This is a genomic window from Vogesella indigofera (assembly GCF_003633895.1).
GTDB lineage: Bacteria > Pseudomonadota > Gammaproteobacteria > Burkholderiales > Chromobacteriaceae > Vogesella > Vogesella indigofera.
The window spans coordinates 53,714-109,448 of the sequence record NZ_RBID01000001.1 but is presented as its reverse complement, the minus strand read 5'-3'; the positions used below and the strand labels follow the sequence as shown (position 1 = coordinate 109,448).

Annotated in this window: 52 protein-coding genes, 2 tRNA genes and 1 riboswitch (2 of these 55 cut by a window edge); of the genes, 41 read left to right on the top strand and 13 right to left on the bottom strand. The window is 62.9% G+C overall.

Annotated elements, in window-relative coordinates:
* Positions 1-1,431, top strand: the 3' portion of a protein-coding gene (gene nuoN, locus C8E02_RS00570) for an NADH-quinone oxidoreductase subunit NuoN (protein ID WP_120809247.1). The gene continues 24 nt to the left of window position 1, outside the view; 1,431 of the gene's 1,455 nt are visible here — the last part of the coding sequence; its start codon lies off the left edge, out of view; it ends in the stop codon at positions 1,429-1,431.
* 9 nt (positions 1,432-1,440) lie between these two features.
* Complete coding sequence (locus C8E02_RS00565) at positions 1,441-1,737, top strand: DUF2818 family protein (RefSeq protein WP_120809246.1); 297 nt, start codon at positions 1,441-1,443, stop codon at positions 1,735-1,737.
* 343 nt (positions 1,738-2,080) lie between these two features.
* On the opposite strand, the gene C8E02_RS00560 is transcribed toward C8E02_RS00565, so the two are convergent.
* Positions 2,081-2,959 carry a lipid A biosynthesis lauroyl acyltransferase gene (locus C8E02_RS00560; protein ID WP_211329127.1) on the bottom strand — a complete coding sequence of 293 codons (879 nt, stop codon included), beginning with the start codon at positions 2,957-2,959 and terminating at the stop codon, positions 2,081-2,083.
* Positions 2,960-2,961: 2 nt separating this feature from the next.
* A complete protein-coding gene (locus C8E02_RS00555) occupies positions 2,962-3,843 on the bottom strand; it encodes a lysophospholipid acyltransferase family protein (RefSeq protein ID WP_120809277.1) in 882 nt (293 codons plus the stop codon).
* Between the two features lie 70 nt (positions 3,844-3,913).
* Between C8E02_RS00555 and metK the strand changes: the two genes are divergently transcribed.
* The 3 genes from metK to metF all read left to right on the top strand — a co-directional run bounded on the left by metK (position 3,914) and on the right by metF (position 7,774).
* Positions 3,914-5,083 carry a methionine adenosyltransferase gene (gene metK, locus C8E02_RS00550; RefSeq protein WP_120809244.1) on the top strand — a complete coding sequence of 390 codons (1,170 nt, stop codon included), beginning with the start codon at positions 3,914-3,916 and terminating at the stop codon, positions 5,081-5,083.
* A 136-nt stretch (positions 5,084-5,219) separates the two neighbouring features.
* A riboswitch (S-adenosyl-L-homocysteine riboswitch) is annotated at positions 5,220-5,283 on the top strand.
* A 104-nt stretch (positions 5,284-5,387) separates the two neighbouring features.
* Entirely contained in the window at positions 5,388-6,788 is a 1,401-nt protein-coding gene (ahcY, locus tag C8E02_RS00545) for an adenosylhomocysteinase (protein WP_047966939.1), read from the top strand.
* A 149-nt stretch (positions 6,789-6,937) separates the two neighbouring features.
* Positions 6,938-7,774: a methylenetetrahydrofolate reductase [NAD(P)H] gene (metF, locus tag C8E02_RS00540; RefSeq protein WP_120809243.1), complete on the top strand. Its 837-nt coding sequence runs from the start codon at positions 6,938-6,940 to the stop codon at positions 7,772-7,774.
* Between the two features lie 62 nt (positions 7,775-7,836).
* On the opposite strand, the gene C8E02_RS00535 is transcribed toward metF, so the two are convergent.
* Both C8E02_RS00535 and C8E02_RS00530 read right to left on the bottom strand, forming a co-directional pair.
* On the bottom strand, positions 7,837-9,648 hold the full coding sequence (locus C8E02_RS00535; protein WP_120809242.1) for a GGDEF domain-containing protein: 1,812 nt from the start codon (positions 9,646-9,648) through the stop codon (positions 7,837-7,839).
* A gap of 93 nt (positions 9,649-9,741) precedes the next feature.
* Positions 9,742-10,224 carry an Lrp/AsnC family transcriptional regulator gene (locus C8E02_RS00530; RefSeq protein ID WP_047966942.1) on the bottom strand — a complete coding sequence of 161 codons (483 nt, stop codon included), beginning with the start codon at positions 10,222-10,224 and terminating at the stop codon, positions 9,742-9,744.
* A 270-nt stretch (positions 10,225-10,494) separates the two neighbouring features.
* On the opposite strand from C8E02_RS00530, the gene hppD reads away from it, so the two are divergent.
* The 5 genes from hppD (at position 10,495) to C8E02_RS00505 (ending at position 13,609) form a co-directional block, all read left to right on the top strand.
* Positions 10,495-11,571, top strand: a complete 1,077-nt coding sequence (gene hppD, locus C8E02_RS00525; RefSeq protein WP_120809241.1) for a 4-hydroxyphenylpyruvate dioxygenase — start codon at positions 10,495-10,497, stop codon at positions 11,569-11,571.
* A gap of 116 nt (positions 11,572-11,687) precedes the next feature.
* Positions 11,688-12,671, top strand: a complete 984-nt coding sequence (locus tag C8E02_RS00520) for a fumarylacetoacetate hydrolase family protein (protein WP_120809240.1) — start codon at positions 11,688-11,690, stop codon at positions 12,669-12,671.
* The gene (gene maiA, locus C8E02_RS00515; protein ID WP_120809239.1) at positions 12,664-13,323 is read left to right on the top strand and encodes a maleylacetoacetate isomerase; all 660 of its coding nucleotides are present in this window, start codon (positions 12,664-12,666) and stop codon (positions 13,321-13,323) included. The genes C8E02_RS00520 and maiA overlap by 8 nt, the downstream gene beginning before the upstream one ends.
* 111 nt (positions 13,324-13,434) lie before the next feature.
* Positions 13,435-13,510, top strand: a tRNA-Phe gene (locus C8E02_RS00510).
* A 23-nt stretch (positions 13,511-13,533) separates the two neighbouring features.
* Positions 13,534-13,609: transfer RNA gene (locus C8E02_RS00505), tRNA-Phe, on the top strand.
* Positions 13,610-13,775: 166 nt separating this feature from the next.
* Here C8E02_RS00505 and C8E02_RS00500 read toward each other — a convergent pair.
* Positions 13,776-14,375: a MarC family protein gene (locus tag C8E02_RS00500; protein ID WP_047966946.1), complete on the bottom strand. Its 600-nt coding sequence runs from the start codon at positions 14,373-14,375 to the stop codon at positions 13,776-13,778.
* Between the two features lie 104 nt (positions 14,376-14,479).
* Positions 14,480-17,281, bottom strand: coding sequence for a THUMP domain-containing protein (locus C8E02_RS17480; RefSeq protein WP_120809238.1), 2,802 nt, complete (start codon positions 17,279-17,281; stop codon positions 14,480-14,482).
* Positions 17,282-17,396: 115 nt separating this feature from the next.
* On the opposite strand from C8E02_RS17480, the gene mutY reads away from it, so the two are divergent.
* The 9 genes from mutY (at position 17,397) to C8E02_RS00450 (ending at position 25,875) form a co-directional block, all read left to right on the top strand.
* Positions 17,397-18,467 (top strand): A/G-specific adenine glycosylase, encoded by a 1,071-nt coding sequence (mutY, locus tag C8E02_RS00490; RefSeq protein ID WP_120809237.1) that lies wholly within the window; start codon positions 17,397-17,399, stop codon positions 18,465-18,467.
* Between the two features lie 39 nt (positions 18,468-18,506).
* Entirely contained in the window at positions 18,507-20,714 is a 2,208-nt protein-coding gene (locus tag C8E02_RS00485) for a RelA/SpoT family protein (RefSeq protein WP_120809236.1), read from the top strand.
* A gap of 288 nt (positions 20,715-21,002) precedes the next feature.
* Positions 21,003-21,719, top strand: coding sequence for a purine-nucleoside phosphorylase (deoD, locus tag C8E02_RS00480; RefSeq protein WP_047966948.1), 717 nt, complete (start codon positions 21,003-21,005; stop codon positions 21,717-21,719).
* Between the two features lie 351 nt (positions 21,720-22,070).
* Positions 22,071-22,499, top strand: a complete 429-nt coding sequence (gene rplM, locus C8E02_RS00475) for a 50S ribosomal protein L13 (protein WP_047966949.1) — start codon at positions 22,071-22,073, stop codon at positions 22,497-22,499.
* Between the two features lie 17 nt (positions 22,500-22,516).
* Positions 22,517-22,909 (top strand): 30S ribosomal protein S9, encoded by a 393-nt coding sequence (rpsI, locus tag C8E02_RS00470; protein ID WP_047966950.1) that lies wholly within the window; start codon positions 22,517-22,519, stop codon positions 22,907-22,909.
* Between the two features lie 121 nt (positions 22,910-23,030).
* Entirely contained in the window at positions 23,031-24,074 is a 1,044-nt protein-coding gene (gene argC, locus C8E02_RS00465; protein WP_120809235.1) for an N-acetyl-gamma-glutamyl-phosphate reductase, read from the top strand.
* Positions 24,075-24,164: 90 nt separating this feature from the next.
* Positions 24,165-24,515, top strand: a complete 351-nt coding sequence (gene erpA, locus C8E02_RS00460) for an iron-sulfur cluster insertion protein ErpA (protein WP_120809234.1) — start codon at positions 24,165-24,167, stop codon at positions 24,513-24,515.
* Positions 24,516-24,594: 79 nt separating this feature from the next.
* Positions 24,595-25,440, top strand: a complete 846-nt coding sequence (locus C8E02_RS00455; RefSeq protein WP_245961025.1) for a CheR family methyltransferase — start codon at positions 24,595-24,597, stop codon at positions 25,438-25,440.
* 48 nt (positions 25,441-25,488) lie between these two features.
* The gene (locus tag C8E02_RS00450; protein WP_120809232.1) at positions 25,489-25,875 is read left to right on the top strand and encodes a group II truncated hemoglobin; all 387 of its coding nucleotides are present in this window, start codon (positions 25,489-25,491) and stop codon (positions 25,873-25,875) included.
* Positions 25,876-25,955: 80 nt separating this feature from the next.
* Here the strand turns inward: C8E02_RS00450 and C8E02_RS00445 are convergent, their stop codons facing one another.
* A complete protein-coding gene (locus C8E02_RS00445) occupies positions 25,956-26,315 on the bottom strand; it encodes a dihydroneopterin aldolase (protein WP_047966955.1) in 360 nt (119 codons plus the stop codon).
* Between the two features lie 68 nt (positions 26,316-26,383).
* On the opposite strand from C8E02_RS00445, the gene plsY reads away from it, so the two are divergent.
* Positions 26,384-27,010, top strand: a complete 627-nt coding sequence (gene plsY / locus C8E02_RS00440) for a glycerol-3-phosphate 1-O-acyltransferase PlsY (protein ID WP_120809231.1) — start codon at positions 26,384-26,386, stop codon at positions 27,008-27,010.
* Between the two features lie 68 nt (positions 27,011-27,078).
* On the opposite strand, the gene C8E02_RS00435 is transcribed toward plsY, so the two are convergent.
* Positions 27,079-28,461 carry a cryptochrome/photolyase family protein gene (locus tag C8E02_RS00435; protein WP_245961024.1) on the bottom strand — a complete coding sequence of 461 codons (1,383 nt, stop codon included), beginning with the start codon at positions 28,459-28,461 and terminating at the stop codon, positions 27,079-27,081.
* A gap of 323 nt (positions 28,462-28,784) precedes the next feature.
* Between C8E02_RS00435 and C8E02_RS00430 the strand changes: the two genes are divergently transcribed.
* The 7 genes from C8E02_RS00430 (at position 28,785) to yacG (ending at position 35,283) form a co-directional block, all read left to right on the top strand.
* Entirely contained in the window at positions 28,785-29,735 is a 951-nt protein-coding gene (locus tag C8E02_RS00430) for a porin (protein WP_170152066.1), read from the top strand.
* 172 nt (positions 29,736-29,907) lie between these two features.
* Positions 29,908-31,611, top strand: a complete 1,704-nt coding sequence (gene pilB, locus C8E02_RS00425) for a type IV-A pilus assembly ATPase PilB (protein ID WP_120809228.1) — start codon at positions 29,908-29,910, stop codon at positions 31,609-31,611.
* A gap of 16 nt (positions 31,612-31,627) precedes the next feature.
* Positions 31,628-32,845 carry a type II secretion system F family protein gene (locus tag C8E02_RS00420; protein ID WP_047966960.1) on the top strand — a complete coding sequence of 406 codons (1,218 nt, stop codon included), beginning with the start codon at positions 31,628-31,630 and terminating at the stop codon, positions 32,843-32,845.
* Positions 32,845-33,699, top strand: a complete 855-nt coding sequence (locus C8E02_RS00415; RefSeq protein ID WP_120809227.1) for a prepilin peptidase — start codon at positions 32,845-32,847, stop codon at positions 33,697-33,699. Before C8E02_RS00420 ends, C8E02_RS00415 begins: the two co-directional genes overlap by 1 nt.
* Complete coding sequence (gene coaE, locus C8E02_RS00410) at positions 33,692-34,339, top strand: dephospho-CoA kinase (RefSeq protein ID WP_245961023.1); 648 nt, start codon at positions 33,692-33,694, stop codon at positions 34,337-34,339. The genes C8E02_RS00415 and coaE overlap by 8 nt, the downstream gene beginning before the upstream one ends.
* Positions 34,336-35,094: a cell division protein ZapD gene (gene zapD, locus C8E02_RS00405; protein ID WP_082133704.1), complete on the top strand. Its 759-nt coding sequence runs from the start codon at positions 34,336-34,338 to the stop codon at positions 35,092-35,094. Before coaE ends, zapD begins: the two co-directional genes overlap by 4 nt.
* Positions 35,095-35,100: 6 nt before the next feature.
* Entirely contained in the window at positions 35,101-35,283 is a 183-nt protein-coding gene (yacG, locus tag C8E02_RS00400; protein ID WP_120809225.1) for a DNA gyrase inhibitor YacG, read from the top strand.
* Between the two features lie 69 nt (positions 35,284-35,352).
* Here the strand turns inward: yacG and C8E02_RS00395 are convergent, their stop codons facing one another.
* Both C8E02_RS00395 and tsaE read right to left on the bottom strand, forming a co-directional pair.
* The gene (locus tag C8E02_RS00395; RefSeq protein WP_120809224.1) at positions 35,353-36,591 is read right to left on the bottom strand and encodes an N-acetylmuramoyl-L-alanine amidase; all 1,239 of its coding nucleotides are present in this window, start codon (positions 36,589-36,591) and stop codon (positions 35,353-35,355) included.
* Complete coding sequence (tsaE, locus tag C8E02_RS00390) at positions 36,552-37,043, bottom strand: tRNA (adenosine(37)-N6)-threonylcarbamoyltransferase complex ATPase subunit type 1 TsaE (RefSeq protein ID WP_120809223.1); 492 nt, start codon at positions 37,041-37,043, stop codon at positions 36,552-36,554. The genes C8E02_RS00395 and tsaE overlap by 40 nt, the downstream gene beginning before the upstream one ends.
* Between tsaE and queG the strand changes: the two genes are divergently transcribed.
* Positions 37,042-38,121: a tRNA epoxyqueuosine(34) reductase QueG gene (gene queG / locus C8E02_RS00385; protein WP_120809222.1), complete on the top strand. Its 1,080-nt coding sequence runs from the start codon at positions 37,042-37,044 to the stop codon at positions 38,119-38,121. The genes tsaE and queG overlap by 2 nt on opposite strands.
* A 61-nt stretch (positions 38,122-38,182) precedes the next feature.
* Here queG and C8E02_RS00380 read toward each other — a convergent pair whose 3' ends face one another.
* Complete coding sequence (locus C8E02_RS00380; RefSeq protein WP_120809221.1) at positions 38,183-38,644, bottom strand: GNAT family N-acetyltransferase; 462 nt, start codon at positions 38,642-38,644, stop codon at positions 38,183-38,185.
* Positions 38,644-39,063, bottom strand: coding sequence for a MaoC family dehydratase (locus C8E02_RS00375; protein ID WP_047966967.1), 420 nt, complete (start codon positions 39,061-39,063; stop codon positions 38,644-38,646). Before C8E02_RS00375 ends, C8E02_RS00380 begins: the two co-directional genes overlap by 1 nt.
* Before the next feature lie 306 nt (positions 39,064-39,369).
* Here C8E02_RS00375 and C8E02_RS00370 point away from each other — a divergent pair, with 306 nt between their 5' ends.
* The 8 genes from C8E02_RS00370 (at position 39,370) to C8E02_RS00335 (ending at position 49,620) form a co-directional block, all read left to right on the top strand.
* Positions 39,370-40,119 carry an electron transfer flavoprotein subunit beta/FixA family protein gene (locus tag C8E02_RS00370; RefSeq protein WP_120809220.1) on the top strand — a complete coding sequence of 250 codons (750 nt, stop codon included), beginning with the start codon at positions 39,370-39,372 and terminating at the stop codon, positions 40,117-40,119.
* Between the two features lie 3 nt (positions 40,120-40,122).
* A complete protein-coding gene (locus tag C8E02_RS00365; protein ID WP_120809219.1) occupies positions 40,123-41,055 on the top strand; it encodes an electron transfer flavoprotein subunit alpha/FixB family protein in 933 nt (310 codons plus the stop codon).
* Positions 41,056-41,254: 199 nt separating this feature from the next.
* Positions 41,255-43,039, top strand: coding sequence for an acyl-CoA dehydrogenase (locus tag C8E02_RS00360; RefSeq protein ID WP_120809218.1), 1,785 nt, complete (start codon positions 41,255-41,257; stop codon positions 43,037-43,039).
* Positions 43,040-43,397: 358 nt separating this feature from the next.
* Positions 43,398-44,531, top strand: a complete 1,134-nt coding sequence (gene carA, locus C8E02_RS00355) for a glutamine-hydrolyzing carbamoyl-phosphate synthase small subunit (RefSeq protein WP_120809217.1) — start codon at positions 43,398-43,400, stop codon at positions 44,529-44,531.
* A gap of 16 nt (positions 44,532-44,547) precedes the next feature.
* Positions 44,548-45,195 (top strand): leucine efflux protein LeuE, encoded by a 648-nt coding sequence (gene leuE, locus C8E02_RS00350; RefSeq protein WP_120809216.1) that lies wholly within the window; start codon positions 44,548-44,550, stop codon positions 45,193-45,195.
* 77 nt (positions 45,196-45,272) lie between these two features.
* Positions 45,273-48,482, top strand: a complete 3,210-nt coding sequence (gene carB / locus C8E02_RS00345; protein ID WP_047966973.1) for a carbamoyl-phosphate synthase large subunit — start codon at positions 45,273-45,275, stop codon at positions 48,480-48,482.
* A 157-nt stretch (positions 48,483-48,639) separates the two neighbouring features.
* Positions 48,640-49,116, top strand: coding sequence for a transcription elongation factor GreA (gene greA / locus C8E02_RS00340; RefSeq protein ID WP_047966974.1), 477 nt, complete (start codon positions 48,640-48,642; stop codon positions 49,114-49,116).
* Positions 49,117-49,188: 72 nt separating this feature from the next.
* Positions 49,189-49,620 carry a DUF4149 domain-containing protein gene (locus C8E02_RS00335; protein ID WP_047966975.1) on the top strand — a complete coding sequence of 144 codons (432 nt, stop codon included), beginning with the start codon at positions 49,189-49,191 and terminating at the stop codon, positions 49,618-49,620.
* Positions 49,621-49,732: 112 nt separating this feature from the next.
* Here C8E02_RS00335 and yhbY read toward each other — a convergent pair whose 3' ends face one another.
* Positions 49,733-50,059 (bottom strand): ribosome assembly RNA-binding protein YhbY, encoded by a 327-nt coding sequence (gene yhbY, locus C8E02_RS00330; protein WP_047966976.1) that lies wholly within the window; start codon positions 50,057-50,059, stop codon positions 49,733-49,735.
* 88 nt (positions 50,060-50,147) lie between these two features.
* Between yhbY and rlmE the strand changes: the two genes are divergently transcribed.
* From rlmE to C8E02_RS00305, 5 genes are all read left to right on the top strand, one after another.
* The gene (gene rlmE, locus C8E02_RS00325) at positions 50,148-50,765 is read left to right on the top strand and encodes a 23S rRNA (uridine(2552)-2'-O)-methyltransferase RlmE (RefSeq protein WP_047966977.1); all 618 of its coding nucleotides are present in this window, start codon (positions 50,148-50,150) and stop codon (positions 50,763-50,765) included.
* 70 nt (positions 50,766-50,835) lie between these two features.
* Positions 50,836-52,743 (top strand): ATP-dependent zinc metalloprotease FtsH, encoded by a 1,908-nt coding sequence (gene ftsH, locus C8E02_RS00320; RefSeq protein ID WP_047966978.1) that lies wholly within the window; start codon positions 50,836-50,838, stop codon positions 52,741-52,743.
* Between the two features lie 65 nt (positions 52,744-52,808).
* Positions 52,809-53,639 (top strand): dihydropteroate synthase, encoded by an 831-nt coding sequence (gene folP / locus C8E02_RS00315; RefSeq protein WP_120809215.1) that lies wholly within the window; start codon positions 52,809-52,811, stop codon positions 53,637-53,639.
* 78 nt (positions 53,640-53,717) lie between these two features.
* Positions 53,718-55,049 (top strand): phosphoglucosamine mutase, encoded by a 1,332-nt coding sequence (gene glmM / locus C8E02_RS00310; protein WP_047966980.1) that lies wholly within the window; start codon positions 53,718-53,720, stop codon positions 55,047-55,049.
* A gap of 178 nt (positions 55,050-55,227) precedes the next feature.
* On the top strand, positions 55,228-55,735 hold the 5' portion of the coding sequence (locus C8E02_RS00305) for a DedA family protein (RefSeq protein ID WP_120809214.1). It continues 137 nt past the right edge of the window; only the first 508 of its 645 coding nucleotides appear in the window; it begins with the start codon at positions 55,228-55,230; the stop codon falls past the right edge of the window.

The window sequence follows — 55,735 nt, the reverse complement described above, 5'->3', positions numbered from 1 at the left end:
ATGCCGGCTTTGCCAGAGATGTTCCTGCTTGGGGCTCTGTCGGTAATCCTCATTCTTGACCTGTTTATCTCGGACGCCAAGCGCGGCATCACCTATGCACTGTCGCTGCTGACACTGCTGGTTTGTGCCGTGACCCAGGTTTCCACTTTCGAGCCGTTCGCCACCGTTACCCTCAGTGGCATGTTTGTCGATGATCCGCTGTCGGACATCGTCAAGGTGGCGATGTACGGCGTGACCGCACTGGTGCTGGTTTACACCCGCCAGTACGTCAAGGACCGCGGCCTGTTCAAGGGCGAATACTTCACCCTGACCCTGTTCGCGCTGCTGGGCATGAACCTGATGGTGTCGGCCAGCAACTTCGTCAGCCTGTACATGGGCCTGGAACTGCTGTCGCTGTCGCTGTACTCGCTGATCGCGCTGCAGCGTGAGTCCGGTCGTGCCATCGAAGCCGCGATGAAGTACTTCGTGCTCGGCGCGCTGGCTTCCGGCCTGCTGCTGTACGGTGTGTCGATGGTGTACGGTGCCACCGGTTCGCTGGAACTGGCCAAGGTGGCTCAGGCGATCGCCTCGGGCAGCGCCAACCAGACACTGCTGGTCTTCGGCCTGGTGTTCATCGTGGCTGGTCTCGCGTTCAAGCTGGGCGCGGTACCGTTCCACATGTGGGTGCCTGACGTTTACCAAGGTTCGTCCACCGCGATGACGCTGATGATCGGTGCCGCACCGAAACTGGCTGCCTTCGTGTTCGTGATCCGCATCCTGGTGCAGGGTCTGGGCGAAATGGTGGCCGACTGGCAGGGCATGCTGGTGATCCTGGCTGTGCTGTCGATGGCTATCGGTAACCTGACCGCCATTGCACAGACCAACCTCAAGCGCATGCTGGCCTATTCGACCATCTCGCACATGGGTTTCCTGCTGCTGGGTTTGATCGCCGGTAATGCTGAAGGCTACTCCGCTGCCCTGTTCTACGTGATCGTTTACGTGCTGACCTCGCTGGCCGGTTTCGGCATCCTGCTGGGCCTGTCGCGTGCCGGTTTCGAATGCGAAACCCTGGACGACCTGAAGGGCCTCAACGGCCGCAACAGCTGGTACGCGCTGCTGATGCTGCTGGCGCTGTTCTCGATGGCCGGTATTCCGCCGCTGGCTGGCTTCTACGCCAAGTTTGCGGTGATCCAGGCGATCGTGAACGTCAACCTGCTGTGGCTGGCGATTGTGGCGGTACTGATGTCGCTGATTGGTGCCTTCTACTACCTGCGTGCAGTCAAGGTGATGTACTTCGACGACGTGCAGGATCACAGCCCGATCACCATGTCCGGTGACATGAAGCTGGTGCTGTCGCTCAATGCCGTGGCCTTGCTGGTACTGGGTGCGATGCCGGAACGTCTGATCGCGATGTGTGTCGAAGCGATGAAACAATCCCTCGTCGTCCTGTAAGGAATCAGCATGGAAGTCAGCGTCATCGTCCTGTTACTGCTCGCGTTTGTTGCGGCCAACCTGCCATTCATGACTCGGCGCATTGCCGGCATCTGGCGGGTTGCCAACAAGCACTTTGGCTGGCAGTTACTGGAGCTGGTGGCGCTGTACCTGCTGCTGGGTGTGCTGGCGCAGCTGCTGGAAGGCCGCTATTCGCCGGTACACGTGCAGAAGTGGCAGTTTTATGTCACCACCCTGGCACTGTTCCTGGTGTTTGCGTTTCCCGGTTTCATCGGGCGCTACTTCTGGAAGAAGCGCGGTAGCTGAGCCGCTGCGCAGCACAACAAAAACGCCACGATCCGATCGTGGCGTTTTTGTTTGGATGGCGGCACCGTGGGCCTCGCTTCCGGGTCACTGATGCCGGGATGTCTGGAGATTGAAGGTTGCTGCTCTTGATCGCAGCGGGGCAGGGCAGGGTTGCACCGCGGTCATCTCGCCATGGTTGCGGCCAACCGCCAAGCACAGACCGCTACCGCGTGGCGTCACTTCTGTACAGTGACAACCGCGCGTTTCCCTGTGCGGCCAGGCCGCTCTCCGGCTAGCTTGTCCCGAAAACAAAACGGGCAAGGTTGGCCGCAGCCACCCTTGCCCGTGGCGGTTGGTTACAGGCTCAGTAAAAGCGAGCCTGTCCCTGCGGTCGGGTCTTGAAACGCTTGTGCAGCCAGAAGTACTGTTCCGGCGCCTCCAGGATACGCTGCTCCAGGAAGGCGTTCATGCGGCGGGTATCGGCTTCCAGATTGTCGCTGGGGAAGTTGTCCAGTGGCGGATGGATATCGAGCACGAAGCGCGCGCCTTCGCGGCGGGCAATGGCCGGTACCACCCTGGCCTTGGCGATGCTGGCAATGCGCGACAGGCCGGTGATGGTGGCCGCGTCGGTGGCGAAGAACTTCACGAAGATGGCGTCGCGCGGGCCGAAGTCCTGGTCAGGCAGGTACAGGAACGGGGTGTGCTCCTTGCGCATCGCCTTGATGATGCTGCGCAGGCTCTCCTGCCGCGACACGATGTAGGCATTGTCGAAACGGTTGCGGCCCTGGTAGAACTGCGCGTCGAGTATCTTGTTCTTCTGGTGCGAATAGACGCTGACCAGCGGCACTTCCAGGTTCAGGCGCAGCGCGCAGATCTCGAAGGCGACGAAGTGCGGGTAGAACAGCACCACGTCTTCGCCCGCTTCGCGCAGCCGGGTGATGTGTTCCAGCCCGCGTACCTCCACCAGCTGGCGCAGCCGCTGTGGCGACGACCACCACACGATGCCGTACTCCAGCACCAGTTTCATCATCTCGACAAAGTGACGGCGGATCAGCCGGCGGCGCTGCGTCAGCCCCATGTCGGGGAAGCACAGGCGCAGATTGATCAGGCCGACGCGGCGGCGCTCGCGGGCGAGCAGGTAGGCCAGCTGCCCCAGGCCCCAGGCCAGGGCGTGGATGACGGGCAGCGGCAACAGGCGGATGAGCCACAGCAGGGCCAGGGCGAATTTCATGCGGTATTCCAGAATTAAGCTTGATCGGGGGACGGGGCGCCGGACGGCGTCTTGTAGCGGTTGTAGCTCCACAGGTACTGTTGCGGCCAACGCTGGATCAGGCGTTCGACATTGGCGTTGACCACCGCGGCGTCGGCCTCGCGTTCGCCGCTGAATTCGCCCTGCTGCGGGCTGATGTGGATGTGGAAGCCGGCACCGCCAGCCAGGCGTTCGCCGGTAAACCACAGCACCGCGACACCATTCATCTGCGCCAGCCGCGCCAGCAGTGTCATGGTGAACGCCGGCTTGCCGAAGAATGGCGCCCACGCGCCTTCGCCGCTGCCGGGCACCTGGTCCGGCAGGATGATGGTAGCCTCGCCGGATTTCAGCGCCTTCATCAGCTGGCGCACGCCGGCGCCGGTGGCCGGTGCGGTGCGGCCTTTGCCGCGGGCGCGGCCCTCGTTCATGATCGGCTCCAGCCACGCCAGCTTCGGCGGGCGGTACATCGCGGTCAGGGGGAACGGCAAGCGGGCCGAGATGTAGCGTCCGGCAATGTCGTAGCTGCCAAGGTGCGGGGTGACGAAAATCAGCCCCTTGCCCTCCGCCAGTGCCGCTTCGACATGCTCCCAGCCGTCGCAGCCGCGGACCAGCGAGGTGATGTAGTCCGGCTCGCGGCACCAGGCGATGGCCAGTTCCAGCGCGCCCTTGCCGGTTTCTGCCGCACAGAGTTTGACGAGCGATTCGTAAAGCTGATAACTTCCAGCGATTTGACTGGTTTTGAGGTTTTCGCGTATGCGTTCGCGAAAACGCGGCGATAGGTAATAGAGGATTTTCCCCAGCAGGGCACCTAGCCGGTGCAGTGCCGGTAACGGCAACGCGGCCAGGGTCTGCAGGATGAGTCGTGCGATTCGGGTCATCATGGTCTGCTGGAAAGTAAACGCGCTATTTTATCATTAACTCAAAGGCCATTATTCGGGAACGGACACAATGAGCGAATATCTTTTTACATCTGAATCGGTATCTGAAGGCCATCCGGACAAGGTCGCGGACCAGATTTCCGACGCCATTCTGGACGCCATCCTGCGTGAAGACAAATACGCCCGCGTTGCGGCCGAGACCCTGGTCAACACCGGTCTGGTAGTCCTGGCCGGCGAGATCACCACCACCGCCAACATCGACTACATCAAGATCGCGCGCGAAACCATCAAGCGCATCGGTTACGACAATACCGAGCTGGGTTTTGACCATCGCGGTTGTGCCGTGATGGTGTGCTACGACAAGCAGTCGCCGGACATCGCCCAGGGCGTCAACGAAGGCGAAGGCCTGGATCTGGACCAGGGCGCCGGCGACCAGGGCCTGATGTTCGGCTACGCCTGCGACGAAACCCCGACGCTGATGCCGTTCCCGATCTACTACGCGCACCGTCTGGTGCAGCGTCAGGCGGAACTGCGCAAGGACGGCCGTCTGCCGTGGCTGCGTCCGGATGCCAAGAGCCAGATCACCTGCGTCTACGACAGCGAGACCGGCCTGCCCAAGCGTATCGATACCGTGGTGCTGTCCACCCAGCACGCGCCGGAAATCGACCACAAGACACTGACCGATGCGGTGATCGAGGACATCATCAAGCCGGTGCTGCCGGCGGAAATGATTACCGCCGAAACCAAGTTCCTGATCAACCCGACCGGCCGTTTCGTCATCGGCGGTCCGATGGGCGACTGTGGCCTGACCGGCCGCAAGATCATCGTCGACACCTACGGCGGTGCCGCACCGCACGGCGGTGGCGCCTTCTCCGGCAAGGATCCGACCAAGGTCGACCGTTCCGCCGCCTACGCCGGCCGTTATGTCGCCAAGAACGTGGTCGCCGCCGGTCTGGCGCGCCAGTGCCAGATCCAGGTTTCCTACGCCATCGGCGTGGCCGAGCCGACCTCGATCTCGGTGGACACCTTCGGCACCAATGCCATTCCGAACGAGCGCATCGTCGAGCTGGTGAAACAGCACTTCGACCTGCGTCCGAAGGGCATCGTGCAGATGTTGGACCTGTTGCGTCCGATCTACACCAAGACCGCCGCCTACGGCCACTTCGGACGCGAAGAGCCGGAGTTCACCTGGGAGCGCACCGACAAGGCCGCCGCGCTGCGCGCCGCTGCCGGCCTGTAAACCAGTCGAACTGTTGTGCAAAAAGGCCTCGCAAGAGGCCTTTTTCTTTGCCGCCCGGTACCGGCCGCGGCGGTCCTGTTGTCCGTGCGGAGTCGTTGCGGCCAACCTTGCGCCGCAAGTTCTGCCATAATGGCGGGATTCCGGGGAGCGCTGCGAGGCCATGCCCCAGGCCCGGAAACGCAAAACGGCGCTCACCTGCTTTTCATTGAACGGCTCCGATCGGGCCGCTTCAGGATAACCCGTGCCGGGCACGGGATGCGCGGGTGAGCCATCCCTCCCGGCCTTCGTGACAAAGGAATACACGATGGCTGCATTCAACGACTATCTCGTTGCCGATATCAATCTGGCAGATTGGGGCCGCAAGGAACTCAATATTGCCGAGACCGAAATGCCGGGCCTGATGGCCACGCGCAAGGAATACCAGCACAGCCAGCCGCTGCGCGGCGCGCGCATCGCCGGTTCGCTGCACATGACGGTACAGACCGCGGTGCTGATCGAGACGCTGACCGCGCTGGGCGCCGAAGTGCGCTGGGCCTCGTGCAACATCTTCTCCACCCAGGACCACGCTGCCGCCGCCATTGCTGCGGCCAACATTCCGGTATTCGCGTTCAAGGGCGAGAGCCTGGACGAGTACTGGGAATTCAGCCACAAGATCTTCGAATGGCCGGAAGACCAGCCTGCGAACATGATCCTCGACGACGGCGGCGACGCCACCCTGCTGCTGATGCTGGGCAGCAAGGCGGAGAAGGACCTGGGCGTGATCGGCCACCCGACCAACGAAGAAGAAACCGCACTGTTCGCTTCCATCAAGCGTCATCTGGAAATCGACCCGCAGTGGTACTCCAAGCGTCTGCAGCACATCAAGGGCGTGACCGAGGAAACCACCACCGGCGTGCATCGCCTGTACCAGCTGGAAAAGGACGGCCTGCTGCCGTTCCCGGCCTTCAACGTCAACGACTCGGTGACCAAGTCCAAGTTCGACAACCTGTACGGTTGCCGCGAATCGCTGGTCGACGGCATCAAGCGCGCCACCGACGTGATGATCGCCGGCAAGGTTGCCGTGGTGCTGGGCTACGGTGATGTGGGCAAGGGCTGCGCACAATCGCTGCGCGGTCTGGGGGCCACCGTGTGGGTGACCGAAATCGACCCGATCTGCGCGCTGCAGGCGGCGATGGAAGGCTACCGCGTGGTACGCATGGATGAAGTCTGCGATCAGGCCGACATCTTCGTCACCACCACCGGCAACGTCGGCGTGATCAACCACGAACACATGAAGAAGATGCGTAACAACGCCATCGTGTGCAATATCGGTCACTTCGACAGCGAAATCGAAGTCGCCTCGCTGCGCCAGTACCAGTGGGAAAACATCAAGCCGCAGGTGGATCACATCATCTTCCCGGACGGCAAGCGCATCATCCTGCTGGCCGAAGGCCGCCTGGTGAACCTCGGCTGCGCCACCGGCCACCCGAGCTTCGTGATGTCCAACTCCTTCACCAACCAGGTGCTGGCGCAGATCGAGATCTTCGCCAACGAGCACAAGTACGACAACAAGGTGTACGTGCTGCCCAAGCATCTGGACGAGAAGGTGGCGCGCCTGCACCTGGAGCGCATCGGCGCCCGCCTGACCGAGCTGTCCGATGAACAGGCCAGCTACATCAGCGTGCCGAAAGACGGTCCATATAAGCCGGCACACTATCGTTATTGATATTTGATGTCCGGTTAAAACGGACAGGGCCGTAAAATGCCCTGTCCGTTTTTTTGTGCGGCCAACGTTGGCCGCATACCCCGTTAGCGGCGCCAGACCGACACGGGATGCCAGGGAAACCATCACCAACCTTGCCGCAAGAGCTTGCCATGACCGAACGTAACCGTACCTTCAGCTTCGAATTCTTCCCGCCGCGCACCCCGGAAGGCGTGGCCAAACTGCGTACCACCCGCCAGCAGCTGGCGCAGTTCAAGCCGGAGTTCTTCTCCGTGACCTTCGGTGCCGGCGGTACCACCCGCGACGGCACGCTGTCCACGGTGCTGGAAATCCGCAACGAAGGCTATGCCGCGGCGCCGCACCTGTCCTGCATCGGCTCCACCCGCGACAATATCCGCTCGATCCTGAACGAATACCGCAACCACGGCATCCGCCACATCGTGGCGCTGCGCGGCGACATGCCGTCCGGCATGGTCGAGGCCGGCGAGTTCCGCTACGCCAACGAGCTGGTGGCCTTCATCCGCGAAGAGCACGGCGACCACTTCCACATCGAAGTGGCGGCCTATCCGGAATTCCACCCGCAGGCCAAGTCCGCCGAAGACGACATCAATAATTTCGTGCGCAAGGTGAAGGCCGGCGCCAACTCGGCGATGACGCAGTATTTCTTCAACGCCGACAGCTATTTCCGCTTCGTCGACGAGGTGCAGGCGCGCGGCGTGGACATCCCGATCGTGCCCGGCATCATGCCGATCGCCAACTTCGGCCAGCTGTGCCGCTTCTCCGACATGTGCGGCGCGGAAGTGCCGCGCTGGCTGCGCCTGCGCATGCAGGCCTATATGGACGACAGCGCGTCGATCCGCGCGCTGGGGCTGGATGTGGTGACCGAGCTGTGCGACCGCCTGCTGGCCAATGGCGCACCGGGGCTGCACTTCTACACCCTGAACCAGGCCGGCACGGTGTCGACCATCTGGCAGCGCCTGGGCTTGTGAGCGCGGCCGCCGGCTGCGGCGTGATGGCACCATGAAAAACCGCAGCGCAGGCTGCGGTTTTTTCATGTGGCCGCGGCGCTGACGCAGCGATTGCGGCCCTGCGCCTTGGCCTGGCGCAAGGCGTGGGCCGCCTCGCCGATCAGGTCGTCGATGTCATCGTGGCGGCGCAGGTCCAGCGTGGCGCAGCCGACACTGACGCTGACAAAGCTGGATACCCGCGACGCCGGGTGTGGCAGCTGCAGCGCGGCGACCGCCTGGCGCAGCTGCTCGGCCACGGCGGTGGCTTGCGCCGGATCATGCTGCGGCAGCAGCAGTAGCATGGTGGCGCCCTTGATGCGCACCGCGAGGCCGGGGTGCGCGGCCAGCAGCGCCTGCAGCAGCTGTGCAATGCGCAGCAGGCAGTCGTCACCGGCCAGGTGGCCGGCGTGGCTGTTGTAGGCGGCGAACTGGTCGATGTCCAGCATCAGCGCCGACAGCGCCTGCTGGCGCAGGAAGGCCTGCTCGAACAGCTGCTGCTTGTCCTGTTGCAGGCGGCTGACGCTGGCCAGCCCGGTCAGGCCGTCGCAATGGCTCTGCGCCTGCAGCTTGGCGTTGGCCGCCGCCAGCTGCTGCGTCAGCGCCTCGTGCTGTTGCAGCTGCTGGTGACGCAGCAGCAGCCCGGACAGCTGTTCGGCAAACAGCCGCAGCAGCGTCAGTTCCTTGTCCAGCCAGTCGTGCTGGCGGTTGACCACCTCGCAGCCGAAGATGCCGTGCAGCGGCACCGTGTGATCGAGTGCGATCAGCACCAGGCCGCGGATGCCGTGTTCGGCCAGCAGCAGCCGTTCGCCGTGGCCGTCCGGCGGAATTTCTTCCAGCCGGCTGATGGTGAGCTGTGCCTGCTGTTGCAGCTGCGGCAGCAACCAGGGCGAGTGTTGTAGCGGCGCTTGCAGGTAAAAGCCGCCGTCCGGCGGCAGCTGCGCGTTTTGCCAGCTGATGTGCTGCTGCAGCGCCTGCCGCTCATCCAGCAGCAGCAGGTAGCAGCGGTCGACGCCGAGCAGGTGGCCAATGCGTGCCAGGGCGTCGGCGATGGCGTCGCGCTGTTCTGCCGGCGGCAGGCGCAGGAAGCTGTGCGACAGCTTGGCCAGCAGTTGCTGCGAGCGGGTCAGCTGGTCGAGTTCGGTGGTGCGCTGGCTGGCCAGCTCGCTGAGCTGTTCGCGCTGCTTTTGCAGCTCGTTGCCGCGCTGCTGTTGCTGCTGCAGCTGTTGCTGCCAGCCCTGGCGATAGCGTTGCAGCTGTTTGCCCAGCAGGCCCAGTTCGCGCTCGCCGTCGGCCAGCGGCAGCGGTTGTTCCTTGTGCAACTGGCCGACCAGCTGTTCCAGCGGGCGCAGCAGGTGGCGTTGCATGAAGTGGCGGCACAGCAGCAGCATCAGCAGCATGGTGGCCATCAGGCTGCCGGCGAACAGCAGGCTGCGCAGGCGCAGTTGCTGCAGCAGCTCCTGCTGGCCGAGGTGCAGGCGCAGGCTGGCCAGCGGCTGGTTGCCGGAGCGTTCGGACTGTACCGGGAAATCGCGGATCCACTCGCTGTGCGCCGTCGGGTGCAGCTGGCTGCTCTGGCGCTGGCCGAGGTTGGTGATCAACTCGACGCGGTTGACGCCGTCGAGCTGGTTGATGCTTTCCAGCAGTTGCTGGGTATTGTGCTGGTCGAGGTCCCAGACGCTTTGCGCCAGCACGCCGACGAAGCGTTGCTCCACCAGCGTGTGCAGCTGTGCCAGCCGCTGTTCGATGTCGCGCAGGCCGAGCAGGTAGTGGCCGCTGCCGCCGAGCGCACCCAGCAACAGCAGGCACAGCACGCCGCGCCATTGCAGGCGGCTGGATAAGGAGTTGGTAGCGGCCACTGCGGATCCCGTTTTGCTGACCAAGGTGTTCTGGATGATAGCGGAATGGCGCGGCGGCAGGAAATGCCCCCGCACGCGGCGGGGGCAGGGGGCTTACGGATTCAGGTGCGAGATCGGTAGCGAGGTGGTCTGCTTGAACTCCTTCAGCACGAAGCTGGACTTCACGTCCTCCACCCCCGGCTGCTGCAGCAGGTCGTCCATCACGAAGCGCGAGAAGTGCTCCAGATCCTCGAAGTACACCTGCAGCAGGTAGTCCATCTCGCCGGTCATCGCGTAGCAGTTGACCACTTCCGGCCAGCGCTGCACCGCGTCCATGAAGCCCTGCAGATGGGCGTTGCCGCGCTTTTCCAGCGTGACGCGCACGAAAGCCTGCAGGCCGAGGCCGATCTTGGCCGGATCCAGCAGCGCCACGTACTGGCGGATGACGCCGGAGTCCTCCAGTTGCTTCAGGCGGCGCAGGCAGGGCGATGGCGACAGGGCCACCTTTTCCGCCAGTTCCACGTTGGTCAGCCGGCCATTGGCCTGCAATGCGGCCAACATTTTTATATCTGTCTTGTCCAGGGGTGCCGTAGGCATGTTATCTCCTGATGATGGGTTTGCTCTGGAATATTGTTTTAAGTTTTTTGTTTTCTCGGCACTATATCGCAAGAAAATTGCGGTTGAGTTTACTTAGAATAAAGCGCCTGAGCCAGACATTTTACACGGTGGCGCCAGATCGCCGGATATTGTCTACATCATGCGGCCGCGACTGCGTCCGGCACGCAACGGCAAGCCAGCCGCCCGGCGCAGTCCAGGCGGCGGCACCACAGAGACAGCGTCGAGCACGACGCGCAAGAGGAGAGATGAATGAAAATGGAACATCAACTGATGAACCCACTGGCAACCGATGGCTTCGAGTTTGTCGAGTACACCGCCCCCAACGCCGAAGGCGTCGCCAAGCTGCAAGCGCTGTTCCTGTCGCTCGGCTTTATCGAGATCGCGCGCCACCGCAGCAAGAACGTCAGCCTGTTCCGCCAGGGTGACATCAACTTCATCCTCAACGCCGAACGCACCCAGCCGGCCTCCGAGTTCGCCACCGTGCACGGTCCGTCCGCCTGCGCCATGGCCTGGCGCGTCAAGGACGCCGCCCGTGCCTACGACTACGCACTGGCGCACGGCGCCAAGCCCTATGTGCGCCCGGTCGGCGCGATGGAGCTGAACATCCCGGCGGTGGAAGGCATCGGCGGCTCGGCACTGTACTTCGTCGACCGCTACGGCCACGACAAGGACATCTACGAGATCGACTTCGTGCCGCTGGACGGCGTCGACCAGCACCCGGTAGGCGTGGGCCTCAAGGTGATCGACCACCTGACCCACAACGTGATCCGCGGCAATATGGAGAAGTGGGGCTCGTTCTACGAGAACATCGCCAATTTCCGCGAAATCCGCTACTTCGACATCGAAGGCAAGCTCACCGGCCTGGTGTCCAAGGCGATGACCAGCCCCTGCGGCAAGATCCGCATCCCGATCAACGAATCGTCCGACGACAAGAGCCAGATCGAGGAATTCCTGAAGCAGTACAACGGCGAAGGCATCCAGCACATTGCGCTGACCACCGAAGACATCTACACCACAGTAGAAACACTGAAGGCGCGCGGCACCCGTTTCCTCGACACCCCGGACACCTACTACGCCAAGGTCGACCAGCGCGTGCCGAACCACGGCGAGGACCTGGCTCGGTTGCAGAAGAACAGCATCCTGATCGACGGCGCGCCGGTGGAAGGCATCCTGCTGCAGATCTTCACCGAAACCGTGATCGGGCCGATCTTCTTCGAGATCATCCAGCGCAAGGGCAACGAAGGCTTCGGCGAAGGCAACTTCCGCGCGTTGTTCGAATCGATCGAGGAAGACCAGATCCGCCGCGGCGTGCTGAAGGCCGATTGAGCGCGCTGGCGGCGTGACCGCCGCATCACCGCGTGAACGCATAGCAGCACAAGGTTGGCCGCAGCAGATTGCTGCGGCCAACGTGTATCGACACCGTTCCAGACGAGACCACCCACATGAAACTCGCCACCTACCAGAACAACACCCGCGACGGCCAGCTGATGGTCGTCAGCCGTGACCTCTCCCGTGCCGTCGCCGTACCGCAGATCGCCGCCACCCTGCAGCAGGCGCTGGACAACTGGGCACAGGCTGAGCCGCAACTGCAACAGGTCTACGCCGCACTGAACCAGGGCGAGGCCGCCGGTGCCGTTGCCTTCGACGCGGCGCGTTGCCACAGCCCGCTGCCACGCGCCTACCAGTGGGCGGACGGCAGTGCCTACCTCAACCACGTCGAGCTGGTGCGCAAGGCGCGCGGCGCCGAGGTGCCGGAGAGCTTCTACCACGACCCGCTGATGTACCAGGGTGGCTCCGACGCCTTCCTGCCACCGCGCTCTCCGATTCCGCTGCGCGACGAGGCGTGGGGGCTGGATTTCGAGGGCGAGGTGGCGGTGGTCACCGGCGACGTGCCGCTGGGTGCCGATGCCGCCGCGTGCGCCGCACACATCCGCCTGCTGATGCTGGTCAACGACGTCACGCTGCGCAACCTGATTCCCAATGAGCTGGCCAAGGGCTTTGGCTTCTTCCAGAGCAAGCCGGCGACCGCATTCTCGCCGGTGGCGGTGACCCCGGACGAGCTGGGCGACGCGTGGCAGGACGGCAAGGTGCACCTGCCGCTGCTGGTCGATTACAACAACGCCTTCTACGGCAAGCCGAACGCCGGCGTCGAGATGCAGTTCAGCTTTCCGCAACTGGTGGCGCACGTGGCCAAGACCCGCGAACTGGTCGCCGGCTCCATCGTCGGCTCCGGCACCGTGTCCAACCACGACCGCAGCGTGGGCAGCTGCTGCCTGGCCGAACAGCGCATGATCGAGATCATCGACAGCGGCGCCGCGATCACCCCGTTCATGAAGGTGGGCGACACGGTGCGCATCGAGATGAAGGATGCCGCCGGGCACAGCATTTTCGGTGCCATCGCGCAGACGGTGGTCAAGCATGGCTGACGCGGCCAACGTTGGCCGCACGCTGTACGGCTATTTCCGTTCCTCGGCCGCCTACCGCGTGCGCATCGCGCTGAACCTGAAAGGGCTGGCCTACGCCCAGGCACCGGTCAGCCTGCTGCGCGGCGAGCAGCGCAGCGCCGATTATCTCGCGCTCAATCCGCAAGGGCTGGTGCCGGCGCTGCTGGACAACGGCGTGCTGCTGACGCAGTCGCTGGCGATCTGCGAGTACCTGGACGAGGCCTACCCGGACAGCGCACGGCTGCTGCCGGAGGGCGCGGTAGCGCGGGCGCAGGTGCGCGCGGTGGCGCAGGCCATCGCCTGCGACACCCACCCGCTCAACAACCTGCGCGTGCTCAACTACCTGAAGACCGAGCTGGGGCAGGATGAGGAGGTGCGCAACGGCTGGTACCGGCACTGGGTGGCGACGGGCTTTGCCGCGCTGGAGCAGCAGCTGGCCGGCAGTGCCGGGCGCTACTGTTTCGGCGACACGCTGACGCTGGCTGACGTCTGCCTGCTGCCGCAGGTGTTCAACGCGCAGCGCTTTGCCATCGACATGGGCGCGTATCCCTTGCTGGCGCGCATTGCGGCCAACCTTGAGCAGGTGCCGGCGTTTGCGGAGGCCCATCCGTCGCGGCAGCCGGACGCGCAGTAAACTGGTAAAAACCGCCGTTTCGGCGGTTTTTTTCCGGAAAAGCCTTGACGCATAAATTCCGATCTGCTTTAATGCGTGCCTCTGATGCAGCACGCAAGTGCGCGGCAAAGAGGCCAATTAGCTCAGTTGGTAGAGCAACGGATTGAAAATCCGTGTGTCCTTGGTTCGATTCCGAGATTGGCCACCACTTTTCCCCTGCGCCAGATGTTTGGCCAATTAGCTCAGTTGGTAGAGCAACGGATTGAAAATCCGTGTGTCCTTGGTTCGATTCCGAGATTGGCCACCAAATATGAAAAGCCGCAATCCTTAACGGGTTGCGGCTTTTTGCATTGCCGGCCAGTCCGGCCGCGGAGCCGGGGCTCTTGCTGCGGTGTGGCGCAGCGCCGCCAGCGCGGCGGTGTCGAAAAAAAACGGCGCCGCAAAGGACGCCGTTATCGTTTGTTGCGCCGGCCTCAGGCCAGCTTCTTGATGTAGGCGGCGACGCCACCCAGCAGCATCTCGATCGAGATCGCGGTCAGCACCAGTCCCATCAGCCGCTCCAGCGCGGTAATCGCCTGTTCGCCGAGCAGTTTCTGGATCTTGCCGGAGAACAGGAACACCAGCAGCGTCACCAGCATGGTCAGCGTCAGCGCGCCTATCCATTCCAGCATCCGTTCCGGTTCGCGCGTCGACATCAGCAGCACGGTCGCCATTGCCGACGGCCCGGCAATCAGCGGCACTGCGATCGGCACGATGAACGGCTCGCCGCTCAGCTGGTTGCCGGCGTGGCCGTCGCCGCCGGGGAAGATCATCTTCAGTGCGATCAGGAACAGGATCACGCCGCCGGCCACGCGAAGGCTCTCGTCGGTGAGGTGCATCACTTCCAGGAAGCCGTTGCCGAAGAACATGAAGGTCAGCAGCACGCTGAAGGCGATGAAACACTCGCGGAACACCACGCGGCGGCGTCGCTCCGGCTTCACCTGCTTCAGTGCCGAGATGAACAGCGGGATATTGCCCAGCGGATCGGTGATCAGGATCAGCAGGATGGTGGCGGAGAGAAAGGATGTGTCCATGGCTGCCTCGGTGGGAAAGAATGGCAAAAGGGCGTGCGATGGATTATCGCACGCCCTTGCTTAGTGGCTACTGCCATGCCTTGTTACTGGCAAATGCTGTCGCATTATTCCTTGCGGTTGGAGCCGGCCACCAGCGGGAAGGCGTAGACGCGGCACTCCAGCGCGCCGTTGTACAGCAGCGGCCGCGCTTCGGCATTCAGGCGCATCAGGGCCGGCAGGCGGTTGTCGGCGGTCATCAGGTGCGCGGTCCAGCCGGCAAAGTTGCGTTTCAGCCAGGTCGCCAGCCGCGGGTACAGCTCGGCCAGCGAGTCCTGCTCGTCGAGGCGGATGCCGTACGGCGGGTTGCACACCAGCAGGCCGCTGGCGGCAGGCGCCTGCAGCTCGGTGGCGTCGCCGTGGCTGAGGCTGACCAGTGACTCCAGGCCGCAGCGCGTCAGGTTGTGGCGGGCAATCTCCACCATTTCCAGTGACGCGTCGTTGCCGTAGATCGCCAGCTTTTCCAGCGGCCGTACCGCCAGCTCGGCGTCGTTGCGGATGCTGTGCCACAGCAGGTCGTTGTGGGTGTTCAGCTTTTCAAAGGCAAAGTTGCGCAGGCGGCCCGGCGCGCGGTTGAGCGCGATGTCGGCGGCCTCCACCAGGAAGGTGCCACTGCCGCACATCGGGTCCAGCAGCGGCTGGCTGCCGTTGTAGCCGGCGCTGAGCAGGATGCCGGCGGCCAGGTTTTCACGCAGCGGCGCCTCGCCGGTCTCGTCGCGCCAGCCGCGCTTGAACAGCGCTTCGCCGCTGGTGTCGAGATAGATCTGCACGTCGAAGCCGGACAGGAACACGCGGATGCGGATGTCCGGACGGCGGGTGTCCACACTCGGGCGCTCGTCGTTCAGCGCACGGAAACGGTCGCAGATCGCGTCCTTCACGATCAGCGACACGTAGTCGATGCTGCGCAGGCGGGCGTGGCCGTCGGTCTTCACCTTGATGGTGTTGCTGATGTCGAACAGCGCCGGCCAGTCGATGCTCTTGGCCAGGGTGTAGATGTCGCGCTCGATCTGGAAGCTGCCTTGCGCCAGCTGTTGCAGCAGGCGGCTGGCGGTGCGCGAGTGCAGGTTGACCCGCATCATCACTTCCTGGTTGCCGGTGAAGTGCACGCCGCCGTCGGTCAGCTGCAGTTCGCTGCCGCCTTGCTGGCTGATTTCCTCGGCCAGCAGTTTTTCCAGGCCGCGCGGGCAGCTGGCGAACAGCGCCAGCTGGCCTTGCTGCAGGATGCGCGCTTGCGGCTTGGCGTACGGGGTGCGGCCAACGTTGGCCGCATCGCCGCGTTGCGGTGCGTTGCCGCGCGGTGCGTCGCTGCGTTGTGGCGCATTACCCTTGCCGAACAGCGTGCGCGGTGCCGGTTCGTCACGCGGCGCACTGCGCTCGCGGTCGAATCGCGGCTTGTCGTCGCGCGGCCATGGCTTGCGTTCCCCGTCGCGTGCCGGGCTGCTGCGATCAAAGGTGCGGTCACGCTGGAAGCCGCTCTCGCGCACGCCGCTTTGCTCGCCACGGGCATCAAAGGTGCGGTTGCGCTGGAAGCTGCCCTCGCGGGTTTCGCCGTAAGGGCGGTCGTCGCGGCGTGGGGCACGTTCGCCGCTGTCGTGTGCTTCGTCACGGCGTGGCGATTTCAGAAACGATTTCGGGCGGGCTGGCTCGGCGGCTTCGCGCGGCTCGGTGGCCGGAAAGCTACGCGGTGCGCTGTCGCCCTCGTCGCGGCGCGGCGTTTTCAGGAAGGATTTCGGACGTGCCGGCTCGGCCGGTTCGCGCCGTTCCGGTGCTTGGAAGTCCGGATGCGCCTTGCCGCGGATGCCGGCCACGCGGTCGCGGGTGTAGCTGCGCTCGCCGCTGGCGGCCGCACTGTCGCTGCTGCTTGGTGTCGCGGTGTTGTCTTGGCTGATCTTGCGGTTGCCGAACAGCACTTTCGGGGCGTTGCCCTCGGCGGCCGGACTGCGCGGTGCGCTATCGCGCTGGAAGCCACCTTCGCGTGGCGTGTCGCCACCGAAACGCGGTTTGTCGTCAAAACGCGGCTTGTTGAAGCCACCTTCGCGCGGTGCCTGCTCGCGGTCGCGCTGGAAGCCGCCTTCGCGGGGTTTGTCGCCACCGAAACGCGGTTTGTCGTCAAAGCGTGGCTTGTTGAAGCCGCCTTCGCGCGGTGCCTGATCTCGGTCGCGCTGGAAGCTGCCTTCACCCGGCTTGTCGCCACCGAAACGCGGCTTGTTGAAGCCACCTTCGCGCGGTGCCTGCTCGCGGTCGCGCTGGAAGCTGCCTTCGCGTGGCTTGTCGCCATCGAAACGCGGTTTGTCGTCAAAACGCGGCTTGTTGAAACCGCCTTCATGCGGTGCCTGGTCGCGGTCACGCTGGAAGCCGCCCTCGCGTGGCTTGTCGCCACCGAAGCGCGGTTTGTCGTCAAAGCGCGGCTTGTTGAAACCGCCGTCGCGCGGCGCCTGGTCGCGGTCGCGCTGGAAGCTGCCCTCGCGCGGCTTGTCGCCACCGAAGCGCGGTTTGTCATCGAAGCGTGGCTTGCTGAAGCCGCCATCACGCGGTGCCTGGTCGCGGTCGCGCTGGAAGCTGCCCTCGCGTGGCTTGTCGCCACCGAAACGCGGTTTGTCGGCGTCGAAGCGCGGCTTGCTGAAGCCACCGTCGCGTGGCTGATCGTCAGCGAAGCGCGGTTTGTCGTTGCCAAAGCGCGGGTCCTTGTCACGGGGGGCGCCGAAGCGACCTTCCTGCCGTGCATCGCCGGCGCGTGGTTTTTGCTGGAATGGTTTGTCGCCACGCGGGCCGGGCGGGGCATTGTTCCCGGCTGGTGGCGTGGCGCGCTCGGCGGTCGGAGTGGGCTGACGGCGTTGCGCGGCGCGCTGGCGGGAACGGAAGGTCGACATCTGAGGGTAATCCTTTCAAAACAATCCTCTATTCTAGCTGATTTCGCCGGCAACTTCTTGGTAGTCGCGGATGATTGGTTTACCATGGCCGGTTGGATTCGGATTGGATGATGCGATGACCTTGCAGTCGGCGTTTGCGGCGCGCCTAGTCGCCTGGCAGAAACAGCACGGCCGGCACGGTTTGCCGTGGCAGGTCAGCGATCCCTATCGCGTGTGGCTGTCGGAAATCATGCTGCAGCAGACGCAGGTGAGCACGGTGCTCGGCTACTACGCACGTTTCCTCGGGCGCTTCCCGGATCTGGCCACGCTGGCCGCTGCGCCGGTGGAAGACGTGCTGGCGCACTGGAGCGGCCTCGGCTACTACACCCGCGCCCGCAATCTGCACAAGGCGGCGCAGCAGGTGATGGCCGGCTTTGGCGGCGCGTTTCCGGCGCGACGCGAGGCGATCGAGACGCTGCCCGGCATCGGCCGTTCCACCGCGGCGGCGATTGCCGCCTTTGCTTTCGGCCAGCGTGAAACCATACTCGACGGCAATGTCAAACGGGTGCTGACGCGCTGTTTCGGCATCGACGGCTATCCCGGCGACAAGAAGGTGGAGGCGCAATTGTGGACGCTGGCGGAGAGCCTGCTGCCGGCCGCCGACGGCGACATGGTTGCCTACACCCAGGGGCTGATGGATCTGGGCGCCACCGTCTGCAGTCGCTCGCGCCCGGCCTGCGGCGTCTGTCCGATGGCGGACGGTTGCGTCGCCGCCCGTGACGGTCGCACCGCCGAGCTGCCGCAGCGCAAGCCGAAAAAGGTGCAGCCGCAGCGGGAGACGGTGATGCTGATCGCGCTGCACCAGGGACAGGTGCTGTTGCAGCGCCGGCCGCCTTCCGGCATCTGGGGCGGTCTGCTGTCGCTGCCGGAGTTCGAGTCCACGCTGGCGATTGCCGACTGGCTGGCGGACAACGGCGACGGCGAGTTGCTGCCGGTGTGGCCGGAATTGCGGCACGTGTTTACCCATTTTCGCCTCACCATCACGCCGCAGTGCGTGCCGCTGCAAAGCTTGGCCGCAAGCCATTGCGCCGAAGACGGCCATGTCTGGCTGCCGCTGGCGCAGGCGCTGGACGCCGGGGTGCCGACACCGGTACGCAAATTGCTGTTGCAGGCCTTGCAGTCGCCGGCAGGCGCCACCAATGATTAACCCCGATACGCCATCACAGGCAGGGTGAAAGACTAGACCATGGTTTCCGTTGTTCGATCTGTTGCCGATACGCTGGCCGATGCGGCCGATCCGGGGCGCTGGCTGGCGCAGCTGTCCAGTTCGGTCGCGCCCGACGACATGGCGATGCTGGAAAAGGCGTTTGCCGCGGCGCGCGAGCTGTACCGCGACAAGAAGCTGCCGCACACCGGGGAGGACGTATTCAGCCACGCGGTGGCGGCGGCGGCGATCGTCGCCGACCTCAACCTGCTGACCGACGCCATCGTCGCCACGCTGCTGTTCGCGGTGCCGGACTACCGCGCCGACTGGCAGGAGTGGCTGCCCAAGGCGTTCAACCGCACCGTGCTGACGCTGGTAGAGGGCGGCAACCGCGTGCGCCGCCTCACCGAGATCGCGCGCATCGACAGGTTTGCCACCCCGGAAGACAGCGCGCGGCAGGCGGAAACCATGCGCAAGATGCTGCTGGCGATGGTGGCCGACATCCGCGTGGTGCTGATCAAGCTGGCGTGGCGCACGCAGACCATGCACTACCTGCCGCAGTGCGACGAGGGCATCCGTCGCCAGATCGCGCGCGAGACGCTGGAGCTGTTCGCGCCGCTGGCCAACCGCCTCGGCGTGTGGCAGATCAAGTGGGAGCTGGAAGACCTCGGCTTCCGCCACACCGATCCGGACAACTACAAGAAGATCGCCAGGCTGCTCGACGAGAGGCGTCTGGAGCGCATCGACTACATCGAGCGGGTGCTGGACACCCTGCGCGGCGAGCTGCGCCAGGCCGGGGTCAAGGGGGACGTCGCTGGCCGGCCTAAGCACATCTTCTCCATCTGGAAGAAGATGAAGAAGAAAAAGCTCGACTTCTCCGAGCTGTACGACATCCGTGCGGTGCGCATCCTGGTGGAAAAACTGCAGGACTGCTACACCGTGCTCGGCCTGATCCACAGCATGTGGCAGCCGATACCCGGCGAATTCGACGACTACATCAGCAACCCGAAAGCCAACGACTACCGCAGCCTGCACACCGCGGTGATCGGTCCGGAAGACCGCGTGGTCGAGGTGCAGATCCGCACCTTCGAGATGCACGAGCACGCCGAATTCGGCGTTGCCGCGCACTGGCGCTACAAGGAAGGCGGCAAGGGTGACAGCCAGTACGAGGAGAAGATCTCCTGGCTGCGCCAGCTGCTGGACTGGCGCGAGGACATGTCCGGCTCCGACCGCGAGGGGCTGGCCGACGCGTTCAAGACCGAGCTGTTCGCCGACACCATCTACGTGCTGACGCCGCAGGGGCGGGTGCTGGCACTGCCGCAGGGCGCCACCGCCATCGATTTTGCCTACGCGCTGCATACCGACGTCGGCCACCACTGCCGTGGCGCCAAGGTCGAGGGCCACATCGTGCCGCTGTCGACGCCGCTGCAGAACGGCCAGCGCGTCGAGGTGCTGACCGCGAAGGAGGGCGGCCCGTCGGTGAACTGGCTGCACGAAGGCTGGGTCAAGAGCCATCGCGCCATCTCCAAGATCCGCCAGTACATCCGCCAGCAGAACCTCGACGCGGTGCGCGAAACCGGGCGCCACATCTTCGAGCGCGAACTGGCGCGCCATCCCGGGGTGCAGCCTAACCTGGCGCAGGTGGCGGAAAAGCTGGGCTACGACAAGCTGGACGAGGTCTACGCCGCGCTGGGCCACGGTGAGCTGGGTACCCGCGCCGTCAACCAGGCCTTCGTCAGCTTTGCGCCGCCGCCACCGCCGGACGTCAATCCGGAAGACATCGTGCGTCGCAGCCGCGGCGGCCACGACGCAGGCGGTGTGCTGATCGAGGGCGTCGGCAACCTGATGACGGTGCTGGCCAAGTGCTGCCGCCCGGCGCCGCCGGACAGCGTGGTCGGCTTCGTCACCAAGGGCCGCGGCATCTCCATCCACCGCAGCAGCTGCATCACGCTGAAGCGGCTGTCGGCGGACGTGCCGGAGCGGCTGATCGCCGCCGACTGGGGGGAGCAGAAAGGCAGCGTATTCCCGATCGACATCGACATCCTCGCCAGCGACCGCCCGGGGCTGTTGCGCGACATCTCCGACGTGTTCTCGCGCGAGAAGCTGAACGTGATCGGCGTCAACACCCTGTCACGCGAACAGAAGGCGCGCTTGCGCTTCACGCTGGAGGTGCGCCACGTACGCGACATCAGCCGCGTGCTGGCACACCTGATGGAAGTGCGCGGCGTGCAGGAAGCGCGCCGCGTGTAGCCGCCGGCCACACAGGTTGTCGTACCCGACAAGGTTGGCCGCAAGCGTTGCGGCCAACCTTGTCTTGTTTGCGGCGTTGGCAGCCAATGATCCGTCACCAGCTGCGCGCAATGCCCCAGCGGCAGTATGGTGGCCTGTTTCCGTGGTACAGGTAAGGTCAGGCCGCGGCCGGCGACAGCGCTGGCGCTTGCCGGGCACCGCGCTATCATGGCAAGCATGGGCCGCACTCCGGGCCGCAGGCGGCATGGCGGCCTGTTGCGTATGGCGGCATGACACAGGAGAGCAAACATGGCGACACCGCATATCGGCGCCGCAGCCGGCGATTTTGCCGACATCGTACTGATGCCGGGCGACCCGCTGCGGGCCAGGCTGATCGCGGAGACCTATCTGCAGGACGCGGTGCAGGTCACCAGCGTGCGCAACGTGTTCGGCTACACCGGCAGCTACCGCGGCAAGCGGCTGTCGGTGATGGCGCACGGCATGGGCATTCCATCGGCCAGCATCTACGCCACCGAGCTGATCAAGGACTACGGCGTGGGCACCCTGATCCGCATCGGCTCCTGCGGCTCGGTGGATGGCGCGCGCCTCGGGCTGCGCGAGGTGGTGATCGCCATGGGCGCCTGCACCGACAGCAAGGTCAACCGCATGCGTCTGCTGGATCACGACTTTGCCGCCATCGCCGACTTCGAGGTGCTGCGCACCGCGGTGGAGGTCGCCGCGCGGCTGGGCAAGCCGGTGCGGGTCGGCAACGTGTTCTCCACCGACCTGTTCTACGGTGTGCAGCCGCCGCTGCTGGACGTGCTCAGGGGCATGAATGTCAACGCGGTGGAGATGGAAGTGGCCGGTATTTACGGTGTTGCGGCGCAATATGGTGCCCGTGCGCTGGCCATGCTCACGGTGTCGGATGTGATTCCGACCGGGGAGGCGATGGATGCCGAAGCCCGCCAGAACAGCTTCCACGACATGATGGAAATCGCGCTGGAGACCGCGCTGCAGCTGGATTGAGTGGTGCCGGCTGCGGCATGTCGGCCACAGTTGGCCGCACTGTGGCGCAACTTATACTGCGCTGCACAAAAAAACTTGCAAAACCCGAATCGGGTCACCATAATCACAACTGCATCAGGACGTTGCATATCGTGTGCGTTTTGGTGTTGTCTCCTCCATCCTCCTTCTATAAGGTGGAACTTGGCGCGATCAGTCTCTTGGTTGCGCCCTTTTTTTGCCTGTTGTCCACATTCTGTTGCCGCGGCGGGTGTTTTTGGTCGCGATTCCTAGGCGAAAGCCAGCTTCGGTTTGACAGCGAAATAGTCTTGTAATAGACTCCGGAACTTTCAAGAATTACGATGGTAGAGTTCCATGAAGACCTTTTCTGCCAAGCCGCATGAGGTAAAGCGCGAGTGGTTTGTGGTCGACGCCGAAGACAAGGTGTTGGGCCGTCTTGCCGCTGAAATCGCACGCCGCCTACGTGGCAAGCATAAGCCGGAGTTCACTCCGCACGTTGATACTGGTGATTACATTGTTGTCGTTAACGCAGAAAAACTGCGCGTAACCGGTAACAAGGCACTGGACAAGAAATACTATCGCCACTCTGGCTACCCTGGTGGTATCTACGAGCGCAACTTCACCGAACTGCAAGACAAGTTCCCTGAGCGCGTTCTGGAGAAAGCCGTAAAAGGCATGCTGCCTAAGGGTCCGCTGGGTTACGCGATGATCAAGAAGCTCAAGGTTTACGCCGGCACCGAGCATCCACACACCGCGCAACAGCCTAAAGTGCTGGAAATCTGATCAGAGGCAATTAATAGATGAACGGTAAATATTACTACGGTACCGGCCGTCGCAAGAGCTCTGTAGCTCGTGTGTTCATGCAAAAAGGCTCCGGCCAGATCATCGTTAACGGCAAGCCTGTTGACCAGTACTTCGCTCGCGAAACTGGCCGCATGGTAATCCGTCAGCCACTGCAAATCACCGATCACCTCGAGTCCTTCGACATCATGGTGAACGTATGCGGTGGTGGCGAAACTGGCCAGGCTGGTGCGATCCGTCACGGTATCACCCGCGCTCTGGTTGACTTCAGTGCTGAACTGAAACCGACCCTGTCGCACGCCGGCTTCGTTACCCGCGATGCCCGTGAAGTTGAACGTAAGAAAGTCGGCTTCCGCAAGGCACGTCGTCGCAAACAGTTCTCCAAGCGTTAATCTGTTTGTACCGATCGAAAAAGCCACCCAGCAGGGTGGCTTTTTTCTTTGTTGCAATGCCTTGTCGCACTCCTTACCATGTCGCCTTTGCGACATTTTTTTATATTGTTAGGAGCGCAGCATGATCAAGGTGGGCATTGTCGGCGGCACCGGGTATACCGGCGTGGAGCTTTTGCGTCTGTTGGCCAACCATCCTTCGGCCAAGGTGACCGCCGTCACTTCACGCAAGGAAGCGGGGATGAAGGTCGCCGAGATGTTCCCGTCGCTGCGCGGTCGTGTCGACATCGCCTTTTCCACACCGGATGAAACAGACCTGAAAGCCTGCGACGTGGTGTTTTTCGCCACGCCGCACGGGGTGGCGATGGCGCAGGCACGCGAGCTGCTGGAAGCCGGGGTCAAGGTCATCGACCTGGCCGCCGACTTCCGCCTGAAAGACCCAGCCGAGTTCGCCAAGTGGTACGCGATGGAGCACAGTTGCACCGACCTGCTGGCCGAGGCGGTCTACGGCCTGCCGGAAGTGAACCGCGACGCGATCAAGCGCGCACGCCTGATCGGCATGGCCGGCTGCTACCCGACCTCGGTGCAGCTGGGGTTGTTGCCGCTGCTGGAAGGCGGCAAGCAGTATGTCGAAACCAGCACCCTGATCGCCGACTGCAAGTCCGGTGTCTCCGGCGCCGGGCGCAAGGCCGAGGTCGGTACCCTGTTTGCCGAGTCGGCCGACAACTTCAAGGCCTACGGCGTGAAAGGGCACCGCCACTCGCCGGAGATCGAGCAGGGTCTGTCGCTGATCCATGGCGCACCGGTGAAGCTGACCTTCGTGCCGCACCTGACACCGATGATTCGCGGCATTCATTCCACCATCTACGCCCGCATCAAGCCGGAAGGCCGCGATGTTGACTACCAGCAGCTGTTCGAGCAGCGCTTTGCCGCCGAACCGTTCGTCGATGTGATGCCGGCCGGCAGCTGCCCGGAAACCCGCTCGGTGCGCGGCGGCAATACCGCGCGTATCGCGGTGCATCGCCCAGGCAATGGCGATTTGCTGATCATCCTGGTGGTGGAGGATAATCTGGTGAAAGGGGCGTCCGGCCAGTCGGTACAGGTGATGAACCTGATGTTCGGGTTGCCGGAAAATGCCGGTCTGGACATCGTGCCCTTGCTGCCCTGAACTTGAAGACTCGCCAGACGACCCAATATCCGACTAAAATAGTAGGATGAAAGGCCGTCTTGCGGCCTGTCCTGTACCGTGAGGCTTAAAATGACTGCTGCTGCTGAAACCCTGTCCCCGATCAACTTTACCGACAGCGCCTGCGCCAAAGTGCGTGACCTGGTGGCTGAAGAAGGTAATCCTGACCTGAAACTGCGTGTGTTCGTCACCGGCGGTGGCTGTTCTGGCTTCCAGTACGGCTTTACCTTTGACGAGATTGCCAACGAAGACGACACCACCATCGAACGTGAAGGCGTGGTGTTCCTGGTCGATCCGATGAGCTACCAGTATCTGGTCGGCGCCGAAATCGACTACCAGGAAAGCATCGAAGGTTCGCAGTTCGTGATTCGCAATCCGAATGCTGAGACCACTTGTGGCTGCGGCTCGTCCTTTTCGGTATAAGTACGGCATTGCCAGCACCTGAAACCCGGACCTGGTGTCCGGGTTTTTCAACTTCAGGGTCCTAACGATGCAAAACAAGATGCCGCCCATCATTCTGCCCAAGATCGACTTCACCCGCGAGTTCGCCTTCAGCGACCAGGAGTTCGAGCGCATTCGGCAGCTGATCTACAAGGAAGCCGGCATTGCGCTGAACCCGACCAAGAAGGACATGGTTTACGGCCGGCTGGTGCGCCGCATCCGCGAGCTGAAGCTGAACAGCTTCGCCGCCTATATCGACTTCCTGCAGTCGATCGCCGGCAAGCGCGAGTTCGAGCAGTTCGTCAACGCGCTGACCACCAACCTGACCTTCTTCTTTCGCGAGGAGCACCATTTCCAGATCCTGGCGGCGCACCTGAAGACGCTGGCCGGCAAGGGCGAGATCACTATCTGGTGTGCGGCGTCGTCGACCGGCGAAGAACCGTACTCGATCGCGATCGCCGCGCTGGAAGCGCTGGGCAGTGGCAGCCGCATCCAGATCCAGGCTACCGACCTCGATACCAGCGTGCTGGAGGTTGGCCGCAAGGGGATCTACAGCGCCGACAAGATCTCGCGCCTGCCGGCCGGTCATGCCGCGCGCTACTTCGACAAGCTGCCGGATGGCAACTACCAGGCCAAGGCGCAGCTGCGCGAGATGATTACCTTCTCGCGGCTGAACCTGGTGGACGCCAACTGGGCGCAGCGCAAGCAGTTCGACGCGATCTTCTGTCGCAACGTGATGATCTATTTCGACCGTGACACCCAGCTGGCGGTGTTGAAGAAATTCCACCCGCTGCTGAAGGCGCACGGTCTGCTGTTTGTCGGCCACTCCGAGAACTTCTACTTTGCCGCGGACTATTTCACCCTGCGCGGCAAGACGGTGTACGAGCTGGCCCGGGCCCGGGCGTAATCGGGCGCACTGATATTCACGCGGGCAGCGCCCGCGGCAAGGAACAACATGCAGGAAATGACCCCTTACGAGCTGCTCGGCGGCGCCGGCGTGGTGCGCTGGCTGACTGACCGCTTCTACGACATCATGGACGCCGATCCGGCGGTGAAGCCGCTGCGCGACATGCATCCGGCAGATCTGACCGCCTCGCGCGAGAAGCTGTACATGTTCCTCTCCGGCTGGCTGGGCGGCCCGCCGCTGTTCATGGATACCTTCGGCCACCCGCGGCTGCGGCAGCGGCACATGCCGTTCGCAGTGGATGGCGAGGCGCGCGACCAGTGGATGCAGTGCATGACGCAGGCGGTGAACGAGCTGGTGTGCGAGGACTGGCTGAAGGCCAGGCTGCTGGAGGCGTTCTACAACACCGCCGACTTCATGCGCAATCGCGAAGACTGAGCGGTCTGCCACGCCCCCAAAAAACATTGCGGCCAACCTTGTGCAAGGTTGGCCGCAATGGTTTTGCCGAGAGCGTGAGGTCAGCGCGGACGGTGGCCGCGTTCTATCATCACGCCGACGTGTTTCACGTCCGGCAGGATGTTGAGCTTGGTGACCGCCACCTTGGTCCACGGCGCACCGAATTCCTCGCGCACCATGCGTGCGATGTGCTCGGCCAGTGCCTCGATCAGCAGGAAATGCTGCTCGGCCAGCGACTGGCGGATGCGTTCCACCACCACGCCGTAGTGGATGGTGTCGCCAATGTCGTCGCTATGGCAGGGCACTTCGCTGGGGATGCCGATCTCCAGATCCAGCAAGATAGTCTGGGGCGCCAGGCGCTCCCAGTCATAAACGCCGATCACTGTCTCGGCGCGCACTTCGCGCAAAAATATGATGTCCATCGCTGCGGGCTTTGGGTTTACTGCCCGATACCGTAAAATGCCAAGTCTTGCATTCTAGTGGATAAGCCATGACCACAACAGCGTTTGCCTTTATTTTGGGCGCCTACCTGATCGGATCCCTGTCGTTTGCGGTGATTGTCACCCGCCTGATGGGGATGGCCGATCCGCGCACCTACGGTTCGAAAAACCCCGGTGCCACCAATGTGCTGCGCTCCGGCAAAAAGCTGGCCGCGGTACTGACGCTGCTGGGCGATGGTGTCAAGGGCTGGCTGGCGGTGTTCCTGGTCGCCAGTTTCGGCCCTGCCTACGGCCTGGGCGAGCAGCAGGTCGCCATGGCCGGTCTTGCGGTGCTGTTCGGCCACATGTGGCCGGTGTTTTTCGGCTTCAAGGGCGGCAAGGGCGTGGCCACCGCGGTGGGCGTGCTGCTGGCCTTCAGCCCGTGGCTGGCGCTGGCGGCGCTGGCCACCTGGCTATTCATGGCCTTCGTGGTGAAGATCTCGTCGCTGTCGGCCATCGTCGCCTGCGTGATGGTGCCGGTGTACGCCTACTTCATCGTCGGTCCGCAGAGCGTCTACTTCGGCACCTGCATCATCATCGCCATTCTGGTGGTGCATCGCCACAAGTCCAACCTGGTGAACCTGCTCACCGGCTCCGAAGACAAGATCGGCAAGCCGGACGAACAGGGCAAGTCCTGAACGTTGGCCGCAAACAAAAAAAGCCTGTCGTCGCCGACAGGCTTTTTCTTTGTGCGCACGGTTAATCGTTAATCGCGGGCGAACAGTCGCAGCGCAGCGGCGCGCTGTACTGCATGGTCGACGATGGGGGCCGGATAGTCGCGGCCGAGCACAAAACCGGCCGGCAGCGTTTTCGCCAGCCACGGCGCATGGATCGCCTTGTCGTCCAGCGCCGCCAGCTCCGGCACGTAGCGGCGGATGAACTGGCCCTTGCTGTCGAATTTTTCCGATTGCGTCACCGGGTTGAAGATGCGGAAGTAGGGCTGCGCGTCGCAACCGGTGGACGCCGCCCACTGCCAGCCGCCGTTATTGGCCGCCAGATCGAAGTCCAGCAGCTTCTGCGCGAAATAGGCCTCGCCCCAGCGCCAGTCGACCAGCAGGTCCTTGACCAGGAAACTGGCGGCAATCATGCGCAGCCGGTTGTGCATGTAGCCGCTGTGGTTGAGCTGGCGCATCGCGCCATCCACCAGCGGGTAGCCGGTACGTCCCTGGCACCAGGCCTCGAACAGCGCTGCGTCATTGGGGAACGGCAGCTCGCGGTACTCCGGCTTGAAACTTTCGCCGGCCACCGCCGGAAAGTGCCACAGCAGCTGCTGGTAGAACTCGCGCCAGATCAGCTCGTTAAGCCAGCATTCCGCCCCTTCCGATGGCTCTGCCAGCGCGGCGCGCACCGCCTCGCGTACCGACAGCGTGCCAAAGCGCAGGTGCGCCGACAGGTAGGACACCCCCTTCACCGCCGGGAAGTCGCGCAGCGTCTTGTAGTGCGCGATGCGGCGGCGGAAATCGTCCAGCAGCGCCAGTGCACCGCTGCGGCCGGTCTGTACCCGCAGTCCGTCCAGCGTGGCCTCACCGAAACCCAGCTCCGCCAGTGTCGGCAACGGACGGGTGCCAGCTGGCGCTGCCAGTGCGCCGCGCAAGGCGGTGCTGGTCTCCGCTGCCAGTGCCGGGTGAAAACTTTGCTGCCAGCGCTTCATATAGGGGGTGTACACGGTGTACGGCTTGCCCTGGCCGGTGAGCAACTGGTCCTGCTCGAAGATCACCGTGTCCTTGTACAGCTGCAGCTGGCCAAGGTTGGCCGCAAGCTGCGCCGCCACCTCCGCATCGCGCTGCCGTGCATACGGTTCGTAGTCGCGGTTGGCGTAGACGCTGGCACAACCCAGCTCGCGCGCCAGTGTAGGAATCTCGCGCACCGGATCGCCATCCCGCCACAACAGCTCGCCGCCGGCGTCACGCAGTGTCTGCTGCAATTCCGTCAGGGCTGCATGGATGAAGACCAGGCGTTTGTCGTCCGGTGGCAGGCTGGCCAGAATCTGGCGGTCAAATACGAACACGCAATGCACGCTGGCGCCGCTACGCAAGGCGGCATTCAGCGCCGCGTTGTCACTGGCGCGCAAATCGCGGCGAAACCACATCAGAACGCTTGCTTGGCTCATGGTTTTGGCTGGGTTATGTGTGAAAAAACAACAGATATCTTGGTTGTGGTCAATTGTGTTGCGAAAAGGAGACTGCTGTTGTTTTTTGTATTTTTCAAAAAAAACAACAGCTTATGTTGAATGTGTGCCGATTTTGTATCCGGCTTCAACACAAATGCGTAAAGCGCTTTTGTTTTTTCGCAACGCCCCGCTTATATTGCCATCCAGAAACCGCCGCCTAATCGCGGTGGTCAATACAGCCCCGCCGGGCCTCAGGCTTCGGCAAAACACGGGCAGTGTACATGACCTCGAAAGGAACACACATGAAGAAGCTGATCGTTCTGGCTACTCTGGCTGCGCTGCCAGCTGCTGCAATGGCTGACGTTGTTATCTCCGGTAACCTGGCTGTTGGTATCACCAATACCAAAGTTAAAGACACTGGCTCCGTTACTACCGAAGACCGTACTTCCGGCGAAATCAAGTTTGCTGGCAAGGAAGATCTGGGCAACGGCCTGAAGTCCATCTGGCAGATCGCCTCCCGTATCAACCTGTCCGACAAGCAAGACAATGCTCGCGATAATGCTTGGTCCGGTCGTGACTCCTTCGTAGGCCTGCAAGGCGATTTCGGTACTGTTACTCTGGGTAACATCTACCACATGCCAACCTCCGGCGCGATGGCGATCTTCGAAGACAACTCCGCTTCCTTCAAGTCGGATCTGTATGACCAAGGTGATCGTATCAACAGCACCATTTCCTACAAGTCGCCAACTGTAGCTGGCTTCACCGCTGTTGTTCAGCACTCCTTCGGTTCCAGCACTGCCAACGAAGCAGCTAAAAAGCACCAGCAAGCCCTGAGCCTGGCTTACGAAGGTGAAGGCTTCTCCGTATCCTACGACGGCACCCGCGCTAAGGAAGATGCAAACAACACTTCCAAACTGCACGAGCTGAACGCATCCGTATCGCTGGACGCGCTGACTCTGATGGCAGGCTACGCACAAGGTAAAGACTCCGACGGCAAGCGTCGTGGCTACGGTCTGGCTGCTTCTTACACCATGGGCAACATCACTCCTAAGCTGGGCTTCTGGAAAGAAGGCGACTTCAAGAACGCAGACGGCACTAAAGACAACGACGGCCACAAAGCTTACGCCGTTGGTGTTGAATACGCACTGTCCAAGCGCACCCGCGCTGGTGTAGAGCTGGCTAAAGCCAACTACGACGACAACGCAACTGCTGACGTACGTACCGCTACCGTTTACCTCGGTACCAAGTTCTAATCATCGCTTGATGCTTTGATCTGAAAAGGCTGCTTCGGCAGCCTTTTTTCATTGCTGCCACCATTGCCTGTCGGCTGCGCAGGTATTTAGTGCGCATCATTTGTTGCGCCACCATGAATCCCGTCCCGTTTTCTTCGTATAATCCCTTCATCCTTTTCTGGCGAATAATGTCATGAGCACAGCAAGCATTTCCGGACTGGCACGTGCCCTGGTGCAGAACGAGCGGCTGGCGACGGCGGATGCCGAGGCGCTGTTCAAGCAGGCGCAGACCACTCGGGTGAGCTTTGTCGAGCTGCTGGTGCAGAGCAAGAAGATGAGCGCCATCGAGGTGGCGGTGTTTGCGGCCAACATGTTCGGCTTGCCCTTGCTGGATCTGGCCGCGCTGAGCCAGGACGGGCTGCCGCGCAATCTGGTGGATGACGATACCGTCAACAACGGCCGCTTGCTGCCGCTGTACAAGCGCGGCAACAAGCTGTTCATCGCTACCTCCGATCCGACGCAGGCGACGCTGTTTCACACCATTACCTTCAAGACCGGTCTCAGCATCGACCTGGTGGTGGTGGAGGATGACAAGCTGGCGCGGGCGATTGGCCGCTATGCCAGCAATCCGAGCAAGGTGCTCAATGATCTGGCCGGCGACGAGTTCGGCGAGCTGCAGCTGACCGATGGCGATGCCCAGCTGGAAAGCGACAGCCTGCCGGATGTCGATGACGCACCGGTGGTCAAGTTCGTCAACAAGGTACTGATGGATGCCATCAATGGTGGTGCATCGGACATTCACTTCGAGCCCTACGAAAAGTTCTTCCGTATCCGCTATCGTGTCGACGGTATCCTGAAGGAGATCGCGCAGCCGCCGTTGGCCATTCGCGAAAAGCTGGCGTCGCGCATCAAGGTGGTGTCGAAGATGGACATCTCGGAAAGGCGGGTGCCGCAGGACGGCCGCCTGAAACTGGTGATCTCCAAGCATCGTGCCGTGGATTTCCGGGTCAGCACCTTGCCGACGCTGTATGGCGAGAAGATCGTGATGCGTATTCTCGATTCTTCCGCCGCGTCGCTGGATATCGAACAGCTCGGTTTCGAGCCGGAGCAGAAGGAAATGCTGCTGCGGGCGATCGAGCGACCTTATGGCATGGTGCTGGTGACCGGGCCGACCGGTAGCGGCAAGACGGTGTCGCTGTATAGCTGCCTCAATATCCTGAACCAGCCAGACAGCAATATCTCTACCGCGGAAGACCCGGTGGAAATCAACCTGCCCGGCATCAACCAGGTCAACGTCAACGAGAAGGCCGGGCTGACCTTTGCCTCCGCGCTGCGCGCCTTCCTGCGTCAGGACCCGGACATCATCATGGTCGGCGAGATCCGCGACTTTGAAACCGCGGATATCTCGATCAAGGCAGCGCAAACCGGGCACATGGTATTTTCTACCTTGCATACCAATAATGCACCGGCGACACTGACCCGGTTGCTGAACATGGGCGTAGCACCGTTCAACGTTGCCAGCTCGGTATTGCTGATCATGGCGCAGCGGCTGGCGCGACGGCTGTGCCCGCACTGCAAGGCACCGATAGAGATTCCCGAGGTGGCCTTGTTGCGTGCCGGCTTTAGCAAAGACGAGTTGGACGGCAGCTGGCAGCCGCACGGCCCGGTCGGCTGTGAGGAGTGCCGCGGCAGTGGCTACAAGGGGCGGGTCGGCATCTACGAGGTGATGCCGATCACCGACGCCATGGTGCGCTTGATCATGAGCGGCGGCAACGCGATGGATATCGCCGACCTTGCGCGCCAGGAGGGCATGGTCGATTTGCGCCATGCCGGCCTGCTGAAAGTAAAGCGTGGCCTGACGTCGCTGACTGAAATCGAAGCCGTTACCAACGAATAATAGACAAGCGATCACTATGCCCACGCCAAGCAAGAAGCCCGCCTCTCATGTCTTTGTCTGGGAAGGGCGCGACCGGGCCGGCAAGGCCATCCGCGGCGAGATTCGTGCCGAATCGGAAACCGTCGCCCGTGCCCAGTTGCGGCGGCAAGGGGTCAGCCCGACCAAGCTGAAGAAGCGCAGCGCTAGCCTGCGGCAGCGCATCACCGAAAAGGATGTCGCGCTATTTACCCGCCAGCTGGCGACGATGATGAAGGCCGGGGTGCCCCTGTTGCAGGCCTTCGACATCGCGGCCAAGGGCCACAGCAATGCCGCCTTTGTGCGCATCCTGCTTGATGTGCGCTCGGAGGTTGAGTCCGGCAGCAACTTGGCCGATGCTTTTCGCAAATACCCGCTGTACTTCGACAAGTTGTTCTGCAATCTGATCGCCGCCGGCGAGGCGGGCGGGGTACTGGATGCCTTGCTGGACAAGCTGGCGACCTACAAGGAAAAGGTGATCGCCATCAAGGGCAAGATCAAGTCGGCAATGATCTATCCGGCGGCGATTATCGCCACCGCCTTCATCATTACCGCGGTGATCCTGATCTATGTGATTCCGGCGTTCAAGGAACTGTTCTCCAGTTTTGGTGCCGATCTGCCGGCACCGACGCAGATCGTGATCTGGCTGTCCGACCTGTTTGTCGAGTACTGGTGGATGGTGTTCGGCTCCATCGCGGTGGTGATCATCGGCACCGTCAAGCTGTACCAGCGCTCACCCAAGATGCAGGCGGCGATGGACCGTTTCGTGCTGAAGGTGCCGGTGATCGGCGACGTGGTGCGCAAGGCAACCATTGCGCGCTGGGCGCGGACGCTGTCGACGCTGTTTACTGCCGGCGTACCACTGGTGGAGGCGCTGGACTCGGTGGCGGGTGCTGCCGGCAACCAGGTGTATGCCGAGGCCACCAAGGTCATCCAGTCGGATGTCAGCGCCGGCTCGACCCTCAACAACTCGATGCAGCGCTCCAACCTGTTTCCCAATATGGTGCTGCAGATGACCTCGATCGGCGAGGAGTCCGGCTCGCTCGACTCCATGCTGGACAAGGTGGCGGATTTTTATGAAGACGAGGTTGATAATGCGGTGGCATCGCTGTCCAGCTTGCTGGAGCCGATGATCATGATCATTCTCGGGGTGCTGATTGGTGGCTTGGTGATCGCGATGTACATGCCGATCTTCCAGATGGGACAGGTGGTCGGTTGATGCTGGCGCTATTGGCGGAGCTGCCGTTTGGCGCTCAGGTGGCGATTGCGGCACTACTGGGGCTGCTGCTGGGCAGTTTTCTCAACGTGGTGATCTATCGTCTGCCCTTGATGCTGGAGCGGCGCTGGGCGGTGGAGTGCGCGCAGTGGCAGGGCAGCGAGGTGACCGAGCAGACGCCATTCAACCTGCTGGTGCCGGCGTCGGCCTGTCCGCATTGCCAGGCGCCGATCCGCGCGTGGCAGAATATTCCGCTCGTCAGTTACCTGCTGCAGCGTGGTCGTTGCAGCCATTGCCAGGCACCGATTTCCTGGCGTTATCCGCTGGTGGAGCTGACCAGCGGCCTGCTGTTTGCCGGCTTTGCCTGGCAGGACGGCCTGTCGCCGTGGTGGCTGGTGGCCTCGCTGTTTTCGGTGACGCTGCTGACCTTGGCGCTGATCGATGCTCGCACCCAGCTGTTGCCGGATGACCTGACCCTGCCCTTGCTGTGGGCCGGCCTGCTGTTCAATCTGTGGAGTGGCCGTGTGCCGCTGGCAGATGCGGTCATGGGCGCGGTGCTGGGTTATCTTGCGCTGTGGTCGGTGTACTGGCTGTTCAAGCTGGTGACCGGCAAGGAAGGCATGGGCTACGGCGACTTCAAGCTGCTGGCGGCGCTGGGCGCCTGGCTGGGCTGGATGCTGTTGCCGCTGGTGATCCTGCTGTCGTCGGTGCTGGGCGCGGTACTCGGCATCCTGTTGCTGTTGCTGTCGAAACATGAAAAAGGCCAGACCATGCCCTTCGGGCCGTATCTGGCGCTGGCCGGCTGGTGTGCCTTCGTATGGGGGCCTGCCATCATGCAGTGGTATCTCGGTGTCTAGCCCGGTGATCGGTCTGACCGGCGGCATTGGTGCCGGCAAGAGCACCGTCGAGGCGTTGTTTGCCAAGCTGGGCATTCCCTGTGTCGATACCGACCGTATCGCGCATCAGCTGACCGCGGCCGGCGGCGCGGCGATGCCGGCGCTGGTAGCGCAGTTTGGTGCCATGATCCAGACGGCGGAAGGCGCACTGGACCGTGCCGCGATGCGGCAGCGAGTGTTTGCCGATGCCGGCGAACGGCAGCGGCTGGAAGCCATTCTCCATCCGCTGATCCTGTCGGAAAGCCGGCGGCAGCTGGCATTGCACCAGGCGCCCTATGTACTGCTGGCGGTGCCGCTGCTGTTTGAAACCGCGGCCTATCGAAATCTGGTGGCCGAAACGCTGCTGGTGGATTGCGAGCCGCAATTGCAACGCGAGCGGGTGATGCAGCGCAGAGGCTTGCCGGCGGCGCAGGTAGATGCCATCATCGCCGCGCAGATGCCACGTGAGCAGCGGCGGGCACTGGCGGATGCCGTGCTTGATAATAGTGGCGATTTGGCGCTATTGTCGCTTCAAGTCGAGAACAAACATCGTTATTATCTGCAACGTTTCGCTGCGGCCAACCTTGCTGCCCCTTCAAATTCTGTGGATCCGGCGCTGTGACTAGTTTCGAGTTTCCTGTTACCGAACGTACCAGAACGCTGCTCCGGCTGGAGCAGCTTTACCAGCGGTTGGCTTTTTTCATGGCGCAGGACGAGCCATACCAGCATCACGCCGCCTTGATGGCGCTGTTCGAGGTGCTTGAGGCGGCCGGTCGTACCGAGTTGAAGTCGGAGCTGCTGCAGGAGCTGGAGCGGCAGAAGCAGGCGCTGGAGAGCTGGCGCGAAAGCCCTGCCATCGAACAGGTGGCGCTGGAGCAGGTGCTGGACGAGATCGAGCTTGCGTCGCAGCATCTGCTGGAGCTGAGCAGCCGCTTTGGCCAGCATCTGCGTGAGAACGAATGGCTGATGGCGATCAAGCAGCGTTCCATCATTCCCGGTGGTACCTGCTCTTTCGACCTGCCGTCCTATCACCTGTGGCTGCAGCAGCCGGTGGCGCAACGCCGCGCCGACCTGCAGCGCTGGTCGCTGCCGCTGATGCCGACGGCGCAGGCGGCGGCCATCCTGCTGAAACTGCTGCGCGACAGCGGCAAACATTTTTCCTATGTTGCGCGCCGTGGCGCGTTCCAGCAGATGTCCGGTGGCAAGGTGGTGCAGCTGATCCGTGTCAGCTTTGATGAGCGCTACCAGGTGGTGCCGGAAGTCTCCGCCAACAAGTATGCACTGAATATCCGTTTTATCGATGCCGGCACCGGCGAGGTGCGCTCGCGCCAAGTGGAGCAGGATATCGAATTCACCCTGACCTTTTGCAAGTTCTGATTACCGATGACGTCACCCACTATCGTTCCCTGTCCGCAATGCAAATCCCCGGTACGCTGGGGGCCAGACAGCCCGTACCGCCCGTTCTGCAGCGAGCGTTGTAAGCTGATCGACCTCGGGCAGTGGGCCGACGAACAGTACCGCGTACCGGCGACACCGGATCTGCCGTTTGACGACCATCCCGATTGAGTACGCTGCGCCAGCCAGTAAAAAGCCGTTGCCCGCAAGGCAACGGCTTTTTCATTGCTGGCCGGTAATTCAGATACGGGCCAGCACCGCTCCCTGCGCAAAATACTGGCGCACGCCGGACATGATCGCCTCCGCCATCTGCTGCTGGAAGGCAGGGCTGACCAGCTTCTTCTCTTCCTCGTAGTTACTGATGAACGCGGTTTCCACCAGGATGGATGGAATGTCCGGCGCCTTGAGCACGGCAAAGCCGGCCTGTTCAACCTGCGATTTGTGCAGGCGGTTGAGACCGCCCATTTTCCCCAGCACCGACTTGCCCAGCTTGAGGCTGTCGTTGATGGTGGCGGTTTGTGTCAGGTCGAACAGGGTATGAGCGAGGTAACGGTCCTTGCCGCTGATCTTGACACCGCCGATCAGGTCGGCGTCGTTCTGGCTCTTGGCCAGCAGCCGCGCCATGCTGCTGGTGGCGCCGTTTTCCGACAGCGCGAACACCGAGGAGCCGTTGGCGGTGCGATTGGCGACGGCATCGGCATGGATGGAAATGAACAGGTCGGCGCCGAGCTTGCGCGCCTTGGCCACGCGCACCCCCAGTGGGATGAACACGTCCTCGTCGCGCGTCAGGTGCGCCTTCATGTTCTTTTCACTGTCGATCAGCTTCTTCAGCTGGCGGCTGATGCGCAGCACCACGTCTTTTTCATAGATGCCGGACGGGCCGACGGCGCCGGGGTCTTCGCCGCCGTGTCCCGGGTCGATCACCACGGTGATGATGCGGTTCTTGTCGGCGCGCCCCTTGCTGCCCAGCGGCGCCTGCTCGTTCAGCTGTCCCTTGTTGTAGTCCTGCAGCAGCGCCAGCAACGGATCGTCCTGCTGGCCGCTGGCCGGATACAGGTCCACCACCAGGCGGTGGCGGTACTCGCCGATCGGCTGCAGCGAGAAGATCTGCGGCTTGACCTCGTTGCGCAGGTCCAGCACCAGGCGTACGGTGTTGTTGTTGAACTGGCCGGCGCGCGCGGTCTGGATGAAGGGGTCGGCGCTCTGGATCTGCTTGTTGATGTCCTGCAGGATGCCGGTTAGCTGCACGCCTTCCAGGTCGATCACCAGCCGGTTCGGCTCGGCGAGGCTGAAGTGCTTGTAGTGGATGGCTTCGCTGGCCTCGATGGTAACGCGGGTATAGGTCGATGACGGCCACACCCGTACCGCCACGATCTGGCTACTGCTGGCGAAGCCGATACGGCTGACGCTCAGGAAAAATGTGGCCGCGGCGGCGCCGATCAGCTGGCGGCGGCGGGGGTCGTGAGGCGGGAGAGACATTGGTGTCCTGTTTCGCTAAAGACTTGAAGACGATAGTTGCGACCGCTGTCGCAGACCGAGAGTTCCAGCACCAGGTCGGCGGGCGGCAGGCAGGCACCGGCCTTGTCCGGCCATTCGACGATGCACAGCGTGTCGGCGGCAAAGTAGTCACCGAAGCCGGCATCGTGCCACTCGTCCGGATCGGCAAAGCGGTACAGGTCGAAGTGGTGCACCGTCAGCGGCGGCAGGCTGTAGCTTTCCACCAGGGTGTAGGTCGGGCTTTTCACCCGCCCCGCATGGCCCAGCGCCTGCAGCAGGCCACGGGTGAAAGTGGTCTTGCCGGCGCCGAGGTCGCCGTGCAGTTGCAGCTGGATGCCGCCGTGCAACACTGCGGCCAACGTGGCGCCCAGTTGCAGGGTGGCGCTTTCATCGGCAAGGAAGCCTTGCCGCAGGCTGGTATCATCCGTTGCCATGAGTGAAATATCCTGTAAAAGCGAGAATTATCGCCAATTGGCCAGCCAAATCAAGGGATGGGCCAAAGAACTCGGTTTTGCCGACGCGCGTATCACGCGGGCGGCACTGCCAGCAGAGACCGAAGCCAGCCTGCTGGCGTGGCTGGCGGCGGGCAACCACGGCGAAATGGAGTACATGGCGCGCCATGGCGTACTGCGCGTGCGCCCGGCGGAGCTGGTGCCGGGCACGGTGCGCGTGATCAGCCTGCGCATGCACTACTGGCCGGCGGCTGCGCGCGATGCCGAGGCGGTACTGGCCGATGGCACGCGCGCCTACCTGTCGCGTTATGCACTGGGCCGCGACTACCACAAGGTGGTGCGCAACCGGCTGCAGAAGCTGGCCGATCGCATCACGCAGGCGGTGGGCGAACACGGCTACCGCGTGTTCACCGACAGCGCACCGTTGGCCGAGGTGGCGCTGGCGGCACAGGCGGGGCAGGGCTGGCGCGGCAAGCACACGCTGCTGCTCAACAAGAAGCAGGGCTCGCTGTTCTTCCTCGGCGAGATTCTCACCGATCTGCCGTTGCCGGAAGATGACAGTGAAGACGGCCACTGCGGCAGTTGTACCCGCTGTCTGGACGTCTGTCCAACCGGTGCCATCATGGCGCCGTATCAGGTCGATGCCCGGCGCTGCATTTCCTACCTCACCATCGAGCTGAAGGGCGCGATACCGGAGCCGTTGCGGCCGCTGATCGGCAACCGTGTCTATGGCTGTGACGACTGCCAGCTGACCTGCCCGTGGAACCGTTTCGTGGTGCACAGTGCAGAGGACGATTTTGCCGTGCGCCACGGGCTGGACGATGTCAGCCTGCTGGAACTGTTCGGCTGGGACGAGGCGACCTTCGCCAGTCGCATGGCCGGCAGCCCGATCTACCGCATCGGCTACGCCAAGTGGCTGTCCAATCTGGCCATCGGGCTGGGTAATGCGCCGTATGCGGCCGAGATTGTTGTTGCGTTGCAACAGCGGCAGGATCATGCGGAGGAGGTGGTGCGCGAGTCGGTCGTCTGGGCGCTGGCGCAACAACAGGGCCGCACATAAAAGGTTGGCCGCAAGCTAGGGCTTGCGGCCAACCTTGCACCATTAATCCTGCCGACGGATCTCAGTCCAGCGCGCGGGTGAAGTGGAACGAGGAAATCACGAACTCCTTGCGCAGGTACAGCTTGTGCGCGGCGGTGCGCCAAGTGCCAGAATCCAGCACCAGAAAGCGGCAACCCAGTGCCCGTGCCTCCGCCTCGCACCAGTCGATCAGCGCACTGCCGACACCTTGCGAGCGCAGGCGCTCGTCGGTGACCAGGTCGTCGATGTACAGGCGCAGGTCTTCGTAGGTGTTTTCGTAGACGCGATACAGCGCCAGTCCCAGCACCTGATCATCCTCGTTCAGCGCCGCCACCAGCCGCGCGCCGTAGCCGGTGATGCGCGCCATCTTGGCGACGTAGTTGGCGGCGGTTTCCGGCAGCATCGGCCGCAGCTGTCGATGCACCGCCAGTGCCGCAGCCAGGATTTGCGGCTGGGTGATGTGGCCGTGCTCGTCGCACAGCCGTTCGATGCGCAGCGTACTCATCAGGCTGGGCGCGACGGCGCGATGACCAGCGACTCGCCTTCCAGTACCACATTACCTTTTACCAGACACTGGGTGGCGAACTTGACGCGCTTCTTCGCCGGGTCCAGCTCGGTGACGGTGACGCGGGCGGTAACGGTTTCGCCGAGTCGTACCGGTGCCTTGAACTTGGTCGATTGCGACAGGTAGATGGTGCCGTTGCCCGGCAGGCGGGTGCCGACCACGGTGGAGATCAGGCCGGCGGTGAGCATGCCGTGGGCGATGCGAGTCTTGAACATCGACGCTTCGGCGTATTCCTGGTTGATGTGCACCGGATTGTCGTCGCCGGAAACGGCGGCAAACATCAGGATATCGGCCTCGGTGATGGTTTTGGCGTATTCGGCGCTGTCACCGATCTGGATATCTTCGAAGTAGACAGTCATGCTGTGCTCCCTGTTTTGGCAAGAAAAGCCGCAAGTAGGCACCACGATGGCAGCACTTGCGGCAGGAATGTCCGGTCTGTCGGCGTGTTATGACATGCTCAATTGTTGCAGCGCATTCTGACACGCTTTACCTCAAATGCAAATTACGGGGAAAATGGCGTAATATTTGTGTCACCCCTGTTGTACTGCAGTTTTTTTGTAGGCAATCTACCAATTAAACGCTTGTTTGATATTGCGCTGTCGCCTCACGCCAAACAGCCGCACATTGACGACAATTGTTCAACTCAGAGAGTTCGCTGGAGGAATATGAAAGCTCTAGTCGCTGTGAAACGCGTTGTCGATTACAACGTGAAAGTCCGGGTCAAGGCCGATGGCACTGATGTGGATGTCGCTAACGTCAAGATGTCGATGAACCCGTTCGACGAGATCGCGGTGGAAGAGGCCGTGCGTCTGAAAGAAGCCGGCAAGGTCTCCGAGATCGTGGTGGTATCGCTGGGGGTGAAGCAGTGCGAGGAAACCCTGCGTACCGCACTGGCGATGGGCGCCGACCGCGCCATCCTGGTGGAAACCGACGCCGAGCTGCAGCCGCTGGCGGTGGCCAAGCTGCTGAAGGCGATTGCCGACAAGGAGCAGCCGCAGCTGCTGATCGTCGGCAAGCAGGCGATCGATGACGATGCCAACCAGACCGGGCAGATGGTGTCGGCGCTGCTGGGCTGGGCGCAGGGTACCTTCGCCTCGAAAGTGGATGTCGCCGCGGAAACCGTGGACGTGACCCGCGAAGTGGATGGCGGCCTGGAAACCGTCAAGCTGCGCCTGCCGGCGGTGGTGACCACCGACCTGCGCCTGAACGAGCCGCGCTACGTCAAGCTGCCGAACATCATGGCCGCCAAGAAAAAGCCGCTGGACAAGACCACCCCGGCCGAGCTGGGCGTTGATGTCGCCCCGCGCCTGAAGACCCTGAAAGTGGCCGAGCCTGCCAAGCGCTCGGCCGGTATCAAGGTTGCCAATGCCGCCGAGCTGGTGGCCAAACTCAAAAACGAAGCAAAGGTGCTGTAAGCCATGGCCATTCTCGTTATCGCTGAACACGACAACCAGAGCCTGAAAGCAGGCACTCTGAACACCGTTACCGCCGCCGCCAAGCTGGGCGAAGTGCATGTGCTGGTCGCCGGCCACAATGCCGCCGCTGCAGCCGATGCCGCCAAGGCCGTCGCCGGCGTGGCCAAGGTGCTGCTGGCCGACAACGCGGCCTACGCCCACGGCCTGGCCGAAAACCTGGCACCGCTGGTGGTGGAACTGGCCAAGGGTTACAGCCACGTGCTGGCACCGGCAACCTCCTACGGCAAGAACCTGCTGCCGCGCGTCGCCGCGCTGCTGGACGTGGCGCAGCTTTCCGACATCATCGCCATTGAATCGGCCGATACCTTCGTGCGCCCGGTGTACGCCGGCAACGTGCTGGCCACCGTGCAGTCGCTTGATGCCATCAAGGTGATCACCGTGCGTACCACCGCCTTCGAAGCGGCGGCTACTGGCGGTGCGGCCAACGTTGAAGCGGTCGCCACCGTGTCCGACGCCGGCCTGTCCAGCTTTGTCGGCCAGGAGCTGACCAAGTCCGATCGTCCGGAACTGGGCGCTGCCAAGATCATCGTGTCCGGTGGTCGTGCGCTGGGTTCGGAAGAGCAGTTCAAGGCGGTGATCGAGCCGCTGGCCGACAAGCTGTCCGCTGCCGTCGGTGCTTCGCGCGCCGCGGTGGATGCCGGCTACGCGCCGAACGACTACCAGGTCGGCCAGACCGGCAAGGTGGTGGCGCCACAGCTGTACGTGGCGGTGGGCATCTCCGGTGCCATCCAGCACCTGGCCGGCATGAAGGATTCCAAGGTGATCGTGGCGATCAACAAGGATGAAGAGGCGCCGATCTTCCAGGTGGCCGACTACGGCATCGTCGGTGACCTGTTCACCGTGGTGCCGGAGCTGATCGCCGAGCTGTCCAAGTAACACCCGCTGTAATCAAAACGCAGTAATCAAAAGAAGGTGCGGCGCTACGGTGCCGCACCACACAAGAACACCGGCCATGACCGGTTCGTCGGGAGGAGTCCACACCGCGCAGTGCGCAGCGTGCGGCTTGTCCGTTGGCGGACACATGGCCGGTTTTTTTGCACGAGAAATGACGAGAAATGACACAGAGGAGCGATCGATGATTTACAAGGCACCCAGCAAAGACATCCGCTTTGCCCTGAACGAGCTGGCGGAGCTGCCCGCCATCTGCACCCTGCCCGGCTACGAGGATTGCTCGGTAGAACTGACCGACGCCATCCTGGAGGAGGGCGCCAAGTTCGCCGAAAACGTGCTGGCGCCGATCAACCAGCAGGGCGACAAGGGCGCCAAGTGGTCGCCTGACTTTACCGTTACCGCCGCCGAAGGCTTCAAGGAAGCATGGCAACAGTATGTCGAGGCGGGCTGGGTCGGCCTGCGCGCGCCGGCCGAGTTCGGTGGCCAGGGCCTGCCGGCGCTGGTGGCGTTGGCGGCAGAAGAAATGTGGTGCTCGGCCAACCTGGCGTTCTCGCTGGCGCCGATGCTGACGCTGGGTGCGATCGAGGCGATCAATCACCACGCCTCCGACGAGCTGAAAGCGATCTACCTGCCGCGCATGTCGACCGGTGAGTGGACCGGCACCATGAACCTGACCGAGCCGCAGGCCGGCTCCGATCTGGCGCAGGTGCGTTCGCGCGCCATCCCGGTGGGCGACGGCAGCTACAAGATCAGCGGCCAGAAGATTTTCATCACCTGGGGCGAGCACGACATGGCGGACAATATCGTCCACCTGGTGCTGGCGCGGCTGCCGGATGCGCCGGCCGGGGTGAAGGGCATCTCGCTGTTCATCGTGCCCAAGTTCCTGGTTCATGCCGACGGCAGCCTCGGCGCGCGCAACGACGTGCGCTGCGTGTCGATCGAACACAAGCTGGGCATCCACGGCAGCCCAACCGCGGTGATGAGCTTCGGTGACGACGGCGGCGCCACCGGCTACCTGGTGGGCGAGGCCAACAAGGGTCTGGCTTACATGTTCACCATGATGAATCACGCGCGCCTGGGTGTCGGCATCGAGGGCATGGCGGTGTCGGAGCGAGCCTACCAGAAGGCCGTCGAATACGCCCGTGACCGCGTGCAGAGCCGCGCCGTCGGCAGCCCCGACCCGGCCGGCGTCGCCATCATCCGGCACCCGGACGTGCGCCGCATGCTGATGACGATGAAGGCGCAGATCGAGGCGCAGCGCGCACTGGCGTTCTACGCCGCCGCAGCGCTGGACCGCGCCGCGCGCGATCCGGTGGCCAGCGAGGCGGCGCGCAGCCAGGCGCTGGTCAACTTCCTGATCCCGATCGTGAAGGGCTGGAACACCGAGCAGGCCAACGAGATCACCAGCCTGGCGATGCAGATCCACGGCGGCATGGGTTATATCGAGGAGACCGGCGTCGCGCAGTATTGCCGCGACGCGCGCATCACCGCCATCTACGAAGGCACCACCGGCATCCAGGCGCTGGACCTGATCGGGCGCAAGACGGCGGCGGAAGACGGCGTCACCGCGCGCTGGTTGCTGGAGGAGGTCAAGGTTACCGCCGGCAAGCTGACGGCGGCGGGCTACGCCAGCCTTGCGGCCAACCTTGAGACCGCGGTGAAGGATGCCGAGCGTTGTGTCGCCTTCATCCTCGACACCTTCGGCAGCCGGCCGCAGCTGGCTGCCGCCGGGTCGGTGCCCTTCCTCAAGCTGATGGGCATCGTGCTCGGCGGCTGGATGATGGGGCGCGCTGCGCTGATCGCCAGGGCGCAGCAGGGCGACGAAGATGCCGATGCCGACTTCCTCGCGGCGAAGATCGTCACCGCCCGTTTCTACGGCGAGCACCTGTTGCCGCAGACCGCCGGTCTGGCGGCCGCCATCGTTCACGGTGGTGACAGCGTGCTGGAACTGAACGAAGCGTTGTTCTGAGTGACCGCCCTGGACGTGAAAACCGCCGGTACCGCAGTCGTGGCGCCGGCGGTTTTTTATGCGGCGATCGGCGCTGGAGGTTAATGACGGGACGTGTGGCTGGTCGGAGGCCGGCGCAGAACAACTTGCCGGGCGCGCGCATTTTTTGTAAGGTTGACGCTAGCGTAAACAATGGCTTAGCCGGTGATGGCGACTGTATCCATTGTTCAGAAAAGCAGCAGTCGCGGTGCGCGGCCTTGCCGCGATGGCCGAAAACAGGATATACTTGAAAAGTTTAACCGAACGGGACAAGCGCACGTCGCTATAGTCCCGTTTGTTGTATCAATAAATCAAAAATATCATTATTAGGAGCCAGCCAGTGACAACCGTACCCGCGATTCTTGCCTTGGCTGACGGCACGCTGTTCAAAGGCGTCGCCATCGGAGCCAACGGCCACACCGTCGGAGAGGTAGTATTCAATACTGCCATGACCGGTTATCAGGAAATCCTTACCGACCCGTCCTATACCCGGCAGATCGTCACCCTGACTTATCCTCATATCGGCAACGTCGGCGCCAACTCGGAAGATACCGAGTCCGGCGCCGTCTTTGCATCTGGCCTGATCATTCGTGATCTGCCACTGCTGCACAGCAACTTCCGTGCGGAAGAGTCGCTGTCCGATTATCTGAAGAGAAACAATGTCGTCGCCATCGCCGACATCGACACCCGCAAGCTGACGCGCATCCTGCGCGAAAAAGGCGCCCAGCCCGGCTGCATCATGGCAGGTGACATCGACGAGGCGAAAGCCGTCGAGCTGGCGCGTAGTTTTGGCAGCATGGCCGGCCAGGATCTGGCCAAGGTGGTCAGCTGCAAGGAAGCCTACAGCTGGACGACACGCGAATGGCGTCTGGGCCAGGGTTATGTCGAGCAGACCGAGACCCCGTTCCACGTGGTGGCCTACGATTTCGGCGTCAAGCGCAACATCCTGCGCATGCTGGCCGAGCGCGGCTGCAAGCTGACCGTGGTACCGGCCGAGACGCCGGCCAAGGACGTGCTGGCACTGAAACCGGACGGCGTGTTCCTGTCCAACGGTCCTGGCGATCCGGAGCCGTGCGACTACGCGATCAGCGCCATCCGCGACATCCTGGATACCAAGCTGCCGGTCTTCGGCATCTGCCTCGGTCACCAGTTGCTGGGCCTGGCCACCGGCGGCAAGACTTCCAAGATGAAGTTCGGCCACCACGGTGCCAACCACCCGGTGCAGGATCTCGATTCCGGCCGCGTGATGATCACCAGCCAGAACCACGGCTTCCAGGTTGACGAAGCCAGCCTTGCGGCCAACGTGCGCATTACCCACCGTTCGTTGTTCGACCAGACGGTGCAGGGCATCGCGCTGACCGACCGCCCGGCATTTTCGTTCCAGGGACACCCGGAAGCGAGCCCGGGGCCGGAAGACGTGGCCTACCTGTTTGACCGTTTCATCTCGCTGATGGCCGCGCACAAGCCGGCCTGATCACGGAGGACGCATCATGTTCGGTATCACTGACCTGACCACCTACATACTCGGCACCCTCTTCATCGTGCTGCTGCCGGGCCCCAATTCGATGTATGTGCTGTCGGTGGCGGCGCAACGCGGGGTGCGCGCCGGCTTTGCCGGCGCCTGTGGCGTGTTCGTCGGTGATTTCGTGCTGATGACCCTGGCTGCAACCGGCGCCGCCGGTTTGCTGCAGGCCAATCCGGCGCTGTTTGCCATCGTCAAGTATGCCGGTGGCGCCTATCTGGCGTGGATCGGCATCGCCATGCTGCGTGGCGCCTGGACCGGCTGGCAACAGCGCCGCCAGGGCCAGGCCGCGGTGGCGGCACCGGTGCTGGACATCAACCGCCCGTTTTCCAAGGCGCTGCTGATCAGTCTGATGAACCCGAAGGCGATCCTGTTCTTCGTGTCGTTCTTCGTGCAGTTCGTTGATCCGGCCTATCACTACCCGGCACTGACCTTTGCCATCCTCGGCGCCATCGTGCAGCTGTTCAGCGCGCTGTACCTGACCACGCTGATCCTGGCCGGCAATCATCTGGCCGAGGCGTTCCGCCGCCGCCGTCGCCTGTCGGCGGCAATGGGCGGGGCGGTCGGTGCCATGTTTATCGGTTTCGGCGCCAAGTTGGCCGCCGCCAGCCTGTAACTATCCAGCGTCTCCGGCAGCAGGCCGCGTCAGCCTGCCGGAACGTGTAAAACATTGAACAATATTGAGCGATTACCATGCCTAAACGTACTGATATCAAGAGCATTCTCATCATTGGCGCTGGCCCGATCGTCATCGGCCAGGCCTGCGAGTTTGACTACTCCGGCGCGCAGGCGTGCAAGGCACTGCGTGAAGAAGGCTACAAAGTCATCCTGGTGAACTCCAACCCGGCCACCATCATGACCGACCCGGACATGGCCGATGTCACCTACATCGAGCCGATCTCGTGGCCGGTGGTGGAAAAGATCATCGCCAAGGAGCGTCCGGACGCGATCCTGCCGACCATGGGCGGCCAGACCGCGCTGAACTGCGCGCTGGACCTGGCGCGTAACGGCGTGCTGGAAAAGTACAAGGTCGAGCTGATCGGCGCCACCGAAGACGCCATCGACAAGGCGGAAGACCGTGGCCGCTTCAAGGAGGCGATGGCCAAGATCGGCCTGTCCTGCCCGCTGTCCTTCGTCTGCCACACCCTGGAAGAGTCGCTGGAAGCGCAGACCAAGGTCGGCTTCCCGACCCTGATCCGTCCGTCCTTCACCATGGGCGGCTCCGGCGGCGGTATCGCCTACAACAAGGAAGAGTTCCTGGCCATCTGCGAGCGCGGTTTCGAAGCGTCGCCGACCCACGAACTGCTGATCGAGCAATCGGTACTCGGCTGGAAAGAGTACGAGATGGAAGTGGTGCGCGACCGCAACGACAACTGCATCATCATCTGCTCGATCGAGAACTTCGACCCGATGGGCGTGCACACCGGCGACTCCATCACCGTGGCCCCGGCGCAGACGCTGACCGACAAGGAATACCAGATCATGCGTAACGCCTCGCTGGCGGTACTGCGTGAAATCGGTGTCGACACCGGCGGTTCCAACGTACAGTTCGCGACCAACCCGGATACCGGCGAGATGATCGTGATCGAGATGAACCCGCGCGTGTCGCGTTCCTCGGCACTGGCGTCCAAGGCCACCGGCTTCCCGATCGCCAAGATCGCCGCCAAACTGGCGGTCGGCTTCACCCTCGACGAACTGAAGAACGACATCACCGGCGGTGCGACCCCGGCCTCGTTCGAGCCGTCCATCGACTACGTGGTCACCAAGATCCCGCGTTTCGCCTTCGAGAAATTCCCGCAGGCGGACGACCGCCTGACCACGCAGATGAAATCGGTCGGCGAAGTGATGGCCATGGGCCGCACGCTGCAGGAATCGATGCAGAAAGCCCTGCGCGGTCTGGAAACCGGCCTCTCCGGCTTCAACTCGGTGAGCCAGGATGAAGAAACCATCCGTCACGAACTGGGCGCACCTGGTCCGGAACGCATCCTGTACGTGGCCGACGCCTTCCGTCTCGGCATGAGCCGCGACGACATCTTTGCCATCAGCAAGATCGATCCGTGGTTCCTGGCGCAGATCGAAGACCTGATCGGTGAAGAAAAAGCGCTGGCCGGCCGCAAGGCGGACAGCCTGGGCTACGACGAACTGCGTCGCCTGAAGCGCAAGGGCTTCTCCGACCGTCGCCTCGGCGAGCTGCTGGGTACCGACCAGGCCGCCGTGCGTAGCCACCGCTGGGGGCTGAAGCTGCATCCGGTGTACAAGCGCGTGGATACCTGCGCCGCCGAATTCGCCACCAACACCGCCTACATGTACTCCACTTATGAAGAAGAGTGCGAGTCCAATCCGACCGACCGCAAGAAGGTGATGGTACTGGGTGGCGGCCCGAACCGTATCGGCCAGGGTATCGAATTCGACTACTGCTGCGTGCACGCCGCGCTGTCCCTGCGCGAATCCGGTTTCGAGACCATCATGGTCAACTGCAACCCGGAAACCGTGTCCACCGACTATGACACCTCCGACCGCCTGTACTTCGAGCCGCTGACGCTGGAAGACGTGCTGGAAATCTGCCGCATCGAGAAGCCGTTCGGCGTGATCGTGCAGTACGGCGGCCAGACGCCGCTGAAACTGGCGCGCGCGCTGGAAGCCAATGGCGTGCCCATCATCGGCACCAGCCCGGACATGATCGACGCCGCCGAAGACCGCGAGCGCTTCCAGCAGCTGCTGAACGACCTTGGTCTGAAGCAGCCGCCGAACCGCACCGCGCGCAATCCGGTAGACGCCATGCGTCTGGCCGAAGAGATCGGCTACCCGCTGGTGGTGCGTCCGTCCTACGTACTGGGCGGCCGCGCGATGGAAATCGTGCACGAACCGGCCGATCTGGAACGTTACATGCGCGAAGCGGTGAAAGTGTCCAACGACAGCCCGGTGCTGCTGGACCGCTTCCTCAACGACGCCATCGAGGTCGATGTCGACTGCGTGTCCGACGGCACCACCGTGGTGATCGGCGGCATCATGCAGCACGTGGAACAGGCCGGTGTCCACTCCGGTGACTCCGCCTGCTCGCTGCCACCGTACAGCCTGTTCCCGGCGGTGCAGGACGAGATCCGCCGTCAGACCGAAGCGATGGCGCGTGCGCTGAACGTGGTCGGCCTGATGAACGTGCAGTTCGCGATCCAGAAAGACACCATCTACGTGCTGGAAGTGAACCCGCGTGCGTCGCGTACCGTGCCGTTCGTGTCGAAAGTGACCGGCGCGCCGCTGGCCAAGATCGCCGCCCGTGCCATGGCCGGCATCAGCCTGATCGAGCAGGGTTTCACCAAGGAAGTGATTCCGCCGTACTACGCAGTCAAGGAAGCGGTGTTCCCGTTCATCAAGTTCCCGGGTGTGGATACCATCCTCGGGCCGGAAATGAAGTCGACCGGTGAAGTGATGGGCGTTGGCCGCACCTTTGCCGAAGCCTTCGTCAAGGGCCAGCTGGCCGCCGGCGACCGCCTGCCGCGTACCGGCAAGGTGTTCCTGTCCCTGCGCGAGAGCGACAAGGAAGGTGGCATCGAAGTGGCGCGCGAACTGCAGAAGCTGGGCTTCGGCGTGTGCGCCACTCGCGGTACCGCCAAGGCGATGGCCGACGCCGGCATCGTGGTGCAGGTGGTGAACAAGGTGAACGAAGGTCGTCCGCACATCGTCGACATGATCAAGAACGGCGAAATCGACGTGCTGGTCAACACCGTGGACGAGAAGCGCAAGGCGATCCAGGACAGCCACGCCATCCGCCGCTCCGCGCTGCAGATGCGTGTGCCGCAGTACACTACCCTGGCCGGTGCCAAGGCGGTCTGCGTCGGCCTGTCGCACGTCGATGATTTCGACGTCTACAGCGTGCAGCAGCTGCACGCCGAGCTGAAGGGCTAAGCACGGTCAAAGGTTGGCCGCATGCGGCCAACCTTTGAACCCGGAGCAAAATCTCGTTACAATCACCGCTGAATCAAACGTCCAGCAAAGCCGCCGTCCCGTACGGCGGCTTGCGCTTTTATCACAGGGCAGCAGTACGCCCTTGGAGAACCGAGTCATGAACAAAGTCCCGTTGACCGTGCGTGGTGCCGAACAGCTGAAGGCCGAATTGCAGCGTCTGAAAAGCATTGAGCGTCCGTCGGTGATCGAGGCCATTGCCGAAGCGCGCGCGCAAGGCGATCTATCCGAGAATGCAGAATACGACGCCGCCAAAGAGCGCCAAGCCTTTGTCGAGGGCCGTATTGCCGAGCTGGAGGGCAAAATCTCCAACGCTCAGATCATCGATCCGACCGAGCTGGATGCCGACGGCCGCATCGTGTTCGGCACCACCGTGCTGCTCACCGATCTGGAAAGCGAAGAAGAAAAGACCTACCAGATCGTCGGCGACGACGAAGCCGACATCAAGCTGGGCAAGGTGTCGGTCAACTCGCCGATCGCGCGTGCGCTGATCGGCAAGGTGGAAGGCGACGTGGCCGAGGTGATGGCCCCGGGCGGCATCCGCGAGTACGAAGTGCTGGAAGTGCGCTACATCTGAGCGCGGCGGCTGGCTGCGGCCAGGCGGGTGCTGTAACGTTGGCCGCAAAGCCGGCCGGGAAGAGGAAGACCAATGGACGGATTGCGTGCAATAGCCCGGACCCTGTGGATCGGCGGCATGTGGGTGGTCGGCATCATCGTGGCCCCCATCCTGTTTTCGGCACTGGATAACGTGACCGCCGGCATGGTGGCGGGGCGGCTGTTTGCCGCCATCGCCTGGGTCGGGCTGGTGTGCGGCATCTTCCTGCTCGCCGACTACGTGCTGCGCTACGGCGCACGCGGCCTGAAGCAGGGCGGTTTCTGGTTGCTGCTGGGCATGCTGGTGTGCATCGTGATCAACCACTTCGCGGTGACGCCGATCATCGCCAGCCTCAAGCTGCAGATGAACCATGCCGCCGAAGGGCTGTTCGGTGGTGGCTTTGCCACCTGGCATGCCATCTCCAGCCTGATCTACCTGCTGCAAAGCCTGATGGCGCTGGTGTACCTGCTGCGCAGCGACAACTGAGCCGTACTACCTTTGCGCGGGCCGACAAAGACAAAGCGGTGGCATCGCCACCGCTTTTTGTCTGTCATGCGCGCGCCGCGGTCCGTGACCGCAGCCCGCTAGCCGGCAACGCTCAAGGGCGTGCCTTGAGTGCCTTCTTGCTTTTCGGCAGGTCGATGCGCTTGGCCTCGGACGGGCGGAACAGCACCAGCAGCTTGCCGATGTGCTGCACTTGACCGGCGCCCAGATCGTTTGCAATCTGGTCATACATGGCCACGCGTGCCGCGCGGTCGTCGCCGAGAACGCGCACCTTGATCAGTTCGTGGGCGTCCAGGCTGACGGCGATTTCACGGATAACCGACTCGGTCAGGCCATTGTTGCCGATCATCACGACGGGGCTGAGCGAGTGGGCCAAACCCTTCAGATATTGGCGCTCGACTGGGGTCAGTTCGATTTTCATTGTGGCTTCAAGTTTCAGATTAAAAAACGATTTTACTAAACTTTAGGTCATTCCCCAAACGGCACATGCATTAATTACTGGAATCCACATGGCAAGAAGCAAGTCTAGCAACGCCTGGCTGCGTGAGCACGTCAACGATCACTATGTGCAAATGGCCCAAAAAGACGGCTATCGCGCGCGCGCGGCGTACAAACTGCTGGAAATCAACGATAAGGACAAGCTGATCCGGCCGGGAACCGTGCTGGCCGATCTCGGCTCGGCGCCGGGCAGCTGGTCGCAGGTGGCGGCGCGCATCGTTGGCGACAACGGCAAGGTATTTGCCATCGACATCCTGCCGATGGACCCGATCGCCGACGTCGCCTTCATCCAGGGCGACTTCCGCGACGACGAGGTGCTGGAGGAGTTCGTGACCATGCTCGGCGGGCGGCAGCTGGACCTTGTAATTTCCGATATGGCGCCCAATATCTCAGGGATGAGCGGGATTGATCAGGCCAGAAGCTTTCATCTGAATGAGCTGGCACTGGAATTTGTCCGTGACCATTTGAAACCCGGCGGCAGTTTTCTCGTCAAAGTGTTCCAGGGCAGTGATTTTCAGCCCTATCTGAAAGCCATGCGCGAGCTGTTTGGCGAAGTCGTAACGCGTAAACCCAAGGCCTCGCGTGACCGTTCCAGTGAAATCTACCTGCTGGGCAAAGACCGTCGCTGACAGTGCGACGTGCCGGGTTTACAATAGAAAAAACCATTTACCAAGTCAGGGCACATAGGAGCACGCTCTTGTGAACAATATCGGAAAAAACATCGCGATCTGGGTCATCATCGGTCTTGTACTGATGACTGTGTTCAACCAGTTTACCAAGCGCCAGGAAACCCAGAATCAGGTCGAGTATTCGCAATTCATGAGCGATGTGGAGTCCGGCAAGATTCAGACGGTGAGCATTGAAGGCAATCCGCTACGCGGCCAGTGGGTGCGCGGCAAGCGTACCGACGGCTCCAGTTTCAGCACCTACGCCCCGTTCGACGTGAAAATGGTGGACGTGCTGATCAAGAACAACGTGACCTTCTCCGCCAAGCCGGAAGAGGAACCGTCGATGCTGATGAGCATTTTCATCAGCTGGTTCCCGATGCTGCTGCTGATCGGGGTGTGGTTCTTCTTCATGCGCCAGATGCAGGGCGGCGGCAAGGGCGGGGCGTTCTCGTTCGGCAAGAGCAAGGCGCGCATGCTAGATCAGGACACCAACACCGTGACCTTTGCCGATGTGGCCGGTTGCGATGAAGCCAAGGAAGAAGTGAAGGAGATCGTCGATTACCTGCGCGATCCTTCCCGCTACCAGAGCCTGGGTGGCCGCATTCCGCGCGGCATCCTGCTCGCCGGTTCGCCGGGTACCGGTAAGACCCTGCTGGCCAAGGCCATTGCCGGTGAAGCCAAGGTGCCGTTCTTCAGTATCTCCGGTTCCGACTTCGTCGAGATGTTTGTCGGCGTCGGTGCTTCCCGCGTGCGCGACATGTTCGAGCAGGCGAAGAAGAACGCGCCGTGCATCATCTTCATCGACGAGATCGACGCCGTCGGTCGCCAGCGTGGCGCCGGTCTCGGTGGCGGCAACGACGAACGCGAACAGACCCTCAACCAGCTGCTGGTGGAAATGGACGGTTTCGAGACCAACCAGACGGTGATCGTGATCGCCGCCACCAACCGTCCGGACGTGCTGGACCCGGCGCTGCAGCGTCCCGGCCGTTTCGACCGCCAAGTGGTGGTGCCGCTGCCGGATATCCGCGGCCGCGAGCAGATCCTCAACGTGCACATGCGCAAGGTTCCGATTGCCGCCGACGTCGACGCGCAGATCATCGCGCGCGGTACGCCGGGCTTCTCCGGTGCCGACCTCGCCAACCTGGTCAACGAAGCCGCGCTGTTCGCCGCGCGCCGTAACAAGCGCCTGGTCGACATGCTGGACTTCGAATCCGCCAAGGACAAGATCATGATGGGCGCCGAGCGCAAGTCGATGGTGATGTCCGAGGACGAGAAAAAGAATACCGCCTACCACGAGTCCGGCCATGCGGTAGTGGCCAAGCTGCTGCCTAAGTCCGATCCTGTGCACAAGGTCACCATCATCCCGCGCGGCCGTGCGCTGGGGGTGACCATGCAGCTGCCGGAAGAAGACCGCTACGCCTACGACCGCGGTTACCTGATGGACCGCATCGCCATCCTGTTCGGCGGCCGCATCGCGGAAGAGCTGTTCATGAACCAGATGACTACCGGCGCCTCGAACGACTTCGAGCGTGCCACGCAGATGGCGCGCGACATGGTGACCCGCTACGGCATGTCCGACCGTCTCGGCCCGATGGTCTACGGCGAGAACGAGGGTGAAGTGTTCCTCGGCCGTTCGGTGACCACCCACAAGAACATGTCGGAAGCCACCATGCAGCAAGTGGATCAGGAAATCCGCCGCATCATCGACGAGCAGTACGCGCTGGCGCGCCGCCTGCTGGACGAGAACCGCGACAAGGTGGAGGCAATGACCGCCGCGCTGCTGGAGTGGGAAACCATCGATGCCGAGCAGATCAACGACATCATGGCCGGCAAGACGCCGCGTCCGCCATCGCCGGGCGCCGGTTTCAACAAGCCGGACAGCAAGCCGCCGGCACCACCGGCACCAGAACCATCGGTGACGCCGGCACAAGAACTGTAAGGCAGGTCAGGTAAACAACAGGGTGTCAGTCCAGGCTGACACCCTGTTTTGCATTGGAGAAAGCTATGTCGGTTTTTGCCTGCGGCAGGTTCAGCCTGTCGCTCGAGCGCCCGCTGCTGATGGGCATTTTGAACGTGACGCCGGATTCCTTTTCCGATGGCGGCAGCTACAACCGGCTGGATGCGGCCTTGGCGCACGCCGAGCGCCTGCTGGCCGACGGTGCCGACATCCTCGATATCGGTGGCGAGTCGACACGGCCGGGCGCGCCCTACGTCAGCCCGGAAGAGGAGCTGCAGCGGGTGTTGCCGCTACTGGAAAGGTTGGCCGCATTGCAGGTGCCGCTGTCGCTGGATACCCGGCGCACCTCGGTGATGCGCGCCGCGCTGCAGGCCGGTGCCGTCGACCTGATCAACGACGTGTCGGCGCTGGAAGACGACGGTGCGCTGGTGCTGGTGGCGGCGGCCAACGTCGGCATCTGCCTGATGCACAAGCAGGGCAATCCGGACACCATGCAGCAGCAGCCGGACTACGCCGATGTGGTGCAGGAAGTCGGCGGCTACCTCGCCCGCCGCATCAAGCTGTGTCTGGCGCACGGCATCGCCCGCGACCGGCTGCTGGCTGATCCCGGCTTCGGTTTCGGCAAGACGCTGCAGCACAATCTCGACCTGCTGCGCGAGTTGCCGCAGCTGGAAGTACTGGCCGGTGCACCGCTGCTGGTCGGCATGTCGCGCAAGTCGATGCTGGGCGCCATCACCGGCGAAGAGCAGCCGGACCAGCGCCTGGGCGCCAGCGTGGCGGCGGCATTGCTGGCAGCGCAGCGCGGTGCCAAGGTGATCCGCGTGCACGACGTGAAGGCCACACACCAGGCGCTGCAGCTGTGGCAGGCGCTGGGCTGAAACCGGCTGCGGCGGCAGTTGCCCCCGCAAGCTGGTGGCGATGTAAAATCGGCAGGATAAAAGTCTGAAGGAACAATAATGAGCCGCAAATATTTTGGTACCGATGGTGTGCGTGGCGAAGTCGGCCAGTTTCCGATTACCCCCGATTTCGTGCTGCGCCTGGGCTATGCCGCCGGCAAGGTGCTGGTCGATCACGAGCGGCAGGAACACCCGACGGTGATCATCGGCAAGGACACCCGTATTTCCGGCTACATGCTGGAAGCGGCGCTGCAGGCCGGCCTCACCGCCGCCGGTGTCAACGTGCTGCTGACCGGGCCGCTGCCGACGCCGGGCATCGCCTATTTGACGCGCGCGCTGCGCTTGTCGGCCGGGGTGATGATCTCCGCGTCGCACAATCCGTATCAGGATAACGGCATCAAGTTCTTCGCCGAGGGCGGCAAGAAGCTGGACGACGCGCTGGAGCGCGAGATCGAGGCGATGCTGGATTCGCCGATGCAGACCAGCCCGTCGCGCGAGCTGGGCCGGGCACGGCGCATCGACGGTGCCGCCGACCGCTACATCGAATTCTGCAAGAGCACCTTCCCCAATGAGCGCAACCTGAAGGGCCTGAAGCTGGTCGTCGATTGCGCGCACGGCGCCACCTACCACATCGCACCGAAGGTGTTCCACGAGCTGGGCGCCGAGGTGATCACCATCGGTGGCGAGCCGAACGGCTACAACATCAATGACGGCGTCGGTGCCACCCACACCGAGGCGATCAGCCAGGCGGTGCTGCAGCATGGTGCCGATCTCGGCATCTCGCTGGATGGCGACGGCGACCGGCTGATGATGGCCGACCGCCACGGCAAGGTCTACGACGGCGACCAGCTGATCTACGTGATCGCCAAGGCGCGTGCGGCGCGCGGCCAGCTTGGCGGCGGCGTGGTCGGCACGGTGATGACCAACCTGGCGATGGAGCTGGCCTTGCAGCAGCAGGGCATCGCCTTTGGCCGCGCCAAGGTCGGTGACCGCTACGTGCTGGAGCTGCTGCACGAAAACGGCTGGCAGGTCGGCGGCGAGGCGTCCGGCCACGTGCTGTGCCTGGACAAGCACACCACCGGCGACGGCATCATCTCCAGCCTGCAGGTGCTGGCGGCGCTGGCCGAGCTGGACAGCGATCTGGCCACCATCTGCAACGACTGGCAGCCGTTCCCGCAGAAGATGATCAATGTGCGTCTCAATGGCCAGGACTGGCAGGCCGCCAGTGCCGCCAAGTACGCCGAGGCACAGCTGGCGCTGGCCGGCCGTGGCCGCGTGGTGCTGCGTCCGTCCGGTACGGAACCGGTGGTGCGCGTGATGGTCGAAGCGGATGAACTGGCGCTGGCCGAGCAGTGGGCCGGCCAAATCGCCGCGGCGATCGAAGCGGCCTGACGGCGTACCGGCATCGGCGCAAGCCACCTGCGAAGGTGGCTTTGTTTTTGCCGTGGCGACCTAACCATAGTCAAGCAGGGCGCCACGGGGGCTGTGCTATGATGGCAGCCGCTCTCTGAACTGCTTCGCCTGGCCTTGCCGGAAGTACTTCGACCGATCAACAGCTTGTCAGGCCGACATGGATATCCTGCAGATTCTTCTCGATTTGTTCACGGGATATGGCTACTTTGCCGTATTCATCGTGTTGCTGGTGTGTGGTTTTGGTGTGCCGATTCCGGAGGATATTACCCTGGTCGCCGGCGGCATCATTTCCGGGCTGGGCTATACCGACGTGCACGTGATGTTTGCGGTGGGCATGGCCGGCGTGCTGTTTGGCGATGGCCTGATGTTCCTCGCCGGCCGCGTCTATGGCGACCGTGTGCTGCGCTTCAAGCCGATTGCCAAGGTGATGACGCCGGAGCGTTTTGCCGCGGTACAGGAGAAGTTTGCCCGTTACGGCAACTGGGTGCTGTTCGTCGCCCGTTTCCTGCCCGGCCTGCGTTCGCCGATCTTCCTGACCGCCGGGCTGACACGGCGCATCCCGTACTGGCGTTTCCTGTTGATGGACGGTTTTGCCGCGCTGATCTCGGTGCCGGTGTGGGTGTATCTCGGCTATTTCGGTGCGCGCAACCACGAGTGGCTGATGC

What these genes read in the sequence shown, in the direction of transcription:
- mutY (WP_120809237.1), top strand. Translation starts at nt 17,397, where the DNA reads ATGACCTTGCAGTCGGCGTTTGCGGCGCGCCTAGTCGCCTGGCAGAAA.
- greA (WP_047966974.1), top strand. Translation starts at nt 48,640, where the DNA reads ATGAACAAAGTCCCGTTGACCGTGCGTGGTGCCGAACAGCTGAAGGCC.
- leuE (WP_120809216.1), top strand. Translation starts at nt 44,548, where the DNA reads ATGTTCGGTATCACTGACCTGACCACCTACATACTCGGCACCCTCTTC.
- pilB (WP_120809228.1), top strand. Translation starts at nt 29,908, where the DNA reads ATGAGCACAGCAAGCATTTCCGGACTGGCACGTGCCCTGGTGCAGAAC.
- C8E02_RS00365 (WP_120809219.1), top strand. Translation starts at nt 40,123, where the DNA reads ATGGCCATTCTCGTTATCGCTGAACACGACAACCAGAGCCTGAAAGCA.
- C8E02_RS00485 (WP_120809236.1), top strand. Translation starts at nt 18,507, where the DNA reads ATGGTTTCCGTTGTTCGATCTGTTGCCGATACGCTGGCCGATGCGGCC.
- C8E02_RS00555 (WP_120809277.1), bottom strand. Translation starts at nt 3,843, where the DNA reads ATGACCCGAATCGCACGACTCATCCTGCAGACCCTGGCCGCGTTGCCG.
- C8E02_RS00565 (WP_120809246.1), top strand. Translation starts at nt 1,441, where the DNA reads ATGGAAGTCAGCGTCATCGTCCTGTTACTGCTCGCGTTTGTTGCGGCC.
- glmM (WP_047966980.1), top strand. Translation starts at nt 53,718, where the DNA reads ATGAGCCGCAAATATTTTGGTACCGATGGTGTGCGTGGCGAAGTCGGC.
- C8E02_RS00520 (WP_120809240.1), top strand. Translation starts at nt 11,688, where the DNA reads ATGAAACTCGCCACCTACCAGAACAACACCCGCGACGGCCAGCTGATG.
- ahcY (WP_047966939.1), top strand. Translation starts at nt 5,388, where the DNA reads ATGGCTGCATTCAACGACTATCTCGTTGCCGATATCAATCTGGCAGAT.
- queG (WP_120809222.1), top strand. Translation starts at nt 37,042, where the DNA reads ATGAGTGAAATATCCTGTAAAAGCGAGAATTATCGCCAATTGGCCAGC.
- carB (WP_047966973.1), top strand. Translation starts at nt 45,273, where the DNA reads ATGCCTAAACGTACTGATATCAAGAGCATTCTCATCATTGGCGCTGGC.
- maiA (WP_120809239.1), top strand. Translation starts at nt 12,664, where the DNA reads ATGGCTGACGCGGCCAACGTTGGCCGCACGCTGTACGGCTATTTCCGT.
- C8E02_RS00530 (WP_047966942.1), bottom strand. Translation starts at nt 10,224, where the DNA reads ATGCCTACGGCACCCCTGGACAAGACAGATATAAAAATGTTGGCCGCA.
- yhbY (WP_047966976.1), bottom strand. Translation starts at nt 50,059, where the DNA reads ATGAAAATCGAACTGACCCCAGTCGAGCGCCAATATCTGAAGGGTTTG.
- C8E02_RS00430 (WP_170152066.1), top strand. Translation starts at nt 28,785, where the DNA reads ATGAAGAAGCTGATCGTTCTGGCTACTCTGGCTGCGCTGCCAGCTGCT.
- C8E02_RS00370 (WP_120809220.1), top strand. Translation starts at nt 39,370, where the DNA reads ATGAAAGCTCTAGTCGCTGTGAAACGCGTTGTCGATTACAACGTGAAA.
- rplM (WP_047966949.1), top strand. Translation starts at nt 22,071, where the DNA reads ATGAAGACCTTTTCTGCCAAGCCGCATGAGGTAAAGCGCGAGTGGTTT.
- C8E02_RS00335 (WP_047966975.1), top strand. Translation starts at nt 49,189, where the DNA reads ATGGACGGATTGCGTGCAATAGCCCGGACCCTGTGGATCGGCGGCATG.
- C8E02_RS17480 (WP_120809238.1), bottom strand. Translation starts at nt 17,281, where the DNA reads ATGTCGACCTTCCGTTCCCGCCAGCGCGCCGCGCAACGCCGTCAGCCC.
- C8E02_RS00375 (WP_047966967.1), bottom strand. Translation starts at nt 39,063, where the DNA reads ATGACTGTCTACTTCGAAGATATCCAGATCGGTGACAGCGCCGAATAC.
- plsY (WP_120809231.1), top strand. Translation starts at nt 26,384, where the DNA reads ATGACCACAACAGCGTTTGCCTTTATTTTGGGCGCCTACCTGATCGGA.
- C8E02_RS00380 (WP_120809221.1), bottom strand. Translation starts at nt 38,644, where the DNA reads ATGAGTACGCTGCGCATCGAACGGCTGTGCGACGAGCACGGCCACATC.
- C8E02_RS00500 (WP_047966946.1), bottom strand. Translation starts at nt 14,375, where the DNA reads ATGGACACATCCTTTCTCTCCGCCACCATCCTGCTGATCCTGATCACC.
- hppD (WP_120809241.1), top strand. Translation starts at nt 10,495, where the DNA reads ATGAAAATGGAACATCAACTGATGAACCCACTGGCAACCGATGGCTTC.
- metF (WP_120809243.1), top strand. Translation starts at nt 6,938, where the DNA reads ATGACCGAACGTAACCGTACCTTCAGCTTCGAATTCTTCCCGCCGCGC.
- tsaE (WP_120809223.1), bottom strand. Translation starts at nt 37,043, where the DNA reads ATGGCAACGGATGATACCAGCCTGCGGCAAGGCTTCCTTGCCGATGAA.
- C8E02_RS00395 (WP_120809224.1), bottom strand. Translation starts at nt 36,591, where the DNA reads ATGTCTCTCCCGCCTCACGACCCCCGCCGCCGCCAGCTGATCGGCGCC.
- rlmE (WP_047966977.1), top strand. Translation starts at nt 50,148, where the DNA reads ATGGCAAGAAGCAAGTCTAGCAACGCCTGGCTGCGTGAGCACGTCAAC.
- argC (WP_120809235.1), top strand. Translation starts at nt 23,031, where the DNA reads ATGATCAAGGTGGGCATTGTCGGCGGCACCGGGTATACCGGCGTGGAG.
- folP (WP_120809215.1), top strand. Translation starts at nt 52,809, where the DNA reads ATGTCGGTTTTTGCCTGCGGCAGGTTCAGCCTGTCGCTCGAGCGCCCG.
- rpsI (WP_047966950.1), top strand. Translation starts at nt 22,517, where the DNA reads ATGAACGGTAAATATTACTACGGTACCGGCCGTCGCAAGAGCTCTGTA.
- C8E02_RS00435 (WP_245961024.1), bottom strand. Translation starts at nt 28,461, where the DNA reads ATGTGGTTTCGCCGCGATTTGCGCGCCAGTGACAACGCGGCGCTGAAT.
- erpA (WP_120809234.1), top strand. Translation starts at nt 24,165, where the DNA reads ATGACTGCTGCTGCTGAAACCCTGTCCCCGATCAACTTTACCGACAGC.
- deoD (WP_047966948.1), top strand. Translation starts at nt 21,003, where the DNA reads ATGGCGACACCGCATATCGGCGCCGCAGCCGGCGATTTTGCCGACATC.
- C8E02_RS00360 (WP_120809218.1), top strand. Translation starts at nt 41,255, where the DNA reads ATGATTTACAAGGCACCCAGCAAAGACATCCGCTTTGCCCTGAACGAG.
- C8E02_RS00450 (WP_120809232.1), top strand. Translation starts at nt 25,489, where the DNA reads ATGCAGGAAATGACCCCTTACGAGCTGCTCGGCGGCGCCGGCGTGGTG.
- C8E02_RS00455 (WP_245961025.1), top strand. Translation starts at nt 24,595, where the DNA reads ATGCCGCCCATCATTCTGCCCAAGATCGACTTCACCCGCGAGTTCGCC.
- C8E02_RS00420 (WP_047966960.1), top strand. Translation starts at nt 31,628, where the DNA reads ATGCCCACGCCAAGCAAGAAGCCCGCCTCTCATGTCTTTGTCTGGGAA.
- metK (WP_120809244.1), top strand. Translation starts at nt 3,914, where the DNA reads ATGAGCGAATATCTTTTTACATCTGAATCGGTATCTGAAGGCCATCCG.
- yacG (WP_120809225.1), top strand. Translation starts at nt 35,101, where the DNA reads ATGACGTCACCCACTATCGTTCCCTGTCCGCAATGCAAATCCCCGGTA.
- C8E02_RS00415 (WP_120809227.1), top strand. Translation starts at nt 32,845, where the DNA reads ATGCTGGCGCTATTGGCGGAGCTGCCGTTTGGCGCTCAGGTGGCGATT.
- C8E02_RS00445 (WP_047966955.1), bottom strand. Translation starts at nt 26,315, where the DNA reads ATGGACATCATATTTTTGCGCGAAGTGCGCGCCGAGACAGTGATCGGC.